This window comes from Streptomyces alanosinicus, assembly GCF_014650595.1.
Classification (GTDB): domain Bacteria; phylum Actinomycetota; class Actinomycetes; order Streptomycetales; family Streptomycetaceae; genus Streptomyces; species Streptomyces alanosinicus.
On sequence record NZ_BMVG01000041.1, the window covers coordinates 1 to 53,954 of the forward strand.

The window sequence follows — 53,954 nt, forward strand, 5'->3', positions numbered from 1 at the left end:
CATGCCCGTTGACCACGCTGCCGCACCGGGAAACTCCAAGATCCCCGACAGAGTCAAGCTGGTGCTTCCACGCGAAAGCTGCGAAGGGTCCTGGCAGCGGGCTCGCTGTGCAATCCGGCACCGGAGGGACCGCTTCACTGTGCAAACAGGTCCTTCGCGCCGCCCGCGGCCGTCGTAGGTTGTGCTCGGCCCGGCACGGGGCGGGGCGACCGCTGCGGCGGCCCGGGCTGGCAGGCGGGCGCCCTATGGCGTGCTCGCATCCGGCTCACGCCGTCTGCAAGCGCTCTCACAAGATCACCAACTGACCGGTCAGGCCGTCAAGCGCCTGACACAGTGAAGGGGGAATGGCTCCATGTGTATGGGGCGAAAGACCATCGTGACGGCACTCGCCGCCGGCGGTGTCCGGCCGCTGCCCCGTTCGTAGCAATACCGGTGCGGGAAGCTGCTGCTCACTCACACGGGGAAGGACCTTTGCGTTATGCGCGGAATCGTTAAGGCTGCTACGGCAGTCGCGGTGGCCCTGGGGGCGATCACGGCCACGGCCGGCAGTGCTTCGGCTACCGGGGACGGGGAATCGGTGAAGAGTGCTTCTATGCTTGCGCGTCTAGTCAAGACCGCCCGTCTGTCGCTGCGTCGACTGGCCGCGGTCGCCGTGGCCATCGCCGCAGCCTGCGTGGCCGTGGCCGTCCCCGCCGGCCCGGCACAGGCGGCCAGCCCCTGTTCCAATCCGATAATGGCGAACAACCCCGTGGACGTCTACGACCTGGGGGCGTGGTCCTCCCCGTGGACGCGGGCCCCGCGGCGGCTGGGGACGCTGTACCTGGGCTACTACTCCAACCCCAACTGCCGCCAGGTGTACGCCGAATTCCACTGGAACCAGGACGGGAGCGTGGACCTGAGCAACAAGGTGGGATACATCCGCCTGGACGACGGGCGCCCGTATGCCGACGGCTCCGGCTGGAAGTATGACCGGGCCTACGACAACGCGAAATCGGGCTGGTGGACCTCACAGTCTGTCCCCATCGACAACTACGGGGCACCCAAGCGGTTCACGCCGGTGCTGGAAATCAACCACGGGGCGGCCGTGGAGTGCAACGACTGGCGTATACCGGGGAACTGGCACACCTTCTCCGATGGCGGGAACGGGACCGCCACGAGGGTGAACTGCGGTTTCTGACCACGACGCCAACACAGCGATGCGACTGCAACCGGATCTGCGCCGGCGTGTCCTACGCAGCCTCACCGCTTGGCTGTCCCAGTCGACGACGGGCCTGTCGACTGGGACAGCCAAGCGCCCAGCCAGCTGGGCGCGCATGAGGTCGTGATCACTTGCTACTCCGATTGCGGTCCTTGATCCAGATTATCGAAGCGCGAAGGTGGAGGCTGGCGAGGTAGCTCGCCGGGGTCTTGTCGAACCGGGTGGCGATGCCTCGCCACGCCTTCAGCCTGTTGATCAGACGCTCGACGCTGTTGCGCTCCTTGTAGAGCTCGGTGTCGTGGCTGACGGGCCGACCGCCCTTGCTGCCCTTCTTCTTCCGGTTGGCGCTCTGGTCCTTCTTCTCCGGAATGACGGCCTTGATGCGGCACCTGCGCAGGTAGCCCCGGTTGCCGCGGGACGAGTACGCCTTGTCCCCGGCGACCGCGTGCGGGTGAGTTCGGGGACGGCCGGCGGGTCCGCGGACCCGGACCTTCTCCAGCACGGGGACGAACTGCGGGCTGTCGGCAGCCTGTCCCGCGGTCAGGACGAACGCCAGCGGGCGGCACTTCCGCTCACCGGCAACGTGGATCTTGCTCGTCTGCCCACCCCTGGAGCGTCCGAGCAGGGCGGCCTTCAGACGGAGCTTGCGCCGCCGCTCGTCCCGCTCAGGATCGGCTTCGGCGTCCTGCCTGCTTTGTTCTTCGAGGCCGCCCTCTTTGACCTGGCCTTCTCCTCCTCGGAGGCAGCTTCGTTCCTGCGTCCGGTGACTCCTCCCACGATGCCGCAGAGCGATTTCGCGCTGCCTGGTCGACCTCACTGAAGAGCTGAGCCCTGTCGCCCTGGTGACGCATACCGGGGTCACCGTGGACCTGCTGCGTAGCTTGATCGGTGACGATGCGGTGCCGGTCGAGTTGATGCAGCACGGCGCCCCCTCCTGCGCGATCACCACGCTGGAGGACCTGTCCGTTGTGGACATTGCTTCGGTTGCGCACCTGGAGTGACCAGGTTGCCCGTTCTGTCTGGTGACGCACAGTCTGCTGCAGCAGGGATCAAGCCGCCTGGACGAGCGGCTGTCCGCCCCAGCGGATGGCCTTCTCGCTTCGGATGCGAGCACGCTCGCGTCGCTGATCGGCGAACATGCTGCGATGGCGGGCGTTGGCGTTGCGCCAGCGCAGGTGGGCGTGCAGGGCCCAGGTCTGCACGGTGTGGTTGGGGTGGTTGGAGTTGGCGATGATGAACTGCCTCAAGGGTCCGAAGTGCGCCTCGATCGGGTTCGCCCATGAGGCGTAGGTCGGGGTGAAGCACAACTCGACCTTGTTCTTCTTCGCCCAGCGGCGAATGTCGGCGCCCTTGTGGTGGACAGGTTGTCCAGGATCACGTAGATCGGTGCGCTGTCCGGGCGTGCGGGCACGGATCGACTTCAGCGCGGCCAACGTGTTCCCGGCGCCGGTCCGGGAAGCGGTCGAGGACCTCCTCGATCCGGTCCAGCTTCGCCTCGTGGTCCGAGGCCGGCGATTGCTTCGTCGACGAACGCGGCCGACCTCTTCTGCACCTGCCTGCCGAGCTCGCAGGCGGCGACGTGGAGGTACTTCGTGGCGACCTGGCCCGGGTGCTCTACGAGCACAGTCGCCCGCACACCGAGTACATCTTCGGCGACTCGATCACCAGCCCTACCGAGACCGCCGGAGGCGTACAGGTCACCTTCCGGCACAACGCACCACGCGAGTTCGCCCTCGTGATCGGTGCGGACGGGCTGCACTCCAACGTGCGCCGACTCGCCTTCGGCCCAGAGGAGAGCTTCGTACGCCATCTCGGCTACTACGCCGCCACCTGGCAGCTACCCAACGACCTGGGCCTTGAGCAAGGTTCGGTTGGTTACAACGCACCGGGCCGACTCGCCAGCGTCGGCGGCGATCACCGGGACGCGGCGCAGGCCCGCGCCTTCTTCGTCTTCGCCTCGCCCCAGGCCACGTACGACCGCCATGATCTGGAGCAACAGAAGGCTTTGATCGTCAAGGTGTTTGCCGGGGACGCCGCCTGCGGCGCGACGATCGGCGGCATGGGCACCGGAACCGGCGTGGTGGCCGCCTACGTGCTGGCCGGCGAACTCGCGCTGGCCAATGGCGACCACCGCGCGGCCTTCAGCCGGTATGAGACCGCGATGCGCGGCTATGCCCAGGGCTGCCAGAAGGGCGGCAGCCGCTCCGGGAAGTTCCTCGCCCCCGGCACCACGATCGGCCTCCGCATCCGCAACGGCCTCCTGAATAGGCACTCCCTTATGAACTGGATGCTCAAGGAGGGGCAGAAGATCAGCACCATCAACCTGCCCGACTACCGGTCTCTCAGCCGACCCAGTAAGAACCAGAAAAATCACCAACGAGGATCAGTCAGCTAGGCCACCTCCTCGCATGCATGACGGGATGCAGGAGTGAGCAACGCTCAAGTCCTATGGATCGGGCTCGGGTTGGAGCTGAAGGGCGTACCTTCCCGAGTGATCGATTGAAGGTCACCGAGTAGGCCCGCGTTCGCAGGGCGGGCCGGGAGGGCGCGCCCGTGCTCAGCGTAGTCAACGCCGATGGCACCACTTCGAACGGCTCCCTGATCGACGAGATCGTCCGCTGCATGCTGGCCGCCGCGCTGGAAGCGGAGGTCAACGCCTACATGGCCGAGCTGGCCGACCAGCGCGACGGGCAAGGCCGTCGTCTGGTCGTGAGCAATGGCTGCCACCATCCGCGGAACTCACCACAGCCGCCGGAACCGTTCAGGTCAAGGCCTCGCGTGTGAACGACCGCCGCATCGACGAGGCGACGGGCGAGCGCAAGCGGTTCTCCTCGGCGATCCTGCCACCCTGGTGCCGCAGGTCCCCGAAGACCAGCGAGGTGCTGCCGCTGCCCTACTTCCACGGCCTGTCCTCCGGCGACTTCGTCCCCGCGCTCGAGCAGTTTCTCGGCAGCTCGGCCGGACTCTCCCCGGGCCAGCATCACCCGCCTCACGACGCAGTGGCAGGCCGACCACCATGCCTTCGGCGAGCGCGACCTGTCGTCCACCGACTACGTCCACGTCTGGGCCTACGGCATCCGCCTGCGCATACGGCTCTCCGAGGCGAAGTCCTGCGTCCTGGTCCTCATGGGTGTGCGGGCCGACGGCACCGAGGAACTGATCGCAATGGCCGATGGCTACCGCGAGTCCGCCGAGTCCTGGGCCGACCTGCTGCGCGATTGCGCCCGGCGCGGCGTACGTGCCCCCGTGCTCGCGGTCGGCGACTGCACCCTCGGTTCCTGGAAGGCGCCGGCCGAGGTGTTTCCCGATGCCCGCCACCAGCGGTGCTGCGTCCACCTACGCACGACCAACCCGATCGAATCAACGTTCATGACCCTCCGCCTGCGGACCGAGGTGACCAAGGCAGCCGGCAGCGCGGCCGCCACCCTCGCCATGGTCTTCAAGCTCGTCGAGTCCGCCCAGGCTCGCTGGCGCGCGGTCAACGCACCCCACCACGTCGCCCTCGTCCGGACCGGCGCCCGCTTCGAACGTGGTCACCTCGTCGAACGCCCCGCCACTCGCTTCATGGCCGACCGGGTCCGGGCACATCAGGTAGTCTCGGAGTCACCGGCGGTCGTGGAATGAACGCCACAGCAGTACACCGAACACGTCCAGGAGATGCTCGACGCATACGGCCCCTTCACGCTGACCGTGGACGAGCTCATCGCCGAAGGAGATCGGGTCTACGCCCGCTGGACCCAAAACGGGCGACACATCGGACAAGTGGAGCGCCACCCGCCGACCGGTGCACAGGTCACAGCGATGACCAGCGCGGTCTATCGCGTCGAGGACGGGCTCATTGTCGAGTACTGGATCCAGATCGACCGGCAGGGGATCACCGCTCAGCTGCAGCAAGCGGTCACCGGGCACTGATCCCGACTCACTCCACAGGCGAGCCCAAGCGGTCAGCACATCACCGCTGTTCAGGAGGTTGGCCTAGACCTCTGTCGGAGTCCGGTAGCCATGGGTCTTCCGTGGACGATGGTTGAGCTCTTGGGCGATGGCATCCAGGCCGGCGACCGGGTGGGCGGCGAAGCTGGGCTTGGCGTGCTCACCGAGAGCCTGTTGCAGGGAGCGAGGGCGGGGGATGCTGCCGATCGGCTCACGGCACGTCGGCTGCCGGTCGCACCGGGGGCTCTCGGTGACCTGTGGCGATGCGGATTCTGGCGGTATGTCCGCCCGTGCTTCCCGCCCAGGGCAAGTTCACTGGATCGGGTTCCAACCCGGGCGCCGGACGCGAGATGAGGGATGCGTCCCAACAAGACCGTGTTGGCGACACGCGGCCGAGGCAACCCGAGCGGTCCCGTACTGCTGGCGGTGTACGGCTCACCGGCCGACGAGGCGGCCGTCGAATTCGCTTTCGCCAAGGCGTCGTTGCGCGGTGCGGCCCTGGTGGCACTGCGTGTCTGGAACGCCTGGAGCGAGTAGGCCCACGAAGGACCGGGCGATCCGCTGAACGTGTTGCTGACGATCACCGAGGCGGGATGTGAACTCCTGGCTCCGGACGCCCAGGGGGAGATGACGCGTTGACAGCCTGGTCATCGCCTCTTCCGTCCGCCTGGCCGCCTTCTTGGCGCAGGACGTCGAGGACGACGGAGCCGGCGACGGTCTCGTGGGTGACCAGTTCGCCGGCCAGGCGTTCCAGGGCAGGCTGGTGGCCGCGCAGCAGCGTGATCGCGCGCTGTTCGGCCAGGCGCAGTAGGCGGGCGACCTCTTCGTCGACGATGCGCTGAGTCTGCTCCGAGTACGGCGGCCGGCTGGGATCTTCGGTGATCTCGCCGAGGAAGTGCGGGTGGGTGGAGGCGTAGCCGATCGGTCCGAGTTCGGGGGAGAGGCCGAACTCGCGGACCATGCGGGTGGCGATCTGGGTGGCTCCGGACAGGTCGTCGGCCGCTCCAGTCGATCCCTCGCCGAAGACCACGAGCTCGGCCGCGCGCCCGCCCAGGCGTACCGCCAGAAGGTCGTTCAGGTAACTCTCGCTGTACAAGTGGCGTTCCGCCTCGGGGAGTTGCTCGGTGACGCCGAGGGTGACGCCGGCCGGCAGGATGGTGACCTTCGCCACCGGGTCTGCGTGCTCGCACAGCGCCGCGACCAGGGCGTGGCCCGATTCGTGGACCGCGACCGAGCGGCGTTCCTCGGGCAGCAGCGCGTTGGAGGACTCCCGGCGTCCCAGCAGCACACGGTCGCGGGCGGCATCCAGGTCGTGCGGATCGATCCGGGTGCGGTTGTTCCGTACGGCGTTGATGGCGCCCTCGTTGACGAGGTTGGCGAGATCCGCGCCGGAGAAGCCGGGTGTGGCGCGCGCTACGGCGCCCAGGTCGATGTCCGGGGCCAGGGTCTTGTCCCGGGCGTGGACGGCGAGGATCGCGGCGCGCTCGGCCTGGTTGGGCAGCGGTACGGTGACCTGGCGGTCGAAGCGCCCGGGGCGTAGCAGGGCCGGGTCGAGGGCGTCGGGCCGGTTGGTGGCGGCGAGGACGACGATGCCGCTGGACTGGTCGAAGCCGTCCATCTCGGACAGCAGCTGGTTGAGGGTCTGCTCGCGCTCGTCGTTGCCGCCCTGTCGAGTCCCGCCGCCGCGCCGCGATCCGAGCGCGTCGATCTCGTCGATGAAGATGATCGACGGTGCGCGTTTGCGGGCCTGGTCGAACAGGTCGCGCACCCGGGAGGCGCCGACCCCGACGAACATCTCCACGAACGCGGAGCCGGTCACCGAGAGGAACGGCACGTCCGCCTCGCCGGCGACCGCCCGCGCGAAGAGGGTCTTGCCGGTACCGGGTGGCCCCACCATGATCACGCCACGGGGGCCCTTGGCTCCTGCGGCGGTGTACCGGGAGGGATTGCGCAGGAAGTCGACAACCTCGCTGATCTCCTGCTTGACCCCGTCGTAGCCGGCGATATCGGCGAAGCGGGTGGTGGGCCGCTCCGCCTCGATGATCTTCGCGCGTGAGCGTCCGATGGCGCTCAGCCCGCCGGTCAGCGGCCCTGCGGTCCGGCGCCCCATCCACACGAAGAAGCCGATCAGCAGCAGGAACGGCAGGAACGAGAAGAGCACCGACAACCATGTCGAACCGTTGCTGCTGCTCTGGCTGGCGGTGATCTTCACGTGGTGGGAGGTCAGCTGTTGCTGCAGCTGGGCCCCGGTGCCCAGCGCCGTGGGGAGCTGGGTGGTGAACTTCGTGCCGTCCTTCAGGGTGCCGCTGACCGCTCCCTTGTCGTTGATGTCGACCGTCTGCACCTGGCTGGCGTCGACCTTGCCGACGAAGTCGCTGTAGGACAGTGAACTCGCGTGCGGCCCGGACCGTGCGCGAGAGAGCAGCAGGACGAAGACGAGCGTCATCAGGATCCACCAGAGCATCCAGCGCCCGCCGAACGGCTGCGGTTGCCGGGGCGGAGGGCCGGGCGGCTCGCGCGGCGGCCCGGGCTTGGCGGGCGGCGTCAGGTGCCGGTGCGGCACCCGCACTCGTGTGATCACCGATCCCACGCCCCTCGGTCGCTGTGAACCCCCCGATTACGAGCCTCAACCGTCTACCAGCCTCAACCCGGCCGTTCCTGGGCGGCAGGGGTCGAACGGCCCTGATGGGGGCCGTCCGGTCGCAGCCCCCAAGGACCGCGGCCGGCCGTCGGACAGCGAACAGGAGCCGGCTGACAGGTATGCATGGCGTCCCGCTGCCATATAGACGAAGCGCGCCCTTGTGCGCGGCCGTCGGGGTGAGTGGGTCGTTCGGACCGTAGGTCTGGGCGATCGGCCCTGGACCGGGTTGTCCGTGCGGCGGGACGCTGGAACGCAGGTCGAGGCGGGCGAGGCAGATCATGGGTAGTCCGCCAACAGCGAGGCAGACGAACGCGCCGCCGCGTGACAAAGCCGCGGCAGCGGCTGCGGTGGTCCCGTCGCGGGACTCAGCAAGCGCTACGGGGCCGAGGCGGCGGTCCGGCAGGTGTCGTTCTCGGTCCGGACGGGTGAGGTCTTCGCGCTCCGCGGCCCCAACGGCGCCGGGAAGCCCACGACCATCAAGCCAGGAAAGAGCCCGGAGGACCAGGTCCGCGGTGCCGAATGACCGCGGCGAGCACGCCGTGCCCGTCCAGCCCGTCGCCGACCCCCGGCACCTGAACCCTCATGACGCCTGTCGGGAGTGATGGCCGATGTCCGGGAGGCGGGAGTTTCAGGTGGGGCGTGGCTTCGGGTGGCAGGAAGGACGTCCTACCGGACCACGCGCGCTGTGGTGGCTGGTGGCCGTACTCGTTGTGGCGGCCGTGGTCCTGGTCGCCGTCCTGCGGCGGCGTGAACTGGCGAAGGCCTACCACCTCATCGCTGGAGTACGCCCGCTGCCCGTCGCGGTCGCCGTGGTGTGCCAGGCGCTGTCGCTCCTGTGCTTCGCCGCGTTGTACCGCTGGCTGCTCGGGGCCGGCGGGGCCCGCTGGAGCCTGCGGCGCACGACGGCGACTGTCGTGGCCGCCAACGCCGTGGCGGGCGCGTTGCCCGGCGGGGCGGCGTTCTCCGCCGCCTGGGTCTATCGGCAGTTCCGCCGCCGGGGCGCGGAGCAGGTACTCGCGGCCGCTGTCCTGGTGGTGGCCGGCGCGCTGTCGGTACTCGGTCTGGCCGTCCTGCTCGTGGCCGGCGTGGTCGCCGCGGGGCAGGCGGAGTTGCGTACCGTTCTGCTCCCTGTGGCCGGAGCGCTGCTGGTCCTGGGGACGGCGTTGGCGGTCTTCGGAGCATCCCGCTTCTCGGGCTTGCGGAGCGCGATGGGGCGAGCGTGGAGAGGCACCGGTCGGCGTTCCCGCCGCATCCGGCAGGGCCAGAACGCACTCGCCCAGCTGGTCGAACAGGCCCACAGCCTGCAGGCCGGCCTACGGCCCTGGCTGCGTCCCTTCGCGTTCGCGCTGTTGAACTGGGTCTTCGACGTGGCGTGCCTGGCCGCGAGCCTGTGGGCGCTCGGCATCGGCGTGCCCTGGCACAGCCTGCTGCTCGCCTACGTTCTCACCCAGATCCCGGGCAGCCTGCGCCTGACCCCGGGCAGTCTCGGCATCGTGGAGACAAGCTTGTCCGCACTGCTCGTCCTGTACGGTCTTCCGCCCGGTCCGGCGATCGCCGCGACGCTCCTGTACCGGGCCGTCAGCTACTGGGCCCTGCAACCCATCGGCTGGACGAGCTGGCTGGCCATCACCCTCCAGACCGGTGCGTCCCGCTCGCCGCCGCGCCGCTCGGAACGACGCGGCGACCTCAGCCCTTAGTGGTCTCGCCTGGAAGTCCTTCGGGGGTTGATCATTCGATCTTGCCGGTGGTAATGGTTGCTGCGCGACTGGCCGCTGATCACCCCGGCTCGCCGCACTCGGCGGCTGTGAGATCGAGGTCGAAGTACGCACCAACGCCGCGCTCAAGGTCGGCCTGCCACCTCCGAGATCGCCGAAGTGCCGCTGCACTCGGCCGTCTACTGCGCGATGCCACGGTCCATCAACGCCACCCTCGTCGCCAAGAAGGTCTTCGCTGAGCATGACTGCTCCGGGGCCACCCCGGTGTTGGGCTTTGAGTGTCGGTGTTCTGCCCTGCCGAGGTGAGGCGACAGGGCAGAACACCGCGGCGCGGTGAGCGGGTCAGCCGAGCGAGACCAGACGCGCGCCCCCGTCGGTCTCGATGATGGTGCCGGTGAGGTTGGCATTGGTGGCGGCCAGGGCCACCACCTCGGCGATCTCCTGTGCCGAGGCGATGTGGCGGACCGGCAGAGTGGCGGCCGTTTGTGCGAAGTACTCGCGCTTGGCGTCTTCCGGCAGGCTGTTCCACCAGGGCGTGTCGACGAGCCCGGGAGAGACGGCGTTCACCCGTATCGGAGCGAGTTCCGCGGCCAGCGGCTTGACCAGGGCCTCGACGGCGCCGTTGAGGGCGGCGATGCCGGCGGTTCCTGGCATGCCGGTCCGCGCGGTGATGGCGCTGAGCAGGGTGATAGACCCGTCCGGTGTGAGGTGCGGCAGGACCGCCTGGATCGTGGTGACGTGGGGCCAGAACTTGGCCTCGAACGCGCGTCGCAGCATCGGCAGGTCGAGATCGGCTACCGGCCCCAGCCCTTCGCTTCCGCTGGCCGCCAGGACCAGCCAGTCGATGCTGCCGGTCGCCTCGGCGAGTGCGCTCATCTCGTCAGGGTTTCCGGCGTCGGCCCGGTGCCCGACCAGTTCGGCGTCGGTGATGGCAAGGGCGTCAAGGCGCTCCTTGCTGCGGCCGGCGATGTGCACCGTGGCGCCACGTGCGTAGAGCAGGCGGGCCGTTGCGAGCCCGATGCCGGACGTTCCCCCGACCACGAGGGCAGTGCGCTGGGACATGGCGTCTCCTTATTTCGAACCGCTGCGTCTCGCATTAAGCTAACCTCCATGGTCATGGACAAGCAACCCCCCTCAGAGTCACGCCCGGGACGCAAGCGCAGCGAGGAGAGCCGGATGGCGATCCTGGTCGCAGCGTTCGAACTGGTCGGCGAGGTCGGCTACGCGGGCCTGACGGTCGAAGGAATCGCCAACCGCGCCGGATGCGGCAAACAGACGATCTACCGGTGGTGGCCCTCCAAGGCCCACGTTCTCCTCGAAGCACTCGCAGTGAAAGCTGATCTGTACGTCACGAACGCCGACCACGGTTCCTATACCGACGACGTACGGGCTTTCCTGGGGGACACGTTCCGGCTCAGCCGCCAGCAGCGTGTCGTCGACATCCTGCGCTTCCTGATGGCGGAGGCCCAGATCAACGAGGAGTTCGGCGAACTCTTCCGCAGCGCCTTTCTGCAGCGTCGGCGCGACGCGCTCCAGGTGGTCCTCGATCGGGCCCGGACACGGGGCGACCTGCCGCCCCGTCCTGCTGCGTCCACCATCCTGGACATCGTGTTCGGCACCTTGTGGTACCGCCTCCTGGCCACACGCCAGCCCACGGGCGACGACCTCGTCGAGGACCTCACGGCCACCCTCACGCAGGCTGCACAACCCCGGGCCGACATAGCGATCGACATGGGAGACCAGCAATGACTCTTCCCCGCACCATCCTCATCACCGGCGCGACCGACGGCCTCGGCCTGGCCCTGGCCGAACGCCTGGCAGCCGACGGCGCCGACCTGGTCCTGCAGGGCCGCAGCCAGGCCAAACTCGACCGCATCGCAGACCAGTTCGCGGCCCGCGGCGTATCCAGGCCCGGACCGCGACCGCGGACCTCGCCGACCTCGACCAGGTCCGCCGCATGGCCGCTGAGATTCGCGCATCGGTGGACCGACTCGACGTCCTGGTGAACAACGCCGGCATCGGCGGCGGGCAACCGGACGGCCGCACCCGCCGCGCCAACGCCGACGGCCACGAGCTGCGCTTCGCGGTCAACTACCTCGCCGGCTTCCTGCTCACCCTCGAACTCCTGCCGCTGCTGCGCGCGTCAGTGTCGGCCCGCATCGTCAACGTCGCCTCCATCGGCCAGCACCCGCTTGACTTCGAGAATCTGATGCTGGAGCGCGACTACGACGGCATCCGAGCCTACGGCCAGAGCAAGCTCGCCCAGATCACGTCCGGCTTCGAACTCGCCGCACGCCTGCCCGCCGACGAGGTCACGGTCAACAGCCTGCACCCCGCAACCTATATGCCGACCAAGATCGTCCTCGCCGAGATCGGACACAGCATCGACACGCTGGAAGAAGGAGTGACCGCCACCCGCCGGCTCGTCACCGATCCGGCACTCGCCGGTACCACCAGACGCTTCTACGACCACACCCGCGATGCACGCGCTCATTCCCAGGCATACGACAGCGAGGCCCGACTGCGCCTGTGGCAGGCGAGCCTGCAACTCACCAAAGCCGAGGACCCCCTGTGTTGAGTGCCGCTGGAGTGGAGGCCGTGGGCAGGGCCGCCATCCTGCCCGACGCTCGCAGGACCAAAGGGCCACAGACTACGGCCCGGCGTGATCCACTTCTCATGATCGGCCTGTCTGCATGCCCGTTGCCGCCGCCCGTCCAATCGTCCTGACCGCTTCCGAGCGGCACCGACTGAAGAAGGCGGCCTACGGTCACAAGACCGAGCACCAAGCCCGGCAACGTGCCACCGTCGTGCTGCATGCGGCCCGCGGGTGCTCCAACGCACGCATCGCCCGCGAGACCAGGCTGCACATAGACACCGTGCGTACCTGGCGCGGCCGCTTCGCCCACGGCGGGCTGCTGGCCCTGGCCGACCGCAAGCGCAGCGGGCGTCCCGCACGGTTCACCCCCGTGCAGGTCGCCGAGGCCAAGGCACTGGCCTGCCAACTCCCCACCGAGACCGGCGTGCCGCTCTCGCGCTGGTCGTGCCCGGAGTTGGCCGCCGAGCTGACCGCACGCGGGATCACCGACAGCATCTCGGCGTCCACGGTGCGCCGCTGGCTGCACCAGGACGCGATCAAGCCCTGGCAGTACCGGTCCTGGATCTTCATCCGCGACCCGAACTTCCGCGCCACGGCCCAGCGGGTCCTGGACTTGTATGCCCGTACCTTCGACGGCGAACCGCTGGGCGAGGACGAGTACGTCATCTCCAGCGACGAGAAGACTTCCATTCAGGCGCGCTGCCGCTGTCACCCCACCCTGGCGCCGGGGCAGGCCCGGGCGATGCGCGTGAACCACGAATACGACCGCGGCGGCGCGTTGGCCTACCTGGCCGCCTACGACGTCCATCAGGCGAAGGTCTTCGGCCGCTGCGAGCCGAAGACCGGCATCGTGCCCTTCATGAACCTGGTCACCCAGATCATGAGCACCGAGCCCTACGCCAGCGCCAGACGCGTCTTCTGGATCGTCGACAACGGCTCCTCCCACCGGGGGAAGAAAGCCATCGACCGCCTGACCACAGCGTTCCCGAACGCGGTCATGGTCCACACCCCCGTCCACGCCTCGTGGACAAACCAGATCGAGATCTTCTTCTCCATCGTCCAACGCAAGGTCGTCTCGCCCAACGACTTCACCGACCTGACCCAAGTCCGGGATCGGCTCCGAGCATTCGAAGACCGCTACAACGCCACGGCACAGCCGTTCCAGTGGAGGTTCACCACCTCCGACCTGGACGATCTGCTGGCCAGACTCGACCGGCACACACCCGCCGATCGACAGGAAGAATCCTCCGTCGCGCTGGCAGCTTGATCAACCCCCGAAGGACTTCCGGAGCCGACCACTTAGCGGTTGGAGAACGGTCCCGGGAGACCGACGTGCTTCGGACCCGCGCTGCTGTGCAGAGCGGGTCCGAAGGGGCGCCGTCCTCGATCCGACTCAGATCACTGGATTGCGTTGGCTCTGGTCACCATGCGGTGATGACCGGCGCATGGAGTTCGTGCTGCCGCCAGGCCGCGTTGAGACGCGCGAGCCGGTCTGCGGCGGCGATGCCGTGCAGGACGCGACCTTGCCGTCGCTGACTTCGAACGCCACGGCGCCCACGACCGGTCGCCGACCACGGCGAGGACGGCCGGCGAGCCGTTGACCGGCGCGATGTGGAACGCGGCGAACCGCCGCCCAGCCGCCGCTTCGCCGGGGTGGGCCTGAAGCGGCCTGCAGGCCGGGCGACGCTTGCGCTTGGGCATGCCGAAGGTCGGGTGGGCGATGCCCCACCCGGCCCCGTTGAGCACGCCCGACTTGAGCCGCGCGGCGGTACGGCCGCCCGCCCAGGTACCAGGACTTCGACCGGGCGTCCCCAACCACCGTCTCCCACGCGATGTGCCGCCTGATCAATGAGCGCGACTGTCCTACGTTGTTCCAACTGCCGGCCTACGCGCCCGGCTTCCATGCTTTCGGCGACCTGTGCTCACTGACGGCTTCCTCGCGGCCACCGGCCTCAACTCGGTCAACCGCCGCCATCACCCTGGAATGCTGAAGTCAGCGATGCGTTCCTGAGGCGCCTGCGCCCTGTTGTCAGCCGCTCGTGCTGTTGCGGGAAGGGGATGGTTCTTCTTCCCTGACGAAGCGGCCATGCCACGTGTGGTACCAGACGTCGCCGGTGGTCGCGTTGACCGAGAGCATGCCGACGATGTGGTCGTCGCGCAGGGTGTGCAGGGTGAAGTAGCCGGGGAACCAGTCGGGTTTCGCGGCGTGCAGGTCCTTGTGGTGGTCGTGCAGCCACCGGTCGGCGATCCGCACGGCTTGCCCGGGTCCGATCTTCGTGGGGCCGGGCTGAGTGCCGGTGGGCATCATGCCGTAGGCGGTGTTCCACATCATGGCCGGGCCGAACTCCAACTGGACCGCGCCGCTGCGTGGGTCGATGAGTGCCTCGGTGGCGCCCTTGCCCGAGGAGTCGAGGAGCTGGGCGTAGTACCCGTTGCTGAACTGCATGACCTCCCCGACGCGCAGGCCCCACCGGTCGGCGAAGCGCCCTGCGGCGCGGTCCGCGTCAGCGAGGTTGCGTATGGGGCCCTGCCGGGACGCCACGCCGCCCGTCGTCATCCCCGTCCGAGGTCCCCACGACGGGGAGCCGTTGCCCGCGACCCACACGAGCGAGGCGATCAGTGCCGCCACCGAGGCGAGCAGCACGGTCAGTGGCAGCAAGCGCTGGCGGAGCCGGCTCACCGTGGCCTCGGCCGGTGGGCGGCGAGGCGCTCGTGGGCCTCGGTGTACGTGTCCGTGTCGATCTCTCCCGAGGCGTAGCGACGGTCGAGGATCTCCTCCGGGGTCTCCCGGCGCTCGCGGTCTTCCCAGCCGTGGCTGTGACCGGAGGCGCCCCCGGACGGGCCGTGCGTCAGGCGGATCACGGCCCACACGGCGAGGCCGATCAGTGCGATCCACAGCAGGGGCATGAAGGCCATCCAGGCCCAGCCGCCGTCCCAGTACATCACCGTGCCCACCTCCATCTGCGAGGTTTCGACCTGAGTCTGTTGTGTTCATGGTGGGCCTTGGCCGGGTGGGGGTATCAAGGGCTTTTCGGCCCTGCCTCCGGACCACTCGGTACCTCTTGTCGGCCGGCCTGCATGCCTGTCGCTCACGGGGCGGGGGAGAAGTAGTTCTCCCCTTCCTGGGTGAAGTGCAGGCGTAGCACGGCGTTCAGGCCCTGGAGGGCAAGAGCGCAGGTCGTCGAGTTGTCCGGGCAGGGCTGCCGTCGGCGCGGGCCAGTTTGTTCGGCGGCGGAGCGGTGGATGAGGGCTTCGGCGGCAGGGGTGAGGGCCGGTCGCGTGGCTTGGTCGACGTGCAGGGCGCGCAGGGCGTTGAGGATGACGGCGACGTCGATGCCTTTCTGGAGCAGGGCGTCGGCGGCGGGCGGGAGGAGGGCGGCGGCTGCAGCCATGGCGGTCAGGGACATCAGCTTGCTGACCGAGGGCACTCTGCACGGCGAATGCGGCGGGCGCGCCCAGCGATGGTGACGGCGTCGGCGAGGGCGGCAAGAGGTACCGCGGCCGGGGCCGTCGCGGTACCGCGAGATGTACGAAGCCGCACTCGAACGGGCGGCACTGTGCCGGCAACGATAACTACTCGACTGCTCTCGGGGCGGTCCCAGCGCGTGGCCAGGGCATGGTCGGGCGGGTGGTGGTCGCCGTGCCATCGGCGATCGCCGGGCTGTTTCTCACTGCCGCAGTCGTGTTACGGGCGGTCTTCCCCCACTGCCGTGGTGACATGGGTGGTCGCATTCGGTGACGAAGCCGGGGCGGTCGGTGATCCCGTCGGCACGGTGAGCCTGGCGGCGGATACTGGGAACTGCCCCTGAGGGTGTGGATGTGTGGTGTGTCAGGAGGGCGCGATGGGCACCCAGCAACTGGACACGAAGATCGTGGCCGAGATGGTGGCCGAGGCCGTGCTGGCTCCGTCCATGCACAATGCGCAGCCCTGGCGCTTCCGGCATGTGGCGAGTGAGTCCGCCCTCCTGGTGCTTGCCGATCTCGACCGGGCCATGCCTCGTTCCGACCCTGGGAACCGGGCGTTGCACATCGGCTGCGGAGCGGCGCTGTTCAACCTGCGCGTCGCTGCCGTCCACGCCGGGTGCGCCCCGGTTGTCCGGCTGCTGCCGGATCCCGCGGAGCCGCTGGTGCTCGCTTCCGTCCAACTCGGTGAGGCGCACCCTCCCGGCACGGACGAGGACGGCCTTGCCCGCCTGTACCCCGCGATCCGCGAGCGCCACACGAGCCGGTACCCCTTCGAGGAGAGGGACATCCCGCAGGATGTGCGGGCCGCATTGCACAGAGCAGCCGACCACGAGGGAGCCGAGCTGCTGTTCCCCGGGCCCTGGCACGCCGAGACCGTACGGGAACTGGTTCACGACGCGGAGAGCCGTGACGCGCTGAACCCCGAGGGCATGGAGGATCTGTACTGCTGGACCCGGCTCGGCCCGGAGGCGGAGACCGCGGTCGACGGCGTCCCGGAGTACGCGTTCGGGCCCCGGCTGCGGGACGGCAAGGCTCCGCTGCGCGACTTCGCCGGTCGTCGCCCGGTGGCCGACCGCGGGACCACGGCCTTCGAGCGAAATCCGCACCTGGCGCTGCTCAGCACACCAGGTGACGCCCCCGCCGAATGGCTGCGCGCCGGGCAGGCACTGGAGCGCGTCCTGCTGGAGGCGACCTCGGCCGGACTTGCCACCTCCCTCACCTCCCACGCCCTGGAGAGCCCGGACCTGCGTCTGCTGGCCCGCGACCCGGTGGCCGGCCGCGGTCACGTCCAGATGGTGTTGCGCATCGGATACGGTCCCCAGGGACCCGCTACGCCCCGCCGTCCGGTCCGGGACGTCCTCGACCTCGTCTAGAAGCCGGCCGCCCGCTGCGGCAAGGAGGCCTCGGCCGGCCGAAGGCGTAGAGCCGTGACCCGCTTCCTTGCGCATGGCGCCGCCGCGTGGTCCGAAACACACTCCTCCCGGCCGCGCTGCTGCCCTTCACTGGGGCCCGACGGTGCGTGATCAGGGACATCCGGCCCAGGCGCGCAAGGCGTCCCCGGGCGTTGACCGACGGTTGCCGGCATCGGCCCGACTGCGCGACCGACGCTCCGCAGCACTCCCAGGCCTACCGCGTCGGCGGGGGCATCGCCGCGCTGGCAGCCGCCGCCTTCCTGATGCACGGCGGCCGCTTCTCCGGCGAGAACATCCACATCCTCAAGGAACTTTCCGGCCGCAGGCGTTCGATGGACGGCTGCGGCGGGCCCAGCGGTTATGTGCCCCGGGGCGGCCGCATGCTGGAGGACGAGGCCTGCGCCTGCCTGTGGAACCTCCTGGAGACCATCCCGACTCTCACCGACGCGACGGTCTCCGTGCGTGAGGAGATCCGCGAGTTCAGCGCCACATGGCCCACTCAGGCCAAGGCCCGCCTGATCGGCAAGGGCGCCACCGTCCCGGACGCCTCCGACTACGGCCTCGACGCCCGTGACCGTGTGGAGCTGCCCCGGCTGCCGGTGCTCCCGGAGGCGGTGATCGGAGCTCGCCGGATCGAGGACTTCGCCCTCGCGTGTCGCCAGTCCTGTCAGACCGCGCTGGACCTGGTCGAGGGTGCCGGCCGTGGCTCCGGGATGGATGCCCTCGCCGGTCGTGCCGCCCTGGATGTCTGCGATGTCCGCCTCCAGGGCCTCGTGGACGTGCTGCCATGCCTCCGCCCGTCGCGCTTTGGCGAGGACCAGGCCGTGGACGAGTCCGCTGAGGGTGGAGCCGTGGCTGGTGCGCCACAGGTAGTGGTCGACGGTTCTGTGCCAGGCGTCGTCGTCCAGGTTGACCTGCCCCACCTCTCAGGTTCCAGTTCTGCTGGCTAACTGACGGCCTTCACGAAAGGCTGCCGGACATGCCCCGCGCCTACCCCGCTGAGTTCCGCGCCCGCGCCATCGCGTTGGTGCGGGCAGGAAAAGAACAGAAGCAGACCGCCGTTGACCTCGGCATCCATCCGGTCACGTTGTCGAAGTGGTTGCGCCAGGACGATATCGACAACGGACGACGCCCTGACAGGGTCTCGGCTACGACCGTCGTCCGGGCGGCCATCGCCACGGCGATGCCCGAGGTGCTGGTCCGGCAGCTGAGCCAGACTGTGTGGGGCTCGTGTGCGTCGGTCCGCACATGAGTCACGTGGTGGCGGTTGCGGGCGCGGTATCGGTGCACATTGCCGTTGGTCACCTCGCCGTCCAGGGAGCTTTCGATCTCGATCTCCCCCGACCAGCCTTCGGTCGTGAAGACCGTCCGCAGTGCGGCCAGGTGCGGATCCCCCATGTGCACCACTCGGGTCTGCTCGACGCCGAGGAGGCCCGCATCTTCGCCGCGGTGGCGGAAGGACCGGGTGAGCGTGCCGCGGCGCAGATCCAGGGTGTGCCGGTGCTCCAGGAGGGTGTGTGCGCCGAGGGAGAACCACGGGCCCCGTGCTCCGTCGGCTCGGTTCAGCCGGAACCGCGGAAGCAGCCAGTTCGGGAGGTTGACCAGGTCTTCGTTCACCACCTGCCGACCCGCCACGGTCGACTCCAGGCGGTTGTGGCATCCCGCCGCGTAGGTGCCCGGGTTAGTGCACCAGAACGCCCGGCACTCGGGCAGCGCGCCCCGCGTCGCGAAGTAGCCGTCGCCGAGGGTGCAGAGCGCCTCACGCAACTGCTCGGCAGCGGGGTCGTAGCCGGTCCACTCCCATGTCCACTCCGGCATCCGCCACGCTTCCCTCTCGTCCGCAGGACGTCCTCCACAGGACGCTGGAGGCCCACGTATGTGCGGCGAGCCTCAGGCTGACTGGGGGACGACGGCGACGGGGCATGGCGCGTGGTGCAGCAGGGTGTGGGCGACCCTGCCGAGTTGCAGACCGAAGCGGCCGTGCCGGCGCTGAGCGCCGACGACGATCAGGTCGGCGTCGGCCGATGCCTCCAGCAGGACGCGGTGTCCGGGGCCTTCGACCGGCTGGCGCCGGACATCGACGCGGGGATGCTGCCGTACCGTCTCGCGCAGGGCGTCCTCAAGGGCGGTCGAGGCCCGCTCCTCACGCAGCCGTGCCGCGTCGTCCGCGATCAGCATGTGGTCCACAGGCTCTTGCAGCGGGTTGCGCCAGGCTCGTACGGCCGTCAGGGTGCAGCCGCGCACCTCGGCCTCGCGCACGGCGAACCGTACGGCGGCCGTGCCCCCGGTGGGGTCCCCGACCCCCACCACGACCCGGCCGAAGCTTCCCCGGCGGTTGGGTTCCGCGCCACGGATCACGATGACCGGGCAGACGGCGCGAGCCGCCACCGCGAGGCTGACGGAACCCAGCAGCATCCCGGCGACCTCGCCACGCCCACGTGAGCCCGTGACCAGAGCGAACGCATCAGGTGCCACGCGCAGCAACGCGGACACGGCATCCTCGGGCAGCGCCCTGCCCGAGACCTTCACCTCGGGATTGCGCAGCCGGGCCCGTTCCGTGCAGGAAGCGACGATGTGCTCGGCCATGACCTCACCGGCAGAGCGGTCGGCGTGGAAGGACGGCTGGGCTCTCTCGTAGGTCTCCCACAGGGAGGCATGGACAAGGTGCAGGGGAAGCCCGTGCCGTGCTGCCTCGTCCACCGCCCAGTCGACCGCCGCGAGACTGGAGTCTGATCCGTCGATGCCCACGAACAGTGGGAGGTCCATCGCCGCCACCGCCTTCGCCCCGTCTGCCGAGAGCCCCTGTGACCACCGTCGCACCGCCCGCGCAGCGCCGCTACACGCCAATGGGTCCGGATCGGGTGGGGTCGGTTTGGCGGCGGCCGGGTTGTGGCGATGCTGGAGGCGATGGCCGAGCCGGCTCTTCCGGCGCGCCTTGCGAGGACCGAGGACATGCCTGTCGCCGCTGCGCACATCGTGAGGGATGTGATGACCGCGCCCGCGGTGGCTGTCAGGCGCGACGCACAGGTCAAGGAGATCGTCCGGGTCCTGGAGGAGCGCCATGTGAGTGCTGTGCCGGTCGTGGATGTCACGGGGCGGGTCGTCGGTGTGGTGTCCGAGGCCGACCTGTTGCCCAAGGAGGAGTTCCGGGGCCGTCGGCTCACTCGTTTCGAGCGGATCCGGCACCGGCCCGAGCCGGCCAAGACGGGAGGAATGTCGGCTGAGGAGCTGATGAGCACACCCGCTGTCACGGTACGCCCGGACGTCACGCTGGCTCAGGCGACGCGTCTCATGGTCGTGAACCACGTCAAGCGGCTGCCCGTGATCGACGACGAGGACCGGTTGCTGGGCGTCGTCAGCCGTGGCGATCTGCTGAAGGTCTTCCTGCGGCCGGACGCGGACATCGAGGAGGAGGTCCGCCGCACGGTGGTGTCCTACCTGTTCCCGATGCACGCTCATGCCATCCATGTGTCGGTGCGGGACGGGATCGTCACGCTGCGGGGACCTGTCCACGACACCTCGCTCATCTGGGTCGCCGAACGCCTTGTCCGCGGGCTGGAGGGCGTGGTCGGCGTCGAGACCCGGCTCGGTGGCGTCGGGTGAAACGTGGCCGTCTACTGATCCGCCGGGGTGATCCGGCGGCCTGTGAGGATCGTGGGCCGGATCGACACCCACATCTCGCGCTCGCCGCCCGCCCAGGGCATGGTGTGGGCCTGCTGGGTGAGCCTGCGCACGGCCTCGGGATCCGTCACCACGCTCGCGGGGCCCACGGCGAGCACGCTCCAGCCCTGGCTCAGCGCCTCGTCCACGTGGTCGACCTCGAAAGCGACTTCCCTCTCCGCGGCCGCCGCGGGCACGGAGTCGGGTACGGTCCGGAAAGCGATGGTGTCGTCGACGACCTCGTAGTTGACCGGGACGACCGCCGGGCGGCCATCGGAGTCCGACACCGCGATGCGCCCCACGCCGTGTGTGGAGAGAAGGGTGCGGCATTCCTCCGGACTGAGGTCCCGCAGCCGGGGGTGCAGCAGTGCGTGGCCCTGGCCGGGTGGGAGATCGATACCCCCGCCACGCAGCGCGGCGACCGTGGTGCCCAACGCGTCGGCCAGCCTGATGAGAGTCGCCGACGTCGGGTCGGCGGGCCGTTCCTCCAAGTAGGCCAGGTAGTCGGGCGACATCCGGGCGCGGCCGGCCGTCTCCTCCCGGCTGAGCCCCCTCCTGCGGCGTTCGACGCCCACGCGCCGGCCGATGTCGCCGGGATCGGCCGGCCCGGTCGGATGGGTGGCCGTGGTCACGGTCTCCGCCTCACCCGTGCCCGGCGGTGCCTTGGGTGTGGACGTGGGCTGTCCCTGCTCCAGATGGCGGATGTGGGCGTCGGGCCCGGGGAAGACGAGCGTGATTTCGTCCGTGTCCGACCAGCGCACGTCATAGGGAGGTGTGCCGTCCCGGTGGTGGAGCCCGACGATCTCGCCGTCGCGCCTTGCGCCGCCGGTCGTCGGACTTTCTATGACGAGCTGGTCGCCGAGGTGAGCTCGCATGGTCGCCGCCCTCTCCTCAGAATGGTGCTGTATCCAACCTGCCACGCGGGACACACTCCCGCACGGGACGAGAGTCCTGTATCAGCGTGGCCGGAGGCCCGGATCCAGGAGGCACCATGCACCACCGAACGGTCGAGGAGCTCATGACCCGGGACGTCGTCCGGGCACGGCGCGACACGCCGTTCAAGGAGCTCGTCAGGCTGTTGGAGGAGAACGACGTCACCGCCGTGCCCGTGGTGGACGATCTGGACCGCCCGATGGGAGTGGTGTCCGAGGCCGACCTGCTGCGCAAGTGCGCCGACCAGGCCGATCCGACGGGCCGGACTCCCCTTCCGCATCTGGAGGCGTGGGAGCGGGCCAAGGCCGAAGGTTCCCGGGCCGAGGAACTGATGTCGGCGCCCGCGGTGTGTGCGCGTCCTGACTGGAGCGCGGTCGAGGCCGCCCGTCTCATGGAGAGCCAGCGCGTCAAGCGGCTGCCTGTGGTGGACGAGGCGGACCGGTTGCTGGGCATCGTCAGCCGTGGTGATCTGCTGCGGATCTTCCTGCGCCGCGACGAGGCCATCCGGGAGGAGATCGCCGGTGACCTGCTGCGGCGCACACTGGGCCTCGATCCGCGGGACGTGAGCGTGGAGGTGCGCGACGGGCGGGTCACCCTCACCGGCACCGTGGAGAACCGAAGCATGATTCCCGTCGTCGAGCAGTTGTGCCGTGGCGTTGACGGCGTGGTCGCGGTCTCCGGGAACCTCGCCCACCGGACGGACGACACCCCCGACTCACCCACCGGGACGTGAGCTCAAGTTCTGCATCGGCCTGGGTTCACACGGTCCGTCCGGCGATGTGACGGGACCGGGACGCCGCCATGCCCTGGGTATCGCGTTCGGCGGTGTTCAGCAGTTGACGGGCGAGGTCCTGCATGGCCCAGTTCCGGACCTGGATGCCCGAGTCGCCGGCGGGCGCCCACGACCAGCAGATCCGCCGTCGACGCGGCTTCCGGCAATGCCGGGCGCGGGGGTGAGCTTCCATGACCCACGACGGAGCTTGCGGTGTCGTGGGCGCACCGGACGGTGCACTCCAGGCGTGCACCGCCACGAGCCGGCACCGTCGAACATGGGCCTCACGGCGCGCGAAGTCCATGGCCGTGCCGCTGCCCTCCCCGCCCTCGACACCCACGACGACGCTCCCGAACCGGGCATCACGGTGCTCCACGGTGCCGCGCACCACGACGACCGGGCAGTCGGCGCGTGCCACCACGCCGAGGCTGACCGAGCCCAGGAGTATGCCGTCGAGGTCCCCGAACCCTCTGGACCCCAGGACCGGTGCGAAGGCGCTGCGTCCGATGTCTATCAGGGCGGAGGCCGCGTCCTCGCATGACACCTCACTGGACAACGGGACCGCGGGAGCCCGCTTTCTGGCACGTGCCGAGGCGGCGTCGACCACCTCGGATTCCTCACGCTCACCGGCCGCCGCGTGCAGAAGCCGGGGCGGGACTCCGTGCCGGGCCGCTTCGCCGGCGGCCCGGTCGACCGCCTCAAGGCTCCCCTCGGAGCCGTCGACGCCCACCACCAGCGGAATCGTCACCGCCCCGGTCTCTTCTCAGCCCGTATGCGGGCGACGCCGGGCCCAGCCACGCGGTCGGACCGTTCACCGTCATGTCCGGTTTCCGTGTCCGGCTTCTTCCGAGGCCGAGGCCGCCGCCATTGCAACCAGCCATCGCCCGTGGGCCTCGACGACGGCGCACGGACGGCCGTGTTGCCCGGAAGCACGGCGGGGGTGACCGTGGAGGTGGGGGAGCGAGGGAGTGAACACCGTGCGAGCGCTCGTCTACCACGGCCCGGCGCAGACCTCCTGGGACACCGTCCCGGACCCTGTGATCGAGGAGGCGACCGACGCGATCGTGCGCATCGACGCGACCACCGTCTGCGGCAGTGATCTGCACATCCGGCGGGGAGACTTTCCCGAGGTGAAGCCCGGTACGGTCCTCGGCCACGAGGCCGTCGGAGAGGTCGTGGAGGTCGGCGGCGAAGTCCACCACCTTCGCCCCGGCGACCAGGTGATCGTGTCGTCCGTCTCGGCCTGCGCCGACTGCAAGGAGTGCCGTGACGCCATGTACGGGCAGTGTCGTGGAGGCGGCGGCTGGATCCTGGGGAACCTGATCAACGGGACCCAGGCCGAGTGGGTGCGGGTGCCCTTCGCCGATCACTCCACCAACCGACGCCCCTCGGACCTCCCGCTCGACGACGCGCTGCTGCTCGCGGAACTCCTCCCGACCGCCTACGAGGTCGGAGTGCGGAACGGACATGTGTGCCCGGGAGACACCGTCGTCGTGGTGGGCGCGGGCCCCGTGGGTCTCGCCGCCGTCATCGTCGCGCGACTCTACTCGCCCCGGAGGATCGTCGTCGTCGACCTGGCCGACGCCCGGCTGGAGACCGCCGCCCGGGTGGGGCCGGACGCCGCCGAATCGCCGGGGAGGATGATCGCCGGCCTGTCCGAGGGGCCGGGCGCAGACGTGGTCATCGAGGCGTCGGGCGATCCGGACGGGTTCGTACTGTGCACGCGCGCTGTCCGGACCGGAGGGCACATCGCCAACATCGGGACGCACGGCAGACCGGCGACGCTGCATCTCGAGTCCCTGTGGCGCAAGAACGTGACGATCAGCATGGGGCAGGTCGACACGTCCTCCACACCCCGCCTGCTGGAACTGATGAGGTTCGGGCGCCTGCACGTCTCCCGGTTGGTCACCCACACCTTCGGCCTCGACCGGATGGAAGACGCCTACGAGGTGTTCGCACACGGAACCACCACGGGCGCCGTCAAAGTCGTACTCCATCGCGAGTGAGCCGCACGGTAGCGGTGAGCCATGGGGAACACGGTCGTTGGTGAGCCGCCGACGGTGCTGGAGACCGAATCGCACACCCCTGGCCGCATCCGGCAGCTGCCCGGGCACCGCACGGGCATGAGACGCAGGGCGGGTACGAACGGCGGGAGTTCACGTTGCTGAGCCGGTCCCCTCCTTCGATCTCTCGACCAGGAACCGCGAGGCATCCGACAGCGTGGTCAGTTCCGGGTAGTCCTCGTCGTCGATACGGACTCCCGTGCGCTCCGACAGCAGCTCCACCAGACTGAGGAAATCGAGCGAATCCAGTTCGAGGACGTCGCGGAACTTGTCGTCCGGTTCGACCAGAGTGAAGTCGGCGTCGGGGATGATCTGAGCGATGGACTCCTTGACCACGGACAGAGCTTCCGCGTTGTTCAGGGGCTTCATCTGAGTCACAGCTCCTCCGGATTCTGCAACAGTCGGTCGACCGCTGTGAGGTAGCGCGCCCCTACGGCGCCGTCCGTGGCCCGGTGGTCGGCGGCCAGGGTCGCGGTCACTACCGGACGCACGCCGAGCATGCCGCCGGTGGCCCAAGGCCGTTCGACGACCGCGCCGAAGCCGACCAGGGCCACCTGGGGCGGATGGATGACACCGAACACCGTCTCCACGCCCTGGTCGCCCAGGCTGGTGACGGTCAGGGTGGCGCCCCTCATCTCGCTGCCCCGCAGCCGTCCCCGGCGGGCGCGCTGGACCAGGTCCTTGAGGCGGGCCATGAGGACATCGGGCGGCAGTGTGCCGGCGCGGTGGATGACCGGCGCGAGCAGTCCGCCCTGCCGGAGCGACACCGCGACGCCCACATTGACCTCGTCAGCGGGGACGAACCCGCCGTTCTGCCAGTAGCCGTTGAGGCCCGGCACCTCGCGTACCGCTGCCGCGGCGGCCTTCAGCAGGAGGGCAGCGGGCTACATGGAGTGGGCGCGGAAGCGGTACGTGCGCATCTCCAGGAAGTGGGGCCCGGTTCCGCCGCGCACCCCTTCGGCCGCTCGCCGGGCCGCGTCCTCGACGGCGAAGACGTCCATGCCGTCGACGGCCCAGGAGACCATGCCGTACCCGGCGGCACGCAGCGCGAGGTCGGTCTGAGCCTGATGCCGGGCCAGGGCCGTGCCCATCGCGTACAGGTTGTTCTCGCAGACTAGCAGCAGGGGCAGTCCCCAGAGTGCGGCGAGGTTGGCGGTCTCGTGGAACTCGCCCTCGGCGAAGGCGCCGTCGCCGAAGAAGCAGCAGGTGACCCGGCGCCGGCCGGTCATGTGGTCGGAGAGGGCGAGGCCGGCCGCGAGGGGGGGAGCCCGCCGCCGACGATCGCGTTGCCGCCGTAGAAGCGGCGCTCGGCGTCGAAGAGGTGCATCGAGCCGCCACGGCCCCGGCTGCAGCCGGTGACCTTGCCGAACATCTCCGCCATGATCGCTTCGGCCGGAACCCCGCGGGCGAGGGCGTGTCCGTGTTCGCGGTACGTCGACACGACCGCGTCGTCGTCCGTGAGCGCCTCGTTCACGCCGACGGCCACGGCTTCCTCGCCGATGTAGAGGTGCATGAAACCGCGGATGCGCGCCGCGCTGTACAGCTCCACGCAGCGTTCCTCGAACCGGCGGACGCGCAGCATCGACTCCAGCAGGGCCAGCCGGTGTGCGGCCTGACGGTCCGGCCGGGCGGCGGCCCGCGGCGTGTGCCGGGTGCGGGTGGTGCTCATGCCGGCTGCTCCGTCCTCTCCCGAGAGGAGGCTTGTCTCTCCCGAGAGGAGGCTTGCGCGGAGGACGCCTCCAAGGTGGAGTCCTCAAGGGTGGAGATGTCGCCCTCGGGCAGGCCGAGTTCACGGGCCCGCAGCAGGCGGCGCATGACCTTGCCGCTGCGGGTGTGCGGCAGGTGCTGGTCGAAGGCGATCTCGCGGGGCGCCACGGCCGGGCCCAGCCGGCGCCTGGCGAAGGCCAGCAGTTCCCGCCGCATCGCCGTGGTCGCGTCGAAGCCCGGGCGCAGCGTGACGAACGCCTTGACGACGTTCCCGGCGACGGGATCGGGCCGGCCGATCACCCCGGACTCGGCGACCGCCGGATGCTCCATCAGGGCGCTCTCGACCTCGAACGGCCCGATCAGGTGTCCCGCCGACTTGATGACGTCGTCGGCGCGTCCGACGAACCAGTACCAGCCGTCCGCGTCGCGCCGCACCACGTCTCCGGTCAGATACCAGCCGTCCGCGAAGGCCGCCGCGGTGCGCGGCTCGTCGTGCAGATAGCCGCGGAACATGGACGGCCAGCCGGGCCGCAGCGCCAACTCGCCCTCCACACCCGGCCTTTCCAGTACGGTGACGTGTCCGGCGACGACCTCGGCCCGGCCGTCCTCACCGCGCCGCAGCACCGCCGCCTGAACACCGGGCAGCGGACGCCCCATCGAACCGGGGCGGATGTCACAGGCGGCGAAGTTGGCGATCATGATGGCGCCGGTCTCGGTCTGCCACCAGTTGTCGTGCACCGGCAACCCGAGCACCTCCCGCCCCCACACCACGGCCTCCGGATTGAGCGGCTCGCCGACCGACGCGAGGAACCGCAGCGCGCTCAGGTCGAACGAGCGGGGCAGGTCGTACGGCCCGTTCCTCGGCGTCGTCCGCATCAGCATGCGCAGGGCCGTCGGCGCCGTGTACCAGACGCTCACCCGCTGCTCGGCGAGGATCTGGTACCAGCGGCGGGCATCGTAGTCGCCCTCGTCCACCACGACCGTCACGCCGTGCATGAGCGGGGCGATGATCCCGTAGGACATGCCGGTGACCCAGCCGGGGTCCGCCGTGCACCAGAACACGTCGTCCGGGTGGAGGTCGAGGGCGTACAGCGCGGTCATGTAGTGGGCGACGGCCGCCTCGTGCACGTGCACTGCGCCCTTGGGGATGCCCGTCGTGCCGCTCGTGAAGTGCAGCAGGGCCATGTCGTGGGGCGAAGTCGGTGGAATGGCGAAGGTGTCGGCGGCGTCGGCCATCAGGGCGGCGAGGGAGACGGTGCCGGGCAGGTCGTCCGCACCCTCGCCGACGATCAGCACATGGCGCAGGGAGGCGAGTCGCCCGCGTTGCCCGGCGACCTTCCTGCGGTACAGCTCCGCCGTGGTGACCAGTACCTGTGCGTCGCCCAGGGTCACCCGCTGGAAGACCGGGTCCGGTCCGAAGGCCGAGAACAGCGGGCACAGGACGCTGGTGTTCTTCAGCGTGCCGAGGACCACGGTGTACAGCTCGGGACAGCGCCCCAGAAGCGTCATCACCCGGTCGCCGTGACCGACACCGAGGCCACGGAGCACGTTGGCGAACCGTGCCGTTGAACGGGCCAGGTCCCCGTAGGTCACAGAGGTGACCGAGTCGTCCCGCCCGACACAGCGCAACGCGACCGCTGTCGCACGGGCCGATGCCGCGTGCCGGTCCACGGCCTCGTGCGCGATGTTCAGTCCTCGCCCGCCGGGCAGCCCCTCCAGCCTGGCCCGCGCCTGCGTCCAGGAGAAGTCCGCGCACTCCCTGTCGTAGTCGCGCAGATTGGGCGCGCCGCGGAGTGGAGTGTCCTTCCGGATGATCTCCCCACGCATGCCGGCCCTCCTTCCTTCGGGCCTTCTTCGACCATCCGCCCGGCCTGCTCCGTGCGCACTGGGTCGAACGGCCCATGTACCTGGCCGGACGGCTCAGGCCCACGGAGGCCGCTTTCCTGAGACGATGACCTGGGCACGCTTTCCGGGAGGTGCCACTCATGGCGTCTCGGCTCCGGCTCACACTGCCGGGCGCGGGCGCGATGGCGTCCCCGCGTTGTGCACCGGCCGGCCTCCTGGTCGTCCGCGGCCGCCATTGTGTCGCGTTCGACGGCGGCCCGGAGGCGGAGCCGTCCGAGGGCCGGCTGGACGCCTGGCTCGTCACCGACGAGCACGCCGAACTCCGCTCCGCCCTGCGGCGTCTCGCCGCCGATTCCGCGGTGGCGTGGGCGGGCACGCTCCCGTGCGCGAGGTCGCGCCGCAGCGGCACGGAACCGGATCGGACGCCTGGTCCACGCGCACATCGGCCGCCCCTGTCTGCGGGCGATGGACGCGTGTCTGACGCCCGAGTACGGGGAGTGGGGCCGGGAGGGTCGCACGTACCTCCTCTCCCCACACCGCCGAGCGCGCTGATCATCGCCGTCTCGGCCAGGCCAAGGGGACCAACGGACCCCGTGCGTGCCCGTATGGCTCTGTCGCTGCTCCGGCGATGCCGGAACGCTGTGGTCGTGGGCCTGAAAAGACGGTGGGGATCTATGTGCCGTCCGTAGCGCTGTGGAGGTCGGTCATGAGTCTCGACGCCGATGGGAACGCCTCCCCGGCCGCCGCGTCCGACGGGCTCGTCATAAGCAGGGGCGGAATGGCCGCGCTGGTGGACGTACTGGTCAGGCGCGGTTTCACCGTGGTCGGGCCCACGGTGCGGGACGGTGCGATCGTGCTCGCGGAGCTGCGGTCGGCCGACGAGTTGCCGTACGGACGGGGCGTGGAGCTGGAGGCCGGGCGGTACCGGCTGCGGGAGCGGTCGGACGGCGCGGCCTTCGCGAACTCGGCGGGCCCCCAGTCGTGGAAGGCCTTCCTGCATCCGTCGCGGGTACGGGAGTGGAGCGCCGACCGAGTGGGCGACGAGGTGGTCTTTACTGCCGACCAGGTCACGCCTCCTCGGTACGCCTTCCTGGGCGTGCGTCCCTGCGATCTGCGGGCCATAGCCGTCCAGGACCGGGTGCTGACCGGTGGGGTGTACCGCGACCCCGTCTACGAGGGGCGGCGCTCCGGCGCACTGCTGATCGTGGTCGAGTGCACGGAGCCCGGTGCCACCTGCTTCTGTGTCTCGATGGGCACCGGACCCGCCGCCTCTCCCGGCTACGACCTGGTGATGACCGAAGTGGTCGATGAGGACGGGCACCACTTCTGGGCCCGAAGCGGCAGTCCGGAGGGCGCCGAGATCCTGGCCGAACTGCCCGGCCACCCGGCCGACCCCGAAACCCAGGAGACGGCACGCGCAGGCGTTGCAGCAGCGGCGGACCGTATGGGACGGACCCTGCCCGAGGCCGATCTGCGGGAGCTGATGGCCGGAACGCTCGACGCGCCCCGCTGGGACGACGTCGCCGGACGGTGCCTGACCTGCGGAAACTGCACCATGGTGTGCCCGACCTGCTTCTGCACCACCACCGAGGACATCACGGACCTCACCGGCGACCACGCGGAACGGTGGCGGCTGTGGGACTCGTGCTTCGACCTGGACTTCTCCCAGCTGCACGGCGGCCCGGTCCGTGCCTCCTCGCGCAGCCGCTACCGGCAGTGGATGACCCACAAGCTGGGCACCTGGTACGACCAGTTCGGCTCGTCCGGCTGCGTGGGCTGCGGACGCTGCATCGTGTGGTGCCCGGTCGGTATCGACATCACCGAGGAAGCCGCCGCTCTGCACGATTGGACGCGGTCCGGGGCACCGGAATCGGCACCGGAGTCACCATGAGCGCCGTGGCGCCCCCGCTGCCGTACCGCGTCGCCGACGCCTGGGACGAGACTGCCGATACCCGCTCGATCGAACTGGTACCGGCCGGGCGGGAGCTCCCGCCCTTCTCGCCGGGTCAGTTCGCGATGATCTACGCTTTCGGGGTCGGTGCGGTGCCCATCTCGGCCAGCGCCCTGCGCGGCCGCCACGGCGGTCTTGTGCACACCGTGCGCGCGGTGGGCGCGGTCTCGACCGCGCTGTGCCGACTGCGCTCGGGTGACACCGCCGGGCTCAGCGGGCCGTACGGCACCGGCTGGGACCTGGAGGCCGCAGTCGGCCACGATGTGCTGGTGATCGCGGGCGGCATCGGACTGGCTCCGTTGCGGCCGGTCGTGCACGCGGTCCTGGACCGGCCCGCCGCGTACGGTCGGCTCGTGATCCTGGTGGGCGCCCGTACCCCCGCCGACCTGGTCTACCGGGACGAGATCGAGAGCTGGCGCGGCCCGGCCCGGGTGGAGGTGACCGTCGACCGCCCCGGCCAGGGCTGGCGCGGTGCGGTGGGCGTGGTCACCACGTTCCTCGACCATCTCGACCTGAGACCCGACCGGACCAGCGCGCTGGTGTGCGGGCCCGAGGTGATGATGCGGCACACGGCACGTGACCTCGTGGCCCGGGGCCTGGTCCCGCACCGCGTCCAGGTGTCCTTGGAACGGAACATGCACTGCGCCACCGGCCACTGCGGCCACTGCCAGCTCGGCCCGCTCCTGCTGTGCCGCGACGGGCCGGTCGTCGGCTACGACCGCGTTGCACAGCTGCTCCTCGTGAGGGAGTTGTGACATGGTCACCCATCTCCGAGCGGCCACCGAGCCCGGACCGGCCACCGACCCACGGCCGACGCTCGCCGTGTGGAAGTTCGCCTCCTGCGACGGCTGCCAGCTGACCTTGCTCGACTGCGAGGATGAACTCCTCGGCCTCACCGAGCGGGTACGTATCGACCACTTCCTGGAGATGACCCCGGCCGAGGGCGCCGACGGGGAGCGCGCGCGGCTGGCCGGCCGGGGGCCGTACGACCTCTCCCTGGTCGAAGGGTCGATCACCACCGCCGAGGACGCCGAGCGGATCCAGCACGTCCGTCGCATCTCCCGGTACCTGGTGACCATCGGAGCCTGTGCCACCGCGGGCGGCATCCAGGCACTGCGCAACTTCACCGACGTCGACGAGTTCCTCGACGCGGTGTACGCCCAGCCGGAGTACATCGGCACGCTGGAGACCTCGACACCGATCTCGGCCCACGTCCCGGTCGACTTCGAACTGCGCGGCTGCCCCATCGACCGCCGCCAGCTCCTCGAAGTCATCACCGCCCACCTGGCCGGACGCAGGCCCCAGATCTCCAGCCACAGCGTCTGCTTCGAGTGCAAGAGACGCGGCACCACCTGCATCACCGTGGCCCACGGCACCCCCTGTCTGGGCCCGGTCACACACGCCGGGTGCGGCGCGATCTGCCCCGCCTTCGGACGTGGGTGCTACGGCTGCTTCGGACCGATGAGCAAGCCCAACCTGCGCTCCATGGTCGCGCAATTGCGCCACGACGGGATGAGCGAGCGCGACATCCAGCGTGTCTTCCGCACCTTCAACGCCGCTTCGCCGGAATATGCCCCCGTACCCGATCTCGCGGCCGAGGGGCAGCACAGCTCCCGGGCCTGACACAGACCCCACCCCGAAAGGCCCGCATGAACCAACGCGGAACTCATGTCCTGCGACTGGACGCGCTGGCCAGGGTGGAAGGCGAAGCGGCTCTCCGCCTGCGCGTCGAGGACGGTTCCGTCACCGAGACGCGTCTGAGCATCTACGAACCTCCCCGCTTCTTCGAGGCCTTCCTGACCGGCCGAGGCCACACCGAACCCCCCGACATCACCGCTCGCATCTGCGGCATCTGCCCGGTCGCCTACCAGATGAGCGCCTGCCAGGCGATCGAGGACGCCTGCGGTGTCACGGTGGACGGTCCTCTCGCGGAGCTGCGCCGCCTGCTGTACTGCGGTGAGTGGATCGAGAGCCACACCCTGCACATCTCTCTGCTGCACGCTCCGGACTTTCTCGGCCACGCGGATGCAGTGGGCCTGGCCCGCGAGCAACGACCCGCCGTGGAACGCGGCCTGAGACTCAAGCAGACCGGCAACGCGATCCTCGAACAACTCGGCGGCCGCCCCATCCACCCGGTCAATGTCCGGGTCGGCGGTTTCTACCGGACGCCGGCCCCGGAGGACCTCCGCCCGCTGGCGGAACGGCTGCGGCAGGCCCGGGAGGACGCGCTGGAGACCGTCCGCTGGGTGGCGGCCTTCGACTTTCCCGACGCCGAGTGCGACCACGACCTGTTCGCGCTGCGTGACCCCGGCCGCTACGCCGTCGACTCCGGAACACCGGCGGTCATGGTCGGCCATGACCAGGGCACGGCGCCGCGCGAGATCCAGCTCGCCGCCTTCGAACAGCACGTCCAGGAAGGGCAGGTGCCGCACTCCACCGCTCTGACGGCCACGCTCGACGGCCGCCGCTACCTGACCGGTCCGCTCGCCCGCTATGCGATCAACGGCCGGTGGCTGCACCCCCTGGCCGCCGAGGCGGCGCGGGACGCCGGGCTGGGGGACCCGCTGACCGGCGCCGTCTGCGACAACCCCTTCCGGAGCATCGTCGTACGCGCCGTGGAAGTGGTGCAGGCCGTCGAGGAGGCCCTGCGGATCATCGACGGCTACGAACCACCTCCCCGGCCGGCCGTCGAGGTCCCGCCGCGCCAGAGCCTCGGCCGCGGGGCCACCGAGGCGCCCCGGGGGCTGCTGTACCACCGCTACGCCCTCACGGAGGACGGCACGCTCACCGAAGCCCGTATCGTCCCGCCCACGGCCCAGAACCAGAAGGCCATCGAAGAGGATGTGCGCAGGGCGGTCCAGGCCCGCCTGGACAGGGACGGACCGGCCGCGGACGACGACGAACTCACCCACCTGTGCGAACGAGCCATTCGCAACCATGATCCCTGCATCTCCTGCGCCGCCCACTTCCTCGACCTGACCGTGGAACACACATGAGCGGCCGGGTCGTGGTGATCGGCGTGGGCAATCCCCTGCGCGGTGACGACGGGGTCGGCCCGGCGGTGGTGGAGGCGTTGCGGGGCCGGGTTCCAAACGACACCGTGTTGGTGGTCAGCGACGGTGAACCTGCGCGCATGCTCGACCTGTGGCGCGGCGCGGACACCGTGGTCGTCGTGGAAGCCCTCCGCACGCCGCAGGCCCGGGCAGGCGAGCTGCACACCTTGACCCCGGCGGAAGCGGCCGGCCACGCACGGGGCACGGCAAGCACCCATGCCTTCGGTCTGGGGCAGTGCCTGGCCCTGGGGGAGGCCCTCGACCAGCTGCCGCCAAGGCTTGTGGTGCACGCTGTGGAGATCGCCGACGTCGCACTCGGCGCCGCGCTGAGCGACGCGGTGCGTACGGCGCTCCCCGAATTGATCGACCGGGCCACCGCCTCCGTACGACAGGCGAACGAACGGCACCACGAGCCGTCGTAGGGGGCCGAAGGTCCTGCGACGCGGGCCGAAGCGCCCTCGCGACTCCGGTCACAGCGGTGCGACGGTGAAGTTCGCCCCCATGTGCCTGCACGATGTGACGGCTCCACGAAAGGCGGTGGGGAACATGACACTCCCTCTGGTGGTGGGCGTCGACGGATCGGACTCATGTCTCCTGGCGGTCGACTGGGCCGTGGACGAAGCCGTACGCCACGGTCTTGCGCTCAGACTGGTCTACGCCTCCCTCTGGGAGCACTACGAGGGCGGCCTGCCCTCAGTAGGCCACGAGCGTCCCTCCGAGCAGGTGCTGGCGGAGCACATCGTGGCCTCCGCGGCCGACCGTGCAGCGCGGCGCAACACCGATGTGAAGGTCACCACCGACATCATCCCCAAGGACGCGGCGGACGCCCTCGTACGCGAGGGCAATCATGCCTTCGCCGTGGTGACGGGGTCCCGTGGCCGTGGTCCGCTCCGCTCCACGGCCTGCTGCTCGGGTCGGTCGGTCTGGCCGTGGCGGCCCGGGCACACTGCCCGGTGATCGTGGTCCGGGGTGATCGGGCGGGCCTGGCGGGTATGCACGAGCGGATCCTGCTCGGCGTGGGCGAAGCCGACACGTGTGCCGAGGCCGTGCGGTTCGCCTTCCGGGAGGCCGAGCTGCGCGGTTGCATCCTGGACGTGGTGCGTGCCTGGCGCAGGCCCGTCTACGACGTGAGCGGTGACCGGTTGTCGGCCGCAGGACCGGCAGAAGAGTACGGAAGGCGAGCCGCCGCGCTCCTCGACGCTCAGCTCGAACCCGTGAGCGCCGCTTACCCGCACGTCCGGACACGCCCGGCGACGGTTGAGGGCCCCGCGGGGAAGATCCTCGTGGACCGGTCGGCGGCCGCGGATCTCGTGATCACCGGAGCACGGCGCAGAACGGGCCACTTCGGGCTCCAGCTCGGCCGGGCCAGCCACACACTGCTGCACCATGCCCAGTCTCCGGTCGCGGTCGTACCGCAGAGGCACTGACGTCACGACCGAGGCATGGGGCCCGCGGGTCTCGCGCTCAGCCGAACAGACTCCGCACCCGGATCGTCTCGACGCGCCGCCACGTGCCGTCGGGCAGCAGCACCCGATCGCCACCCGCACTGCGGGCCTGCGAGCGGATGGAGCCGGCCGTGGGCCGCATGACCCCGCGCCGCGTCTTCCCGGCCCACGGCAACACGGCACCACAGATGGCGCGCTCAGCACGCGAGTCGACTCGGGTGCGCTTGCTCATCGTCCCTCCGTACACAGCATTACTCCTGCCTACTCCTGGGGCACCCGGTCGGGTGGGGCCGAACGGCACTCAAGAGGACCGTGGGGCCCATACCCGGCGGATCTGCGGCGAGGGACGGTGAGAGGGCACACGGAACCGACGACTCCAGAGCGGAGGGCCGTGCCATGCGGACCCCCGATCCCTCCAGTCACCGGCCCGCCTCCGGCCCGCCCGGCAAGCGGGCGCCGCACGGACCCGACGGCCCACCGAGCCCCCTGGAACGGCCGGCGGACCGGCTGGAGGGCAGACTTCGCGTCGTCCTGGCGGCCGTCGCCCTCGTGGTTCTGCCGCTGACGGCGTGGGCCGCCGGGCAGGCGGTGTACAGCCACTACGCACATGCACGGCAGACGATGCCGGCGCGCCTGCATCCCGTCACCGCGCGTCTGGTGACCGACGCACGGTCGGCCGGCGACCGCGCAGGAGCGCAGTCCGGTTTCCACGCGCTGGTGCGCTGGAGCGACCGGGACGGTGGCCATAAGGGCGTCGCGCCGGTGCGGGCCTGGCTCCACCGGGGGGCTGCCACGACCGTGTGGCTGGATGCCCGGGGCGCCATCGCCACGCCGCCCGAGCGCCGGGACTTCGCGGCGACGGCCGGTGCGGCGGTGGCCTTCGCGACCGCGTTCGGCGGCGTTGCCTCCGCCTACGGCCTTTGGTGGGCCGTCGGCAGAAGCATGGACCGCCGCCGTCTCTCCCAGTGGGGCCGCGAGTGGGAACGCGTCGAGCCCGGCTGGGTGACGCGCTACAGCCGCTGACGGCAGTGCGGGGTCCCCGTCACTGGAGGGCCGCGTGGATCTCCTGCTCGGTGGCCTCGTGCCGGACGAGCAGGAGTTCGTCGCCGGGCAGCAGTCGTACCTCAGGACCCGGGACGGTGGGCCGGCCGTCGCGTACGACGGTGGCGACCACGGTGCCGGCAGGCAGGGCGATCTCGCCCAGGGTGTGCCCCGCGGCCCGGGACTGCGGTGATCGCGGTCTCGATGACCTCGACGCCTGCCGCCTCGTTGACGCGCGCGGCCACCCGTCCCACCCCGAACTGTCCTTTCGCGAGCAGGCTGATGACGAGGTTGTCCTCGTCGCGGCCGGTGGCTGCCATGACGAGATAGGAGGTGAGGGCTCCCGCGTCCGCCAGCACATTCGGCTCGAAGGCGTCGCCGGCCAGGAGGCGCACCTGCGGCAGACTCCTGAGCTCGGCCACCCGGTCGTCGTCGGACTCGACGAGGGTGACGTCGTTGCGCGCGGCGGACAGCACCTGGGCGATCTGGGTGCCGAGCCGGCCCGCGCCGGCGATGCGGACCTTCGCGTTCCCAGCTCCTTGTCGAGGAAGCCGCGCAGTCGGCCCAGCGCGGTGGCGGCGGCGAAGGTGACCAGGTCTCCGGGCTCGGCGAGGACACCATGGGCGGGAAGCAGTGGGCGGCCGCCCAGTTCGGGGGTGAGGTGGCGGTACAGCAGCATCTGGTGGATGCGGGCGAGGACGACCGGGACCCGGTACGTCTCCTTGGCGGTCCGTGCGCTGACGATGTTGCTGTTGTCCCCGGAGGCGACCGCGACGAAGGCGTCCGCGTGGGCGATTCCGGCCGCTTCCAGCACGGAGCCGGCTGAAGCCGTTGCCCACGTGGAAGGCGCCGGGAAAGCCCGGAGACATCAGTCGGCGCGCCTTCGGCTGCCGGTCGATGAGGTACGTCGTGGCCCTCGGTGACCAGCCGTGTGGCGGGGGCGGAACCGCCCCGGCCGCAGCCCGCAATGATCACTCTCATGGTGTGCCTCCCTTCGGGGACGTCCTCCGGCGCCGCAGTGCCCGTTTCCGTGTTTCCTCCGCGGCCGGCAGCAGCGCCCCGAACGCGGCCAGGACCGCCCAGTCGGCGGCGGTCAGCGGCGCGGTGTGGAAGACGGCCTGGAGCGGCGGCCCGTCACTGATGGCGGCCATCAGCGCGATACCGACGCAGCCGGCACCGATCAGCCAGGGATTGCTCAGCAGCCCGGCCCGGAAGACGCTCTGCCGGTCGGTTCGCACCGCGAGCGCGTTGAAGAACTGGCGGACGACGATGCCGGCCTGGACGATGGTGATCGCCTCCAGGTGGACGGGACTGCTCCTGGTGAACTCCGCGTAGGGGATGCCGGAGGCGTGGATGTGCCAGAAGAAGGCGGCGCACACGCCGAGGGCCTGGATGCCGCCGAGGAAGAGGATCCGGCCCGTGACGGCCGTCGACCGTCGAGAAGAGCCGCTCCTCGCGGGGCCTCGGCGGGCTGTTCATGACGTCGGGCTCCATCGGCTCCGCACCGAGCGCCAGGGCGGGCAGCACGTCCGGGCCGAGGTCGATCGCGAGGACCTGTAGGGGCGTGATCGGCACCAGCGGGAACCCGGCGAAGGTCGCCGCCAGGATCGGCACGAGTTCGGCGATGTCGTGGCTGGCGAGGCAGACCAGGAACTTGCGGATGTGACGGGATCGCTCTCGCCGGTGAGCGCGGCATTGTTGACGGCGGCTTCCTGGGCCTCGACCAGTCGGCGGGCACCGCGTCCCCGGCTTCCAGAACCACCACAGCGCCCGGTACCAGATCCCCGGCGGGAAGCTCCCGGCGCTCCCCGTCACGCAGCACCCGGCAGGTGTGCGACACCATCGCCTGGAGGGACTGCGCCGTGCGCTCGGCGGAGAACTCCTGGGCGAAACCGATGCCGGCGTTCAGGAGCACCACCCCGAGGACAGCCAGGACCAGCTGGAGGGTGGCGGGATCCCGTGGTCGCCCCAGGGCGTACGCGAGGAAGGTGGTCGCCGAGGCGACGAGCAGCACGACCGCGAAAAGGTCGGTGAACTGCGCGACCAGCCGCCGTCACACCTGGCCGCGGCCCGCACCGGGCAGCAGGTTCGGGCCGTCGCGGGCCTGCCGCGCGGCTGTCTCCGGCGGCGTGAGACCGCGCGGGGAGCTGCCCAGGGCGGCGAAGACGTCGGGCACCGGCAGGGAGGGGAAGGACGACGCGGGGACGCCCGGCCGCTCGGCGGGCGGCTCCGGAGCCGGGGGCGTGACGCAGTTCGGCGGACCGCCCTCGCGCAGAGCCGCCGTGCCCAGCGGTGCCGGTTCAGGACTCACACGGACCCCCCGTCCTGACCCCCCGTCTTCGATGACGGCCCCGGTGGTTCCTGCAGGACGCTGCAGGCGACCGGACCCAGCAGGTCCGCCAGCCGCCGGAAGACGTCGAGGAACAGGTCGTCGATCGTGAGCACGCCCACCACCCGCTCCGCGTCGAGGACCGGCAGCCGGCGGACGCCGGTGCGGCGGAACGTCCGGTAGGCCACCCGGAGGTCGTCGTCGGCCTGGACCGTGACCGCTCTCGCCGACATGACCGCGTCCACCCGTGCCGTCGGGTCCAGGCCGCCGCCGATGCCGCGCAGGGGAGGTCGCGGTCGGTGACGATGCCGTGCAGCGCTCCGTCCTCGACCACGACGACGGACCCGACGGCACTCTCGGCCATCCGCCGGGTCACCTCGGACAACGAGACGTCCGGGGCGACACACACCGGCGGAGAGGACATCACCTCGGAGACCTTCATGCGGCTCCTCCCTTGTTTTCGGATTACGGCCGCGCTCGGGCCCGCGTCAGAGGACGTCGAGCAGGTCGGCGACCGATCGCCGGGGGCTCGCGGGGCCGTCGGGGCCGTAGCCGAGCCGGATCACCATCTGGACATGGGCCATGGCCGAGACGGGATCACGGACGGCCCACCGGAACTCCGGCCACTCCAGGGGCTGGGACGTGACCGAGGCGACCAGCCCGTCCGCGGTGGCCCGGAGCAGGACCCGCTCCAGTGCCTGACCCGCGCGCAGCCAGTCCGCGGGCTGGTCGTGGGCCGTACCCAGCAGGGCGATGTTCGGGTGCTTCTCGAAGGGGGCCCAGCCGCGCCCCGGCACCGCGCGGCCCGCGGCGAAGTCGCGCACCGGGACCGAGGTACCGCGTTGCCGGGGGCCGAAGGCCTCGGCGGGGATGCCGTCGGCCGCCCCGGCCGCCCCGGCGGCGCCGGACGGTCCGGTACACGTCCACCGCGCGGTTTCCGCGCGCATGCCCGGGTCGAGCGCTTCCCTGCCCTCCGCGTCCTGCACCAGGTCCAGGACCGACCGCACATGCCAGGCGCCGGGAAACAGCAGCTGTGCGCCCTCGACGCGGGCCGCCTCGCACAGCCGCTCGCTCACAGGGGCGGGGACCTCCTCGTCGTGGTAGGGCACGCGGCTGCAGTGACGGCGGTGGATCGCGGGCCGCAACCGGGTGAGTGCCGCGTCGGGTGCTCCGGTGCCGCACAGATGCACCTCGGCGAGAAACTCCGGGGAGGCCGGGTCGGGCAGCAGCCGGACGATGGGTGCCAGCCCCGCCGCCGCTGCGGCCACACGCAGGTTGAGCAGAGTGGCGCCGCAGCCGATGTGCGGGCCCCGGTTGTCCGGGTCGGTCCGCGGCAGGGCGCGCTCCAGGTCGGCGTACAGGCGCAGGACGCCGAGGTCCCGCAGGTAACGGAAGGACCAGGGCTGCGCGTTGTGCAGCGAGGGTGCCGCGCCGGCCTCCGCCACGAGCGCGGTGACGGTGTCCACAGCAAGCGGTTCTGCCGACACGGTGGCCCTCCTTGGTGCCGGTCCCCGCGGCTCACCCGCGGGACGGGACGGCGATGACAGGGCAGCGGGCGTGGTGCAGCACACCCTGGCTGACCGAGCCCAGCAGCATGCCGGTGAAACCTCCGCGCCCCCGGGTCCCGACGACCAGGCCCAGCGCATGGGCCGAGGCCCCGGCGAGGACCTGGACGGGATGCCCGACGACCAGTTCATGACGCAGGTCGACCTCGGGGAAGCGGTCGCGCCGGCCCGCCACGATCTCCGAGAGCAGCCGCCGGCCCTCCTGCTGCGGCCCGTGCTCGTCGAAGATCCTCAGCGGGCCGGGCTCCCAGACGAAGAGGGCTCGCAGCTGGGCGCCGTGCAGGGCCGCCTCCTCGAACGCCACGTCGACCGCGGCGGCGGAGTGTTCGCTGCCGTCGACGCCGACCACGAAGTGCGCGGGGTCCTGAGTGATGTGTTCCGGCTCGGGGACGATCACCAGGGGGCAGTGCGTGTGGGCCATGACCGGCAGGGCGACGGACGCGGAGCCGAACACCTCCCGCGTCCGGCTCAGATGCCGCGATCCCACCACGACGGCGGTGGCGTCGCGGCTCTGCTCGCGCAGCACCCACACAGGGTCGCCCTCCGCGAGCAGGGTGTCCACCTCGAGGTGCGGGTGCCGGGACGTGACGAAGGCCGCGGCTTCCTCCAGCACCTGTTTCCCGGCCTTGTGCAGGGCCTCGTTCCACTCCTCCCAGGATGGCGGTACCTCGCGCCTCCGATAGCCCCTGGTCGGAACACCCTCGGCGTGGACCGCACGCAATGGAAGCCGGCGGCGGGCGGCATCGTCGGCGGCCCAGGCCAGCGCCGTACGCCGGGCCGGATCGGGATCGACGCCCACCACGATCGGCCGGCGCTCACCGGGCCCGGACATGGCCGCCTCCAACCGTCAACTCGCCGGGAGCACAGACCGGTTCGGGGCCGGCAGCGAGTGCGGCCCGGTCATTCTCCTGCAACGGTGCGGTAGCGGGCATCGCCTTCGCCTCCTCTCTGCGGTGGCGCGGACGAGCGCCGCCGCTGATTCCATGGAAGGCTCCGCTGCGACCGGCCCGACAGGGGCCATTGGTCCCCACGGCGGCCCCGTCGGCCCCGGCGCGGCACCGGGACCGTCACGACGGGCGGCCCGAGACCGCGGAAAACATAACGGGGGGGGGAGAGAGAACGGCGGCAGGCTGACGCAGCCGGGCTTCGATGCCGGAGCGGCACCCTCGCGGTCATCTGCTCCAGCGCCGGGGACCGGACCTCGGGACCGGCTCGGGGTCCTCGATCAGGCGTGTCGAATCGGGCAGTGCGGCGATGTCCTCGCGGAATCGCTCGCGGGCGTCCTGCCAGTGGTCCGGCGGCCCGGTCCGGCGCCCGTCCCGCATGACGGTGCGCAGCAGCGGCTGCGCGGAGTCCGGCGGGTCCTTCTGCGCCGGAGCGATGGCGTCGGGAAGTCCGGCGCGGCGGAAGACCTGCTTGCGGCCGGGGGCCGTGATTTTCGCCGAGGACAGTTTCCTGACAGGACGGCCGGCGTACTCGACGAGCTTGTACGCGGCGTCCAGATACGGGGCGTCCGCGGCCGGCCCTGCGCTGTCCAGCAGGGCGCGCGCCCGCCGTGCGAGCGCTTCGAGGTCGCCGCTGTCCAGACGGATCGCGCAGCCGGGGCCGAGTCCGAGATCGGTCAGCACCCGGGCGGCGATGCGCACGCCGTCCTCGGTGTCGTAGGTGTCGACGAGGAAGGTCACCGGGCCGGGATGGCTCAGCGCGAAGGCGCGGAAGACCGCCCCCTCGCTCGGAAAGGCCTCGATGTGGGAGTGGGCCATGGTGCCCGAGGCCGGGATGCCCAGGGAGACGGCGGCGACATTGCTCGTGCCCGCGAATCCCATGAGCGCGCCCAGCCGGGCGGCCTGCGGCCCCGCCCGCGGACCGTGCGTGCGGCGCAGCGAGAAGTCCACCATCGGCCGCCCGGCCGCGGCCAGCACGCAGCGTGCCGCCTTGGACGCCACCACCGTCTGATGGCAGAGCTGGTTCAGCAGGTGCGTCTCGACGAGCTGGGCCTGCGACAGTGGCGCGGTCACCTCCAGCAGAGGCTCCCCGGCGAACACCACACGGCCTTCCGGAACCGCCCGCACCTCACCCTCGAAGGAGAGGCCGAGAAGCGGCATCAGGTCCTGCACCGGGCGAGGAAGTCCGGGGCAAGCTCCAAGCTCGCGGTGACCAGGAAGCCCCGGCCGGGCGGGAGGTCGCGCACGAAGAGGCTGAGGGTGGCCGGCGCGTGCATGTCCTCGCGGACGCAGGACAGCGCCATCGTCACTTCGTAGAGAGCGGTGGTGGTGACGTCGGACATGGAGATCGCCGCCGAGTGTGGTGCTTTCCTCGTCACCGGTCTGATCGCCAACGCATAGGGCAAAAGAAGGGACTTCGAGGACCTGGCGATGGGCCGTTCGGCCTCAGCAACGGAGGAGCCGGCGCGCTGCACTGGAGGTGTCGTCAGACGACGACAACCGAGGAGGTATGGCGATGGCCACACTGATACGCAGGCAGAGGTTCCCGTTCCCGGAGATCCCGGACTGGTTCGAGACGTTTCCCAGCAGGCTGACCATGCCTGCGGTCCGTATCGAGGACTACATGCAGGACGACCGCTACGTCATGCGCGCCGAGCTTCCGGGCATGTCCGCCGAGGACATCGACGTCGTGATCGGCGACGGGGTGCTGACGGTGCAGGCCGAACGCACCGAGCGGGAGGTGGCCAAGAGCCACAGCGAGATCCGGTACGGCGAGATGAGCCGCAGCGTGACGCTGCCGCCCGGCGCCGACGAGGACGACGTCAAGGCCGACTACGCCGATGGCATGCTGACCGTCAGCGTGGGTCTGGGCGCCCAGAAGGCGGAGGCCAAGCACGTGGAGATCCACCACGGCAGCTGACGAGGACGCCTCTGATCGGCGGGCCCCGAGCGGGCCCGCCGTCGTCCGCCGGTCTCCCGCCGCGGTCACCGGGCGCCGCGCGCAGCGGCCCAACGGCGCCGGACCGCCTCCTCGTGCTCGCCCTCCTCCAGCGCGAGTTCCACCGCCTGAAGCTCCCCCTGCAGCCGGGGGATCCAGCGCCGGCGCAGGGCACGGACCCGGTGCCGGGTGCGTACGGCCTCGGCGGCGAGCAACTCCGCCGCGGTCTCGTGAGCGGCGTACGTCGCGGCGGCGCGGACCGCCGCGCGGTACGCCGTCTCGGCATGCGCCAGCGCGGTGTTCGGCGGCGTCCGTTCATCGGGTGAGCGGACGGGGTCCGTCCAGGACACGGTCGCAGGATGCCGTACGCCCATCAGCATGGCCCACTCGATGTCGATACGGGCCCGGTCCGCCTGCGCCGCCTCAGCCAGCGCCTCCTCACCGCCCAGCAGGACACCGCGCACCAGCCAGCTGTCCGCCTCGGCGAGCCGCTCCCGCCATACCCGGCCGGCTTCCTCCGCCGTACGGCGTGCCACGCGCTCCCGGTCCGTCAGCAGCCGGAGCTTGCGTTCCAGCAGATCCGCTCCGCGGAGCGCGGTGGCGAGGTTGCGGCGCAGTCTCAGCCGTCCGGCTCGGCCTGCCGGTACTCGGCTTCCGCGGCCGGTCACGGTGCTTCACCCGGCTTCTGCGCGCCGGCCTGGCGGGCGTCGAGCAGGTCGGCCGGGAGCATGCCCAGCTGACTGCGCGGCAGCGTCAGCAGCACGTCCCAGGCCCGGTCCAAGGAGTCGTCCAGCGGGCGGTTCTCGTCCGTGGCCTGGGTGAGGAACCGCTGCCGGAAGGCGTCCTCCAGGTCGAGATGGCGCAGGTCGGTCGGGCTGAGGGCCGACCGGCCGATCAGGTCCGCCAGCTCCCGTACCTGACGGGACCGGGCGAGTGCGGCGATCAGCTGCGCGGCGACGTCCGGATGATCGGCCCGGGTCCGGCCCGCCCCGGCCCCCTTGCGCATCAGGCGCGACAGTGAGGCCAGCGGGTCGATGGGCGGATACGTGCCGACTGCGTACACCTCGGCGGACAGCACGATCTGACCCTCTGTGATGTAGCCGGTGAGATCGGGGACGGGGTGGGTGATGTCGCCCGCCGGCATGGTGAGGACCGGAAGGACGGTCACCGAACCCGGCCGGCCCCTGATTCTGCCGCACCGCTCGTAGAGGGACGCGAGGTCGCTGTACAGGTAGCCGGGGTAGGCACGACGGGCGGGGATTTCGCCGCGCGCTGCGGACACCTCGCGCAGTGCCTCGGAGTAGGCCGTCATGTCCGTCATCACCACGAGGACGTGCCGGCCCTCCGTGAACGCCAGGTCCTCGGCGACCGTCAGGGCGATACGCGGGGTGAGCAGCCGCTCGATGACCGGGTCGTCGGCCGTGTTGAGCAGCAGGACCAGTTCCCGTGCCGCCGAGCGCTCCGCGAGTCCCGCACGGACGAACGATGCGTCGGCGTGGGTGAGTCCCATGCCGGCGAAGACGACGGCGAACGCCTCGCCTCCGCAGGTCGCCTGGGCCGCGATCTGTACCGCCAGTTCCAGGTGCGGCAACCCGGCCGCGGAGAACACCGGCAGCTTCTGGCCGCGCACCAGGGTGGTCAGCACGTCCACGGCGGACACGCCGGTCAGCACCGGCTCGTTCGGCGGTTCCCGGCGCACCGGGTTGATCGGCGCGCCGGCCACCGCCGTATCCGTCGCGCCCAGTACCGGCGGCCCGCCGTCGGCCGGTTCGCCCCGCCCGTTGCACACCCGGCCCAGCCAGCCGGCGCCCACCGGGATCCGCAGCGGCGTGCCCGAGAAGGCGATGCGGGTGCCGGTGCGGTCCATGCCGGCGGTGTCCTCCAGGACCTGCACCACGGCGAGGTCCCGGTCCACCTCCAGGACCAGCCCGTGGCGTCGTTCACCCGAGTCGAGGGCGATCGTGGCGAACTCGTCCCAGCCGACCCCGCACACGCCTTCCACGACGACGAGCGGGCCGCGCAGTTCCCGCACCCCCGTGTACTCGACGTCCGCGAACCCGCTCATGCCGTCGCCGCCTCCGCCAGTCGTCCCAGCACGGTGTCGCGGGCCGCCGTCACCGGAGCGGTCTCGGCCGGGCCGGCGCTCTCGCGGGCCCGCAGCAGCGGGGTGAAGTCGACGGCCTCGACGGCGTCCGCTCCCGTACCGGATTCCACCAGGTCCAGGCAGCGGTCGATCACCGTCAGGGCCGCCTCCAGGAGCACCGCCGTCTTCGCGGGAGCGCTGTAGGCGTCCTTCGGCGACAGGGCGCTCTGCTGGATCACGGCCTCGCGCAGCAGCCGCCCGGCGAGGACGCTGATCCGCTCGCGCGGCGGCAGGGCGGTGATGCCGACCAGCTCGACCAGATCGGCCAGCCGGTCGGCCTCGGCCAGCAGCCGCGCCACGCGTCCCCGTCTGCCCGCCCAGTCCGGGTCACCGGAGCGCGCGTGAGCGGTGGCCAGCACGCCGGCGTCCCGGGAGAAGGAGTCCGCCCAGGAGACGGCCGGGTAGTGGCGTGCGTAGGCGAGGTCGCGGTCCAGGCTCCACAGGCATCGCACGAACCGTTCGGTGTGCGCGGTGACCGGCTCGGTGCGGTCTCCGCCCGGTGGGGACACGGCACCGATCACGGTCACGGACCCGGTCGCACCGCCCAGGGTGCGCACCGCCGCTGCCCGCTCGTAGAACGCGGCCAGTTGGGAGGCGAGCCCCGCCGGATAGCCCTCCTCAGCGGGGAGTTCGCCCATGCGGGAGGCGAACTCGCGCAGTGCCTCCGCCCACCGGGAGGTCGAGTCGGCGATGACGACGACGTCGAGGCCCATGTCACGGAAGTACTCGGCGACGGTCGCCCCCGTGTGCACGCTCGCCTCGCGGGCCATCATGGGCATGTTGGAGGTGTTCGCGATCGTCACCGTGCGCTCCGACAGTCGCCCGCCGGTGCGCGGGTCGACCAGTTCCGCCAACTCCTCGATGACGTCCGCCATTTCGTTGCCCCGCTCGCCGCAGCCGACGTACACGATCACGTCGGCGTCGCACCACTTCGCGATCTGCTGCAGCAGCATGGTCTTGCCGGTGCCGAAGCCGCCGGGAACGGCGACCGTGCTGCCGCGGGCCACCGGGAAGAGCAGGTCGACAGCTCGCTGCCCGGTGTGCAGCGGCAGGTCGGCGGGCAGCCGCTCGGCGACTGGACGCGGCTTGCGCACCGGCCAGCTCTGGGTCATGCACACCTCGTGCCCGTCCACTACGGCGAGCACCGCGTCAGCGGGGTACCCACCCGCCGCCGAGACGGCGGTCACGACGCCGGAACGGCCGGGCGGCACGAGCAGCCGCAGGGGCACCGTCGCCGCGATCTCGCCGAGAACGTCACCGGCGGTCATCCGCGTCCCCTCGGCCACGCGAGGTGTGAACGGCCAGGTGCGCACGTCCGGCGCGCGGTCCGGGCCGCCGGTCAGGAGCAGGTCACCGGCGCCCGACAGGGGGCGCAGCAGGCCGTCGAAGACGCTTCCGAGCAGTGCGGGCCCCAACAGCACCGACAACGGCCGGCCCTGCGGTTCGACGGGGTGCCCCGGCGCCAGACCGCCCGTGTACGCGTAGGCCTGGACGGTGGCCGTATCGCCGTGGACGGCCACCACTTCGCCCGGCAGCCGATCGGCTCCGAGCAGTACGAGGTCGTGCATGGCCACGGCGGCAGGACACTCCATCTCCACCAACGGCCCGGCGACCCGCAGGACCTGCGGGAACGCGGCGGGGGCCCCGGGGAGAGTCACGGCCGCTCCCAGAGGCTCTCGATCCGCACGCCCATCCGAGCCAGGGCGCGGTCGGCGAGGGTGTCCGCGGACAGGTCGAGTCGGCGCCCGGGCGCCTCGGCGGTCACTCCGCCGCCCTGTACGGCCGTGATGCGCGCGTCCGCGCCGAGCAGGGCGCGAGCCGTCTCCGCGAAACGGGCGGACGGGAGCGCACCGTCGACCAGCGCCTGCCGCACACCGCAGCGCGTCTTGACCCGTAGATCGGCGAAGACCTCGGCACGGGCGGCGAGTTCCCGGGCCCAGGCGTCCGCGGCCGCGCGCACCCGTTCCCGGGTGGCAGCTGCGCGTCCGTCCGCCGCGCCGAGGTCCCGGGCCTGCGCGAGCACCTTCTCCGCGGTGCCGCGCGCGAGGCGCACGGTCTCGTCCGCGTCGGCCCGCGCCCGGCCCAGGACGGCCTCGGCCTCGGCCCGGGCCGCGCGCAGCAGTTCGGCGCGTACGGGGTCCAGGGCGTCGGCCGGTGCCGTCATCGGGGCATCACCACCGTCAGCGGCCGTGGCGAGTCCGGCTCCGTCACGGTGGCACCCAGCGATTCGGCGGCCGACGCCGTCAGGATCACCAGGGTTACGGTGCCGGGAAGGTCCTGCCAGGCCCGGCGCACGGCGTCCGGATCCTCCGCGACCAGTACGTCGACCCCGGCCAGAGCCAGCCCGCTCACGCTCGTCCGCGCGCCGATGGCGGCCACGGTGCCCACCGTCATGCCTTCCCGATCAGCAGGATCGCGACCACCAGCCCGTACACGGCGATTCCCTCGGCCAGGCCGACGATCACCATGGCCCGGCCGAACATCTCCGGGCGTTCGCTCAGCGCGGCGAGCGCGGCGGCTCCCGTGTAGGCGACCGCGATGGCGGCGCCGATCGAGGATCCGGCCACCGCGATGGCCGCCCCGATCAGGGCGGATCCATTGACGCTGCCCGAGGCCGCGGTCTGGGCCGAGGCCTGTGCGGGGCCGGCGAGGGCCGTGGCCAGGACGACGCTCGCGCCCGCCAGCAGGGCGAGGTTCGTCGCCAGCAGCCAGCGGAACGCGTGTCGGGTCCGGCGCCGCCGCAGCATCCGTACGGCACCGAGCACCGCCACGAGGACCGGCAGGACGATCAGCCAGGTGAGCATGGGATCACCTTCGTAGGAGCGCGTCGGCAGGTTCCGCCGGCGGAACGTGCCAGGGACGGAACGGACGGCCTTCCGTCTCGAAAAGCCGTGAGAAGAGTTCGTAGAACTCCAGTCGCAGGGCCTGCACGCCGGCCACCAGGGCCTCCAGGCCGAAGGAGAGGGTCGTCCCCACGGTGAACAGCAGCACGGCGCCGGCCACCCCGGCGGCCCCACGCCCGGACAGGCCCGTGGTGCCGCGCCACACCAGGTCGGCGAGGGCCGCGTGGGTGAGACCGAAGGCCGCGAGCCGGGCGAAGGAGAGGGTGTTGGTGCTCGTGCGCACGACGACGTCGAAGATCCCTACGGCCGTCTCGGCCAGGCCCGCGCCGCCGCCCGCGGTGGCCTGGAACAGGCCGGACGCCGCCAGTGCCAGCCCGGCGACCGCGCCGGCGGCCCCGCCCGCGGCAGCGGCCGGCACGTGCCGCACGAGGCCTGCTGCGGCGAGCGCGAGCCCCAGGTAGAACAGCAGCCCGGCGAAGCCGGACGCCGCGTACAGCGCCGACACCCAACCGCCCTCCCGCACCCGGTTGACCGCGCCCGCGGCATGCGCGAGGGCCAGCAGCCCGGCCCCGAAGAGCACTGCGGCGGCGAGCAGCCGGGCGGGGGTCTCCAACGGGGCCAGCCAGAGCACCGGCAGCAGGCCCGTCGGCCCGAAGAACTCCCCGTAGGCCGCGCCTGCGATCATCGAGGCCAGCCCGGCGCCCGCGAGGAACGGCCATAGCCGGCGCAGCCGGGCGAGCCGCCGAGGCCGGCCGAGGCGCAGCATCAGCGCGCCGAGCAGGAGCAGTGCCCCGTGGCCGACGTCACCGAACATGATCCCGAACATCGTGACCCAGGCGAGGCCGGCCGGCCACGACGGGTCGAGGTCCGCGTACGCCGGCGTGCCGTACGTCGTCACCAGCGGCGTGAACGACACCGGCCCGGACGGCCGGAGCAGCGTCGGGGGATCGGTGCCGCGCGGGGACCGCAGCGGCACCAGGGAGCCGCCCGCCGCTGCCAGCCGCGCCGCGACGCGCGGCACCTCGGCAGCCGGGCACCACCCGGCGAGCGCCGCCACGTCCCCGCGCCGTACGGCGCCCTCCGCACGCTCCTCCAGCTGGGCCTCGCCGGCCAACAGGCCGACATCCCGCAGCTCTTCCAGCTGGTCCAGATCCGGGGCGGCCACCGCCAGGAAGGTCGTACCACCCCCCTCCGACCCGGCAGGTTCGCCATGTCCCCGCAGTCGGCGCAGCCGCAGCCCCGCAGGCCCGGGAACCGCCCCCTCCACGCGGTCCAGCTCCATACACCCCGCTTCGGCGATCCGCACGAGCGCGTCCCGCAGCCCCGCCTGCGGCACGACCACCGCCACCCGGCGCATCCGGACCGGTGTCAACCCCTCAGTCCAGGGCATCGAACACCTCCCCGAGCCGTCCGCCCCGGGCCGCCGACTCCAGGGCCGCCCGCACCCGCCAGGCGTCCACGGACAGCACCGCGACCGCGCCGACGACCACACGGGGTCCGTACCGGCCGGCCCGCAGCATGGCGGTGCCGTCGTCCAGGACCCTGCGCCACCAGCGAGCCTCGGCCCGCCACAGCTCGTCCGGCTCCGCGACGTCCGCCAGCAGCGACCGGGCGGGCGTCGGCAGGCTGGTGCGGAACTCCTCGTACGAGGGCGCAGCCGGCGCACGCGTCCCGAGGAGCCGGGCCGCATCGTGCCGCACCGGCTCCGGCAGGGAGCGGCCATGCACGTACAGTTCACGCGCCGTCAGCAGTGCCGCACGTCCGACGGCCCAGTTCTGTGCCTGCGGTACGGCGACGGCGGTGCGCCGCGCGGCGGCCATCCGCATGCCGGTGACCAGGGCCCAGGGCGTGTCGCCGCCCGGATCGCCCCACGGGGAGGCGGCGAGCGCGGCGCGCAGATCAGCGGGGTTCCCGGCCTCAGCCAGGCGCCGCCAGGCCGTCTCCAGTGCCCCGAGCCGGTACGGTTCGAGGGCGTACGGCGTGTCCGGAGCGGACAGCCGGGCGGCCACGTTGGCCACCTCGAACCCCGAGACCAGCGGAACGAGCAGACGGGCCCCGCCCGGCGGCAGCCAGCCCGCCAGCACCCTCACATGCCACAGCAGCGTCGCGGACACGGCCCGCTGGGTCTCGGGCAGTCCGGCCGTGGCCCGCGTGTACTTCGCGTACGGTGTGCCGGCCAGCGCTTGCAGCGCCTCGCCGAGGGTCGCGCAGGACGCGAACTCCCGCGCTCCGGCGGCACCGGGGTACCGGTCGACCAGGGTCCGGGCCCGGACCGCCCCGCCCACCCATCCGGCGCTCATGGAGCCGCGCCCGCCCCGGTCGCCAGGCGCAGTGCGTCGGCCACCGCCCGGTCCACCAGAGCGGGCATGCGCTCGCGTGCCCGCTCCTGTACCTCTGCGGCGGCCCGGTCACCGGCGGCGCGGACGGCGTCCGCCTCCCGGAGTGCGTCCCGCAGGACGGGTGCCGCGGCCTGGCGTCGTAGCTCCGGAGCCCGCTCCCGGGCCGCCGCCACGATGCCCTCCGCCTCCCGTGCCGCGTCCCGCCGGAGCCTCCCGGCAGCCTCGTCCGCCGCCGCACGGATCCGGGCGGCCTCCTGCTGAACGGCCGTCAGCTGGTCGAGGGCGGGTTCCAGTTCGGCGGCGCGCTCCGCCATCCGGTCGGCGGGTACGCCGGTGGCGGCCGCGCCCGGTGTACCGGTCGGACGGAACCGCTCCAGGAAGTCCCGCAGGCTCATCGGCCAGCCTCCTGATGGTCGGCTCTCGGCTGCTCCTTCAGTGTCACCGTCCCCGTCCCGGCCCGCACTGGGTAGGGCCGCCACGCCGTCCCACCAGGGCCGTTCGGCACTAGGCGGGCGGCGGTGAAGCGGAAGACTGGAACGGTAGGCAACCCGACGGAGTCCGGAGGCCGCCGTGAACGAGCACACGCACTTCTCCGCACAGGCCGAGGCCCGGCTGACCCAGCCCTCCCGCCCCTGGAGCCCCGGCGAGGACAAACGGCAGGAGATGCTGGTCCGCTATCTGGGCGCCGTGGCCGCCGCCGCGGCGAAACACGTGGGAGCCGAGGAGCAGCCGCCGGCACGGGAGAGCGGTGCGTCCCGCCCGGCGCCACAGGGCACACCGTCCGCGCAGCGGCCCGGCCGGGCGCCCGGCGCCGGGATGCCGCTCGTGCGGGACGTCATGGACGTGCCCGCGGCCTCCCTGCGGGACGACCTGCCGTACCGGGACATCGCCCGGCTGCTCGCGCGTGAGCAGGTCGGTGCCCTACCGGTGGTGGACGCGGACGACCGGGTGGTCGGTGTCGTCTCGGAGTCGGATCTGTTGGCGAAGGTCGCGTTCGAAGCCTCCGGTCACCGGCCGGGGCGCGTGGGCAGGCTGCGGGAGCGGAGCCTGTACGGCAAGTCCAAGGGCGAGACGGCGGCCGATCTGATGACCAGCCCCGCGATCACGGTGCTGCCCGGTGCGACCGTCGCCGAGGCCGCCTGGCTCGCCGCGCTGTCCAGGCTGAAGCGGATTCCGGTCACGGACAGCCAGGACCGGCTGGTCGGTGCCGTGGGCCGTGACGCGTTGCTTCTGGCCCTGATCAGGGACGATGCCGCCATACAGGCGGAGGTCGAGGACAGCATCCGAGCCGTCTGCACCCCCGGTGACTTCAAGGCCGTCGAGGTGACCGTGCACGACGGAATCGTCGAGCTGGCGGGCCGGGTGCCGTCGGCGACCGGATCCCGGATCGTGGCCGAGGTCGAGACGATCGCCGACGTGGCCGAGATCAAGAACCTGCTCACCGCGGTCTGAGACTCAGTGGTCCTTGTGGTCCTCGCGCACCGCCGCGCCCGGCGGCTCCAGGTGGGACACGAGGACAGCCGCCTGCACCCGGCGCTGGACGCCGAGCGTGGACAGCATCCGCGAGTTGTGGTTCTTGACGGCCTTCTCGGACAGGTACAGCTTCTTGCCGATCTCCCGGTTGGTCGGTCCGTCGCCGACGAGGATGTCCCGTTGCATGAGGCGAGCGGTGGTGGCGGGGTCGAGCATCGACCGCCCCGAGGCGACGGTCCGTACCGCCGAGACGAGGTCGGAGCCCTTGATCTGCTCCAGGACGTAGCCGGACGCTCCGGCCGTGATCGTGTCCAGCAGGGCTTCCTCGTCGTCGAAAGACGTCAGCATCGGACACGCCACCTCGGGTATCCGGTCGCGCAGTTCGCGGCAGACCGTGATGCCGTCCCCGTCCGGCAGGCGGACGTCGAGCACGGCGACGTCCGGGTGTGGCGCCGGACCGCGAGTGAGTGCGTGCTCGGCGGTGTCCGCGTCGCCGACCACCTGGATGTCCGGTCCGGCGTCGAGCAGATCGGTCAGTCCGCGCCGCGCGACTTCGTGGTGGTCCAGAAGGAACACACGGATCGGGTCCTGCACCAGGGCCGACCGGCCTCAGTCCCTCCATGGTTGTCAGTCACCGCATGGTCGTCTCGTGCGCGAGGTCGAACTGCACGTCCACCACGCCCTCCACGGCCCGCACCAGGCGCGCGGCGACCGGGACCAGAGCGCTGTCGCGGATGCGGCCGGTCAGCGTGACGACTCCGTCCCGCACCTCCACCTGGACGGCCGCGGAGGACAGCGGGAAGAGATGCGACACGATCTCGCGCCGGACCTCATCGGCGATGTCCTCGTCGTCGCGCAGGAAGACCTTGAGCAGGTCGGCCCGGCTGACGATCCCCTGGAGCAATCCGGCCTCGTCGACGACGGGCAGGCGTTTGACCCCGCCCCGCGCCATGATCCGCGCGGCCTCGGCGACCGTGGCGTTCGCCCGGACGGTGAGGGCAGGGGCGGACATCAGGTCGCCCGCGGTGGCCGCCCCGGCCTTCGCCACGTCGACCGGCTGACGCAGTTGCAGGTAGGCCGCGTCCGGGTCGTCCCTCAGCTCCTCCTTGGGCAGCAGGTCGGCCTCGGAGACCACACCGACCACCCGGCCCTCACCCTCGATCACCGGGAGGGCGCTCACCTTCCAGTCCTGCATCAGCTGCACGATCTCCTTGAAGGGGGCCCGACGGCCGATGGCGGCGACCGTCTGGGTCATGACATCGCTGACGGTGTGCGGGGTGCCGTACATGGTGAACTCCGTGAGATCTGTGTCGGTCCTGCCCTCACCAGCCTGTGCCAGTGCGGCAGGCGTGGACAGGGGCCACCCGGCCCTCCGGGCGGGCCGTCCGGCTTCGGCCCGCCCGGACCCGGGCGGCGGTCAGCGATTGCCGCACCACGCCCGGTACGCCGCCACCGCGGTGGGCAGGGTCGGGAAGATGCGCTCGGCGCCGACGGACTCCGCCAAGCCGTAGGCCTCCAGGTCGTCCAGCAGGTCCTGCTTGACCCGGGCGAGGGCGAACACGATGCCGGAGCCTGTCAGCTCCCGGCGCAGGTCGTCCACGGCGTCGAGGGCGGTGATGTCGACCTCGACGTTGGCCTCGGTGTTGAGCACGAACCAGCGCACCGGTTCCGTCTGTTCGTGGACGGCGGCCAGCGCCCGGCGGTGGAAATCGTCGGCGTTGGCGAAGAACAGCGGCGAGTCGTAGCGGTATACCAGCAGGCCCGGGATTGTCCGTGCCCGCGGGTAGTCGTCGACGTCGTGCATGCCCGCCACCCCGGGCACCAGGCCCTCGACCGCGTCGTGCGGCCGGGCCACCCGCGTGAGCAGTTCGGCGACCGACAGCCCGACGGCCACGAGAACGCCGTACAGGATGCCGAGGGCGAGCACGCCCGCCAGGCAGCCGAGGGCGAGGAGAAGTTCGCGGCGCCGGAAGGAGGCGAGCCGGCGGAAGCCCGCGACGTCGATCATGCGGGCCGCGGCGTAGACGACGAGCGCGCCGAGCACGGCCGCGGGCATGCGGGTCAGCAGCGGCCTGAGAAACAGCAGGACGGCCAGCACGACCGCCCCCGCGACCAGCGAGTACGCCTGGCTGCGGGCGCCCGCCGAGGCCGCGAGCGCCGTACGGCTGGCGCTGCTGCTCACGGGGAAGCCATGGAGCACCCCGGCGCCCAGGTTGGCCGCGCCCAGGGCCAGGAACTCCCGGTCCGAATCGAGCGTGCGCGTTTCCGCGTCGCCGCGGTGCGCGAACGCCCGCCCGGTCAGGATCATGTCGGTGTACGCCACCACGAGCACACCGAGCGCGGGCAACACCAGGCGGGGCACCTCACCGAGATCCGGCAGGGAGACGTCCGGAAACCCGGAGGGCACCGCGCCGATGACCGCGACCCCGTACCGGGTGTCGAGGCCGAACGTGACCACGGCGGCCGTCGTGAGCACCACGGCGAGCAGCGGTCCGGGCAGCGCGGGGAGGAATCGGGCCATGGCGAAGAGGAACACGAGGACGGCGGCGGACAGGGCCGCGGTGGCCGGGTGGATCTGTGACAAGTGGGTGAAGAAAGACCTCAGTTGAGGCAAGAAGTCGGGACTTCCGGCGGGCATGCCCGTGAGCCGGGGCAGCTGATCGACCGCCATGAGTACGGCGACCCCGGCGAGATAGCCGATCAGCACCGGGCGGGAGAGCAGGTCCGCGAGGAAGCCGAGGCGAACCGCCCTGGCAGCCAGGCACAGCAGACCGACCGTGACGGCGAGAGCGGCCGCCAGCGAGGCGTAGCGTCCGGGGTCACCGGCAGCGAGGGGACCCACGACCGTGGCCGTCATCAACGCGGTGGTGGACTCGGGGCCGACCGACAGCAGACGTGAGGTGCCGAGCAGCGCGTACAGGGCGAGGGCGGGCAGGACCGCCCACAGTCCGG

56 protein-coding genes and 15 pseudogenes (1 of these 71 running past the window's edge) are annotated in these 53,954 nt (G+C 71.3%); 27 read left to right on the forward strand and 44 right to left on the reverse strand.

Annotated elements, in window-relative coordinates; genetic code table 11:
• The first annotated feature begins 592 nt into the window (after positions 1-592).
• The gene (locus IE277_RS39265) at positions 593-1,177 is read left to right on the forward strand and encodes a hypothetical protein (RefSeq protein ID WP_189958535.1); all 585 of its coding nucleotides are present in this window, start codon (positions 593-595) and stop codon (positions 1,175-1,177) included.
• A gap of 148 nt (positions 1,178-1,325) precedes the next feature.
• On the opposite strand, the pseudogene IE277_RS39270 reads toward IE277_RS39265, so the two are convergent.
• Positions 1,326-1,948, reverse strand: a pseudogene (locus IE277_RS39270) (IS5 family transposase); the annotation flags it as partial.
• Between the two features lie 113 nt (positions 1,949-2,061).
• On the opposite strand from IE277_RS39270, the gene IE277_RS39275 reads away from it, so the two are divergent.
• On the forward strand, positions 2,062-2,199 hold the full coding sequence (locus IE277_RS39275) for a hypothetical protein (RefSeq protein WP_189958581.1): 138 nt from the start codon (positions 2,062-2,064) through the stop codon (positions 2,197-2,199).
• Between the two features lie 48 nt (positions 2,200-2,247).
• Here IE277_RS39275 and IE277_RS39280 read toward each other — a convergent pair.
• A pseudogene (locus tag IE277_RS39280) lies at positions 2,248-2,652 on the reverse strand (transposase); the annotation flags it as partial.
• Positions 2,653-2,777: 125 nt separating this feature from the next.
• Here IE277_RS39280 and IE277_RS39285 point away from each other — a divergent pair.
• The 4 genes and pseudogenes from IE277_RS39285 to IE277_RS39300 all read left to right on the forward strand — a co-directional run bounded on the left by IE277_RS39285 (position 2,778) and on the right by IE277_RS39300 (position 5,665).
• Positions 2,778-3,593, forward strand: coding sequence for a Rossmann-fold NAD(P)-binding domain-containing protein (locus tag IE277_RS39285; protein WP_189958536.1), 816 nt, complete (start codon positions 2,778-2,780; stop codon positions 3,591-3,593).
• 158 nt (positions 3,594-3,751) lie between these two features.
• A pseudogene (locus IE277_RS39290) lies at positions 3,752-4,822 on the forward strand (transposase).
• Positions 4,823-4,837: 15 nt separating this feature from the next.
• Positions 4,838-5,110: pseudogene (locus IE277_RS39295) on the forward strand (ester cyclase); the annotation flags it as partial.
• 375 nt (positions 5,111-5,485) lie between these two features.
• Positions 5,486-5,665, forward strand: a complete 180-nt coding sequence (locus IE277_RS39300) for a universal stress protein (protein ID WP_189958537.1) — start codon at positions 5,486-5,488, stop codon at positions 5,663-5,665.
• A gap of 43 nt (positions 5,666-5,708) precedes the next feature.
• Here IE277_RS39300 and ftsH read toward each other — a convergent pair whose 3' ends face one another.
• Positions 5,709-7,709 carry an ATP-dependent zinc metalloprotease FtsH gene (ftsH, locus tag IE277_RS39305; RefSeq protein ID WP_189958538.1) on the reverse strand — a complete coding sequence of 667 codons (2,001 nt, stop codon included), beginning with the start codon at positions 7,707-7,709 and terminating at the stop codon, positions 5,709-5,711.
• 463 nt (positions 7,710-8,172) lie between these two features.
• Here ftsH and IE277_RS39310 point away from each other — a divergent pair, with 463 nt between their 5' ends.
• Entirely contained in the window at positions 8,173-8,292 is a 120-nt protein-coding gene (locus IE277_RS39310; protein ID WP_189958539.1) for an ATP-binding cassette domain-containing protein, read from the forward strand.
• A gap of 172 nt (positions 8,293-8,464) precedes the next feature.
• Positions 8,465-9,466 (forward strand): lysylphosphatidylglycerol synthase transmembrane domain-containing protein, encoded by a 1,002-nt coding sequence (locus tag IE277_RS39315; RefSeq protein WP_229882295.1) that lies wholly within the window; start codon positions 8,465-8,467, stop codon positions 9,464-9,466.
• A gap of 360 nt (positions 9,467-9,826) precedes the next feature.
• On the opposite strand, the gene IE277_RS39320 is transcribed toward IE277_RS39315, so the two are convergent.
• Positions 9,827-10,546, reverse strand: a complete 720-nt coding sequence (locus tag IE277_RS39320) for an SDR family oxidoreductase (RefSeq protein ID WP_189958541.1) — start codon at positions 10,544-10,546, stop codon at positions 9,827-9,829.
• A 54-nt stretch (positions 10,547-10,600) separates the two neighbouring features.
• Between IE277_RS39320 and IE277_RS39325 the strand changes: the two genes are divergently transcribed.
• The 4 genes from IE277_RS39325 (at position 10,601) to IE277_RS39335 (ending at position 13,347) form a co-directional block, all read left to right on the forward strand.
• Positions 10,601-11,233 (forward strand): TetR/AcrR family transcriptional regulator, encoded by a 633-nt coding sequence (locus tag IE277_RS39325; protein ID WP_229882296.1) that lies wholly within the window; start codon positions 10,601-10,603, stop codon positions 11,231-11,233.
• On the forward strand, positions 11,230-11,490 hold the full coding sequence (locus tag IE277_RS49335; RefSeq protein WP_308433460.1) for an SDR family NAD(P)-dependent oxidoreductase: 261 nt from the start codon (positions 11,230-11,232) through the stop codon (positions 11,488-11,490). The genes IE277_RS39325 and IE277_RS49335 overlap by 4 nt, the downstream gene beginning before the upstream one ends.
• Positions 11,442-12,062, forward strand: a complete 621-nt coding sequence (locus IE277_RS39330) for an SDR family NAD(P)-dependent oxidoreductase (protein ID WP_308433461.1) — start codon at positions 11,442-11,444, stop codon at positions 12,060-12,062. The genes IE277_RS49335 and IE277_RS39330 overlap by 49 nt, the downstream gene beginning before the upstream one ends.
• 115 nt (positions 12,063-12,177) lie before the next feature.
• Complete coding sequence (locus IE277_RS39335) at positions 12,178-13,347, forward strand: IS630 family transposase (RefSeq protein ID WP_229882297.1); 1,170 nt, start codon at positions 12,178-12,180, stop codon at positions 13,345-13,347.
• Positions 13,348-13,754: 407 nt separating this feature from the next.
• Here IE277_RS39335 and IE277_RS48065 read toward each other — a convergent pair.
• The 4 genes and pseudogenes from IE277_RS48065 to IE277_RS39350 form a co-directional block, all read right to left on the reverse strand.
• Positions 13,755-13,944 (reverse strand): annotated as a pseudogene (locus tag IE277_RS48065) (oxidoreductase); the annotation flags it as partial.
• A gap of 165 nt (positions 13,945-14,109) precedes the next feature.
• Complete coding sequence (locus tag IE277_RS39340; protein WP_189958543.1) at positions 14,110-14,760, reverse strand: hypothetical protein; 651 nt, start codon at positions 14,758-14,760, stop codon at positions 14,110-14,112.
• Entirely contained in the window at positions 14,757-15,041 is a 285-nt protein-coding gene (locus tag IE277_RS39345; RefSeq protein WP_229882298.1) for an SHOCT domain-containing protein, read from the reverse strand. Before IE277_RS39345 ends, IE277_RS39340 begins: the two co-directional genes overlap by 4 nt.
• A 128-nt stretch (positions 15,042-15,169) precedes the next feature.
• The gene (locus IE277_RS39350; protein ID WP_373310979.1) at positions 15,170-15,472 is read right to left on the reverse strand and encodes a hypothetical protein; all 303 of its coding nucleotides are present in this window, start codon (positions 15,470-15,472) and stop codon (positions 15,170-15,172) included.
• A 450-nt stretch (positions 15,473-15,922) separates the two neighbouring features.
• Here IE277_RS39350 and IE277_RS39355 point away from each other — a divergent pair, with 450 nt between their 5' ends.
• Positions 15,923-16,918, forward strand: coding sequence for an Acg family FMN-binding oxidoreductase (locus IE277_RS39355; protein ID WP_189958544.1), 996 nt, complete (start codon positions 15,923-15,925; stop codon positions 16,916-16,918).
• A gap of 302 nt (positions 16,919-17,220) precedes the next feature.
• Positions 17,221-17,541 (forward strand): annotated as a pseudogene (locus IE277_RS39360) (oleate hydratase); the annotation flags it as partial.
• Between the two features lie 45 nt (positions 17,542-17,586).
• Here the strand turns inward: IE277_RS39360 and IE277_RS50190 are convergent.
• Positions 17,587-17,865 (reverse strand): annotated as a pseudogene (locus tag IE277_RS50190) (glycoside hydrolase family 65 protein); the annotation flags it as partial.
• Positions 17,866-17,936: 71 nt separating this feature from the next.
• Here IE277_RS50190 and IE277_RS48070 point away from each other — a divergent pair.
• Positions 17,937-18,179: pseudogene (locus tag IE277_RS48070) on the forward strand (transposase); the annotation flags it as partial.
• On the opposite strand, the pseudogene IE277_RS39370 reads toward IE277_RS48070, so the two are convergent.
• Together IE277_RS39370 and IE277_RS39375 are read right to left on the reverse strand one after the other, a co-directional pair.
• Positions 18,101-18,775, reverse strand: a pseudogene (locus IE277_RS39370) (glycoside hydrolase family 65 protein); the annotation flags it as partial. The pseudogenes IE277_RS48070 and IE277_RS39370 sit on opposite strands and share 79 nt — an antisense overlap.
• Before the next feature lie 72 nt (positions 18,776-18,847).
• Positions 18,848-19,723 (reverse strand): universal stress protein, encoded by an 876-nt coding sequence (locus IE277_RS39375; RefSeq protein WP_189958546.1) that lies wholly within the window; start codon positions 19,721-19,723, stop codon positions 18,848-18,850.
• Positions 19,724-19,909: 186 nt separating this feature from the next.
• On the opposite strand from IE277_RS39375, the gene IE277_RS39380 reads away from it, so the two are divergent.
• Complete coding sequence (locus IE277_RS39380) at positions 19,910-20,560, forward strand: CBS domain-containing protein (protein WP_229882299.1); 651 nt, start codon at positions 19,910-19,912, stop codon at positions 20,558-20,560.
• 11 nt (positions 20,561-20,571) lie between these two features.
• Here the strand turns inward: IE277_RS39380 and IE277_RS39385 are convergent, their stop codons facing one another.
• Positions 20,572-21,492, reverse strand: a complete 921-nt coding sequence (locus IE277_RS39385; RefSeq protein ID WP_189958547.1) for a pyridoxamine 5'-phosphate oxidase family protein — start codon at positions 21,490-21,492, stop codon at positions 20,572-20,574.
• 116 nt (positions 21,493-21,608) lie between these two features.
• Here IE277_RS39385 and IE277_RS39390 point away from each other — a divergent pair, with 116 nt between their 5' ends.
• Positions 21,609-22,283, forward strand: coding sequence for a CBS domain-containing protein (locus IE277_RS39390; RefSeq protein WP_189958548.1), 675 nt, complete (start codon positions 21,609-21,611; stop codon positions 22,281-22,283).
• A 125-nt stretch (positions 22,284-22,408) separates the two neighbouring features.
• Here the strand turns inward: IE277_RS39390 and IE277_RS39395 are convergent.
• Positions 22,409-23,070, reverse strand: a pseudogene (locus tag IE277_RS39395) (universal stress protein); the annotation flags it as partial.
• Between the two features lie 229 nt (positions 23,071-23,299).
• On the opposite strand from IE277_RS39395, the gene IE277_RS39400 reads away from it, so the two are divergent.
• Positions 23,300-24,328, forward strand: coding sequence for an alcohol dehydrogenase catalytic domain-containing protein (locus tag IE277_RS39400; protein WP_189958577.1), 1,029 nt, complete (start codon positions 23,300-23,302; stop codon positions 24,326-24,328).
• 150 nt (positions 24,329-24,478) lie between these two features.
• Here the strand turns inward: IE277_RS39400 and IE277_RS39405 are convergent, their stop codons facing one another.
• Genes IE277_RS39405 through acsA form a run of 5 tightly spaced genes read right to left on the reverse strand, consistent with a single transcriptional unit; the run spans position 24,479 to position 27,919 of the window.
• Positions 24,479-24,754: an acyl carrier protein gene (locus tag IE277_RS39405; protein WP_189958549.1), complete on the reverse strand. Its 276-nt coding sequence runs from the start codon at positions 24,752-24,754 to the stop codon at positions 24,479-24,481.
• A 5-nt stretch (positions 24,755-24,759) separates the two neighbouring features.
• Positions 24,760-25,257 carry a 2-oxo acid dehydrogenase subunit E2 gene (locus IE277_RS49830; RefSeq protein ID WP_373310984.1) on the reverse strand — a complete coding sequence of 166 codons (498 nt, stop codon included), beginning with the start codon at positions 25,255-25,257 and terminating at the stop codon, positions 24,760-24,762.
• A 12-nt stretch (positions 25,258-25,269) separates the two neighbouring features.
• On the reverse strand, positions 25,270-25,614 hold the full coding sequence (locus IE277_RS49835; RefSeq protein WP_373310980.1) for a thiamine pyrophosphate-dependent enzyme: 345 nt from the start codon (positions 25,612-25,614) through the stop codon (positions 25,270-25,272).
• Entirely contained in the window at positions 25,611-26,054 is a 444-nt protein-coding gene (locus IE277_RS49840; RefSeq protein ID WP_373310981.1) for a thiamine pyrophosphate-dependent enzyme, read from the reverse strand. The genes IE277_RS49835 and IE277_RS49840 overlap by 4 nt, the downstream gene beginning before the upstream one ends.
• On the reverse strand, positions 26,051-27,919 hold the full coding sequence (acsA, locus tag IE277_RS39420) for an acetate--CoA ligase (RefSeq protein WP_229882300.1): 1,869 nt from the start codon (positions 27,917-27,919) through the stop codon (positions 26,051-26,053). Before acsA ends, IE277_RS49840 begins: the two co-directional genes overlap by 4 nt.
• 724 nt (positions 27,920-28,643) lie before the next feature.
• Here acsA and IE277_RS39425 point away from each other — a divergent pair.
• The 6 genes and pseudogenes from IE277_RS39425 to IE277_RS39450 all read left to right on the forward strand — a co-directional run bounded on the left by IE277_RS39425 (position 28,644) and on the right by IE277_RS39450 (position 34,368).
• Positions 28,644-29,828, forward strand: a complete 1,185-nt coding sequence (locus IE277_RS39425) for a 4Fe-4S dicluster domain-containing protein (protein ID WP_189958550.1) — start codon at positions 28,644-28,646, stop codon at positions 29,826-29,828.
• Positions 29,825-30,643: an FAD/NAD(P)-binding protein gene (locus tag IE277_RS39430; protein ID WP_189958551.1), complete on the forward strand. Its 819-nt coding sequence runs from the start codon at positions 29,825-29,827 to the stop codon at positions 30,641-30,643. Before IE277_RS39425 ends, IE277_RS39430 begins: the two co-directional genes overlap by 4 nt.
• 1 nt (position 30,644) lies before the next feature.
• Positions 30,645-31,511 (forward strand): NADH-quinone oxidoreductase subunit B family protein, encoded by an 867-nt coding sequence (locus IE277_RS39435; protein WP_189958552.1) that lies wholly within the window; start codon positions 30,645-30,647, stop codon positions 31,509-31,511.
• A gap of 26 nt (positions 31,512-31,537) precedes the next feature.
• Positions 31,538-32,884, forward strand: coding sequence for a Ni/Fe hydrogenase subunit alpha (locus IE277_RS39440; protein ID WP_189958553.1), 1,347 nt, complete (start codon positions 31,538-31,540; stop codon positions 32,882-32,884).
• Positions 32,881-33,363, forward strand: a complete 483-nt coding sequence (locus tag IE277_RS39445; protein WP_189958554.1) for a hydrogenase maturation protease — start codon at positions 32,881-32,883, stop codon at positions 33,361-33,363. The genes IE277_RS39440 and IE277_RS39445 overlap by 4 nt, the downstream gene beginning before the upstream one ends.
• 124 nt (positions 33,364-33,487) lie before the next feature.
• Positions 33,488-34,368 (forward strand): annotated as a pseudogene (locus IE277_RS39450) (universal stress protein).
• Between the two features lie 37 nt (positions 34,369-34,405).
• On the opposite strand, the gene IE277_RS39455 reads toward IE277_RS39450, so the two are convergent.
• Positions 34,406-34,618 carry a hypothetical protein gene (locus tag IE277_RS39455; protein WP_189958555.1) on the reverse strand — a complete coding sequence of 71 codons (213 nt, stop codon included), beginning with the start codon at positions 34,616-34,618 and terminating at the stop codon, positions 34,406-34,408.
• 164 nt (positions 34,619-34,782) lie between these two features.
• Here IE277_RS39455 and IE277_RS39460 point away from each other — a divergent pair, with 164 nt between their 5' ends.
• The gene (locus tag IE277_RS39460) at positions 34,783-35,409 is read left to right on the forward strand and encodes an Rv1733c family protein (protein ID WP_189958556.1); all 627 of its coding nucleotides are present in this window, start codon (positions 34,783-34,785) and stop codon (positions 35,407-35,409) included.
• A gap of 19 nt (positions 35,410-35,428) precedes the next feature.
• On the opposite strand, the gene IE277_RS50270 is transcribed toward IE277_RS39460, so the two are convergent.
• The 13 genes and pseudogenes from IE277_RS50270 to IE277_RS49855 all read right to left on the reverse strand — a co-directional run bounded on the left by IE277_RS50270 (position 35,429) and on the right by IE277_RS49855 (position 41,608).
• Complete coding sequence (locus IE277_RS50270) at positions 35,429-35,560, reverse strand: hypothetical protein (RefSeq protein WP_229882310.1); 132 nt, start codon at positions 35,558-35,560, stop codon at positions 35,429-35,431.
• Complete coding sequence (locus IE277_RS39465) at positions 35,511-35,903, reverse strand: NAD-binding protein (protein ID WP_229882301.1); 393 nt, start codon at positions 35,901-35,903, stop codon at positions 35,511-35,513. Before IE277_RS39465 ends, IE277_RS50270 begins: the two co-directional genes overlap by 50 nt.
• A gap of 263 nt (positions 35,904-36,166) precedes the next feature.
• Positions 36,167-36,241 (reverse strand): annotated as a pseudogene (locus IE277_RS48085) (TrkA family potassium uptake protein); the annotation flags it as partial.
• 163 nt (positions 36,242-36,404) lie between these two features.
• On the reverse strand, positions 36,405-36,806 hold the full coding sequence (locus tag IE277_RS48090) for a cation transporting ATPase C-terminal domain-containing protein (protein ID WP_229882302.1): 402 nt from the start codon (positions 36,804-36,806) through the stop codon (positions 36,405-36,407).
• Positions 36,807-36,918: 112 nt separating this feature from the next.
• Positions 36,919-37,041, reverse strand: a pseudogene (locus tag IE277_RS49845) (hypothetical protein); the annotation flags it as partial.
• Positions 37,042-37,207: 166 nt separating this feature from the next.
• A pseudogene (locus IE277_RS49850) lies at positions 37,208-37,270 on the reverse strand (hypothetical protein); the annotation flags it as partial.
• 210 nt (positions 37,271-37,480) lie between these two features.
• Entirely contained in the window at positions 37,481-37,738 is a 258-nt protein-coding gene (locus tag IE277_RS48100) for a cation-transporting P-type ATPase (protein WP_229882303.1), read from the reverse strand.
• A complete protein-coding gene (locus IE277_RS48105; protein ID WP_229882304.1) occupies positions 37,735-37,989 on the reverse strand; it encodes a CBS domain-containing protein in 255 nt (84 codons plus the stop codon). Before IE277_RS48105 ends, IE277_RS48100 begins: the two co-directional genes overlap by 4 nt.
• A gap of 113 nt (positions 37,990-38,102) precedes the next feature.
• Positions 38,103-38,198: pseudogene (locus IE277_RS48110) on the reverse strand (CBS domain-containing protein); the annotation flags it as partial.
• A 46-nt stretch (positions 38,199-38,244) separates the two neighbouring features.
• A complete protein-coding gene (locus IE277_RS39485; RefSeq protein ID WP_189958557.1) occupies positions 38,245-39,243 on the reverse strand; it encodes an Acg family FMN-binding oxidoreductase in 999 nt (332 codons plus the stop codon).
• A 31-nt stretch (positions 39,244-39,274) separates the two neighbouring features.
• Positions 39,275-40,153 (reverse strand): universal stress protein, encoded by an 879-nt coding sequence (locus tag IE277_RS39490; protein ID WP_189958558.1) that lies wholly within the window; start codon positions 40,151-40,153, stop codon positions 39,275-39,277.
• Between the two features lie 340 nt (positions 40,154-40,493).
• Positions 40,494-41,426, reverse strand: a complete 933-nt coding sequence (locus tag IE277_RS39495; RefSeq protein WP_373310982.1) for a beta/alpha barrel domain-containing protein — start codon at positions 41,424-41,426, stop codon at positions 40,494-40,496.
• Positions 41,426-41,608 (reverse strand): hypothetical protein, encoded by a 183-nt coding sequence (locus tag IE277_RS49855; RefSeq protein ID WP_373310983.1) that lies wholly within the window; start codon positions 41,606-41,608, stop codon positions 41,426-41,428. The genes IE277_RS39495 and IE277_RS49855 overlap by 1 nt, the downstream gene beginning before the upstream one ends.
• A 173-nt stretch (positions 41,609-41,781) precedes the next feature.
• Here IE277_RS49855 and IE277_RS39500 point away from each other — a divergent pair, with 173 nt between their 5' ends.
• Positions 41,782-42,186 carry an Hsp20/alpha crystallin family protein gene (locus IE277_RS39500; protein WP_189958559.1) on the forward strand — a complete coding sequence of 135 codons (405 nt, stop codon included), beginning with the start codon at positions 41,782-41,784 and terminating at the stop codon, positions 42,184-42,186.
• Positions 42,187-42,251: 65 nt separating this feature from the next.
• Here the strand turns inward: IE277_RS39500 and IE277_RS39505 are convergent, their stop codons facing one another.
• From IE277_RS39505 to IE277_RS39545, 9 genes are read right to left on the reverse strand one after another with little or no spacing between them, the layout of a single operon-like run.
• Positions 42,252-42,872, reverse strand: a complete 621-nt coding sequence (locus IE277_RS39505; protein WP_229882305.1) for a V-type ATP synthase subunit D — start codon at positions 42,870-42,872, stop codon at positions 42,252-42,254.
• On the reverse strand, positions 42,869-44,269 hold the full coding sequence (locus IE277_RS39510) for a V-type ATP synthase subunit B (RefSeq protein WP_189958560.1): 1,401 nt from the start codon (positions 44,267-44,269) through the stop codon (positions 42,869-42,871). Before IE277_RS39510 ends, IE277_RS39505 begins: the two co-directional genes overlap by 4 nt.
• Positions 44,266-46,005 carry a V-type ATP synthase subunit A gene (locus tag IE277_RS39515; protein ID WP_229882306.1) on the reverse strand — a complete coding sequence of 580 codons (1,740 nt, stop codon included), beginning with the start codon at positions 46,003-46,005 and terminating at the stop codon, positions 44,266-44,268. Before IE277_RS39515 ends, IE277_RS39510 begins: the two co-directional genes overlap by 4 nt.
• Entirely contained in the window at positions 46,002-46,511 is a 510-nt protein-coding gene (locus IE277_RS39520) for a hypothetical protein (RefSeq protein WP_189958583.1), read from the reverse strand. The genes IE277_RS39515 and IE277_RS39520 overlap by 4 nt, the downstream gene beginning before the upstream one ends.
• On the reverse strand, positions 46,508-46,741 hold the full coding sequence (locus IE277_RS39525; RefSeq protein ID WP_189958561.1) for a V-type ATP synthase subunit F: 234 nt from the start codon (positions 46,739-46,741) through the stop codon (positions 46,508-46,510). Before IE277_RS39525 ends, IE277_RS39520 begins: the two co-directional genes overlap by 4 nt.
• A complete protein-coding gene (locus IE277_RS39530; RefSeq protein WP_189958562.1) occupies positions 46,738-47,151 on the reverse strand; it encodes an ATP synthase subunit C in 414 nt (137 codons plus the stop codon). Before IE277_RS39530 ends, IE277_RS39525 begins: the two co-directional genes overlap by 4 nt.
• A 4-nt stretch (positions 47,152-47,155) precedes the next feature.
• A complete protein-coding gene (locus tag IE277_RS39535) occupies positions 47,156-48,580 on the reverse strand; it encodes a V-type ATPase 116kDa subunit family protein (protein ID WP_189958563.1) in 1,425 nt (474 codons plus the stop codon).
• The gene (locus tag IE277_RS39540) at positions 48,567-49,490 is read right to left on the reverse strand and encodes a hypothetical protein (RefSeq protein ID WP_189958564.1); all 924 of its coding nucleotides are present in this window, start codon (positions 49,488-49,490) and stop codon (positions 48,567-48,569) included. Before IE277_RS39540 ends, IE277_RS39535 begins: the two co-directional genes overlap by 14 nt.
• The gene (locus IE277_RS39545; protein WP_229882307.1) at positions 49,487-49,924 is read right to left on the reverse strand and encodes a hypothetical protein; all 438 of its coding nucleotides are present in this window, start codon (positions 49,922-49,924) and stop codon (positions 49,487-49,489) included. The genes IE277_RS39540 and IE277_RS39545 overlap by 4 nt, the downstream gene beginning before the upstream one ends.
• A 175-nt stretch (positions 49,925-50,099) precedes the next feature.
• Between IE277_RS39545 and IE277_RS39550 the strand changes: the two genes are divergently transcribed.
• Positions 50,100-50,981 (forward strand): CBS domain-containing protein, encoded by an 882-nt coding sequence (locus tag IE277_RS39550; RefSeq protein WP_189958565.1) that lies wholly within the window; start codon positions 50,100-50,102, stop codon positions 50,979-50,981.
• Between the two features lie 3 nt (positions 50,982-50,984).
• Here the strand turns inward: IE277_RS39550 and IE277_RS39555 are convergent, their stop codons facing one another.
• The 3 genes from IE277_RS39555 to IE277_RS39565 all read right to left on the reverse strand — a co-directional run.
• Complete coding sequence (locus IE277_RS39555; protein WP_444544855.1) at positions 50,985-51,578, reverse strand: response regulator; 594 nt, start codon at positions 51,576-51,578, stop codon at positions 50,985-50,987.
• A gap of 55 nt (positions 51,579-51,633) precedes the next feature.
• Complete coding sequence (locus IE277_RS39560; RefSeq protein WP_189958567.1) at positions 51,634-52,290, reverse strand: CBS domain-containing protein; 657 nt, start codon at positions 52,288-52,290, stop codon at positions 51,634-51,636.
• A gap of 129 nt (positions 52,291-52,419) precedes the next feature.
• On the reverse strand, positions 52,420-53,954 hold the 3' portion of the coding sequence (locus tag IE277_RS39565; protein ID WP_189958568.1) for a SulP family inorganic anion transporter. The gene runs 181 nt beyond the window's last position; the window shows 1,535 of its 1,716 coding nt (coding positions 182-1,716); the start codon falls outside the window, past its right edge; it ends in the stop codon at positions 52,420-52,422.

Coding starts and splice junctions, on each gene's coding strand:
- IE277_RS39300 (WP_189958537.1), top strand. CDS start 5,486: ATGCGTCCCAACAAGACCGTGTTGGCGACACGCGGCCGAGGCAACCCG.
- IE277_RS49840 (WP_373310981.1), bottom strand. CDS start 26,054: ATGAGCACCACCCGCACCCGGCACACGCCGCGGGCCGCCGCCCGGCCG.
- IE277_RS48105 (WP_229882304.1), bottom strand. CDS start 37,989: ATGTCGGCGAGAGCGGTCACGGTCCAGGCCGACGACGACCTCCGGGTG.
- IE277_RS39520 (WP_189958583.1), bottom strand. CDS start 46,511: ATGACGGCACCGGCCGACGCCCTGGACCCCGTACGCGCCGAACTGCTG.
- IE277_RS39440 (WP_189958553.1), top strand. CDS start 31,538: ATGAACCAACGCGGAACTCATGTCCTGCGACTGGACGCGCTGGCCAGG.
- IE277_RS39355 (WP_189958544.1), top strand. CDS start 15,923: ATGGGCACCCAGCAACTGGACACGAAGATCGTGGCCGAGATGGTGGCC.
- IE277_RS39490 (WP_189958558.1), bottom strand. CDS start 40,153: ATGTCCGGGCCCGGTGAGCGCCGGCCGATCGTGGTGGGCGTCGATCCC.
- IE277_RS39460 (WP_189958556.1), top strand. CDS start 34,783: ATGCGGACCCCCGATCCCTCCAGTCACCGGCCCGCCTCCGGCCCGCCC.
- IE277_RS39265 (WP_189958535.1), top strand. CDS start 593: ATGCTTGCGCGTCTAGTCAAGACCGCCCGTCTGTCGCTGCGTCGACTG.
- IE277_RS39405 (WP_189958549.1), bottom strand. CDS start 24,754: ATGAAGCCCCTGAACAACGCGGAAGCTCTGTCCGTGGTCAAGGAGTCC.
- IE277_RS39320 (WP_189958541.1), bottom strand. CDS start 10,546: ATGTCCCAGCGCACTGCCCTCGTGGTCGGGGGAACGTCCGGCATCGGG.
- IE277_RS39530 (WP_189958562.1), bottom strand. CDS start 47,151: ATGCTCACCTGGCTGATCGTCCTGCCGGTCCTCGTGGCGGTGCTCGGT.
- IE277_RS39430 (WP_189958551.1), top strand. CDS start 29,825: ATGAGCGCCGTGGCGCCCCCGCTGCCGTACCGCGTCGCCGACGCCTGG.
- IE277_RS39335 (WP_229882297.1), top strand. CDS start 12,178: ATGCCCGTTGCCGCCGCCCGTCCAATCGTCCTGACCGCTTCCGAGCGG.
- IE277_RS39345 (WP_229882298.1), bottom strand. CDS start 15,041: ATGGAGGTGGGCACGGTGATGTACTGGGACGGCGGCTGGGCCTGGATG.
- IE277_RS39350 (WP_373310979.1), bottom strand. CDS start 15,472: ATGGCTGCAGCCGCCGCCCTCCTCCCGCCCGCCGCCGACGCCCTGCTC.
- IE277_RS39325 (WP_229882296.1), top strand. CDS start 10,601: ATGGACAAGCAACCCCCCTCAGAGTCACGCCCGGGACGCAAGCGCAGC.
- IE277_RS39545 (WP_229882307.1), bottom strand. CDS start 49,924: ATGAGCCTGCGGGACTTCCTGGAGCGGTTCCGTCCGACCGGTACACCG.
- IE277_RS39375 (WP_189958546.1), bottom strand. CDS start 19,723: ATGGACCTCCCACTGTTCGTGGGCATCGACGGATCAGACTCCAGTCTC.
- IE277_RS39425 (WP_189958550.1), top strand. CDS start 28,644: ATGAGTCTCGACGCCGATGGGAACGCCTCCCCGGCCGCCGCGTCCGAC.
- IE277_RS39560 (WP_189958567.1), bottom strand. CDS start 52,290: ATGTACGGCACCCCGCACACCGTCAGCGATGTCATGACCCAGACGGTC.
- IE277_RS39525 (WP_189958561.1), bottom strand. CDS start 46,741: ATGACGGTGGGCACCGTGGCCGCCATCGGCGCGCGGACGAGCGTGAGC.
- IE277_RS39535 (WP_189958563.1), bottom strand. CDS start 48,580: ATGCCCTGGACTGAGGGGTTGACACCGGTCCGGATGCGCCGGGTGGCG.
- IE277_RS39390 (WP_189958548.1), top strand. CDS start 21,609: ATGCACCACCGAACGGTCGAGGAGCTCATGACCCGGGACGTCGTCCGG.
- IE277_RS39540 (WP_189958564.1), bottom strand. CDS start 49,490: ATGAGCGCCGGATGGGTGGGCGGGGCGGTCCGGGCCCGGACCCTGGTC.
- IE277_RS39510 (WP_189958560.1), bottom strand. CDS start 44,269: ATGAGCGGGTTCGCGGACGTCGAGTACACGGGGGTGCGGGAACTGCGC.
- IE277_RS39330 (WP_308433461.1), top strand. CDS start 11,442: ATGGCCGCTGAGATTCGCGCATCGGTGGACCGACTCGACGTCCTGGTG.
- IE277_RS49855 (WP_373310983.1), bottom strand. CDS start 41,608: ATGTCCGACGTCACCACCACCGCTCTCTACGAAGTGACGATGGCGCTG.
- IE277_RS39435 (WP_189958552.1), top strand. CDS start 30,645: ATGGTCACCCATCTCCGAGCGGCCACCGAGCCCGGACCGGCCACCGAC.
- IE277_RS39455 (WP_189958555.1), bottom strand. CDS start 34,618: ATGAGCAAGCGCACCCGAGTCGACTCGCGTGCTGAGCGCGCCATCTGT.
- IE277_RS39495 (WP_373310982.1), bottom strand. CDS start 41,426: ATGCCGCTTCTCGGCCTCTCCTTCGAGGGTGAGGTGCGGGCGGTTCCG.
- IE277_RS39445 (WP_189958554.1), top strand. CDS start 32,881: ATGAGCGGCCGGGTCGTGGTGATCGGCGTGGGCAATCCCCTGCGCGGT.
- IE277_RS49335 (WP_308433460.1), top strand. CDS start 11,230: ATGACTCTTCCCCGCACCATCCTCATCACCGGCGCGACCGACGGCCTC.
- IE277_RS39500 (WP_189958559.1), top strand. CDS start 41,782: ATGGCCACACTGATACGCAGGCAGAGGTTCCCGTTCCCGGAGATCCCG.
- IE277_RS39380 (WP_229882299.1), top strand. CDS start 19,910: ATGCCTGTCGCCGCTGCGCACATCGTGAGGGATGTGATGACCGCGCCC.
- acsA (WP_229882300.1), bottom strand. CDS start 27,919: ATGCGTGGGGAGATCATCCGGAAGGACACTCCACTCCGCGGCGCGCCC.
- IE277_RS49835 (WP_373310980.1), bottom strand. CDS start 25,614: ATGACCGGCCGGCGCCGGGTCACCTGCTGCTTCTTCGGCGACGGCGCC.
- IE277_RS39385 (WP_189958547.1), bottom strand. CDS start 21,492: ATGCGAGCTCACCTCGGCGACCAGCTCGTCATAGAAAGTCCGACGACC.